Annotated in this window: 47 protein-coding genes (2 of these 47 only partly in view); 17 read left to right on the forward strand and 30 right to left on the reverse strand. The window is 71.1% G+C overall.

What is annotated here, in order from left to right; all coding sequences use genetic code 11:
* Together KF837_08290 and KF837_08295 are read right to left on the reverse strand one after the other, a co-directional pair.
* Positions 1-372 carry the beginning of a hypothetical protein gene (locus KF837_08290; protein MBX3227297.1) on the reverse strand. 705 nt of this gene lie to the left of the window's left edge, so only the first 372 of its 1077 coding nucleotides appear in the window; the start codon lies at positions 370-372; the stop codon falls past the left edge of the window.
* An 8-nt stretch (positions 373-380) separates the two neighbouring features.
* Positions 381-1049: a hypothetical protein gene (locus KF837_08295; protein MBX3227298.1), complete on the reverse strand. Its 669-nt coding sequence runs from the start codon at positions 1047-1049 to the stop codon at positions 381-383.
* A gap of 138 nt (positions 1050-1187) precedes the next feature.
* Between KF837_08295 and KF837_08300 the strand changes: the two genes are divergently transcribed.
* The 3 genes from KF837_08300 to KF837_08310 are packed head-to-tail and all read left to right on the forward strand — an operon-like array spanning position 1188 to position 4055.
* The gene (locus tag KF837_08300) at positions 1188-2693 is read left to right on the forward strand and encodes an ABC transporter permease subunit (protein ID MBX3227299.1); all 1506 of its coding nucleotides are present in this window, start codon (positions 1188-1190) and stop codon (positions 2691-2693) included.
* Positions 2690-3367: an amino acid ABC transporter ATP-binding protein gene (locus KF837_08305; GenBank protein ID MBX3227300.1), complete on the forward strand. Its 678-nt coding sequence runs from the start codon at positions 2690-2692 to the stop codon at positions 3365-3367. The genes KF837_08300 and KF837_08305 overlap by 4 nt, the downstream gene beginning before the upstream one ends.
* Before the next feature lie 28 nt (positions 3368-3395).
* On the forward strand, positions 3396-4055 hold the full coding sequence (locus KF837_08310) for a peroxiredoxin (protein MBX3227301.1): 660 nt from the start codon (positions 3396-3398) through the stop codon (positions 4053-4055).
* Here KF837_08310 and KF837_08315 read toward each other — a convergent pair.
* On the reverse strand, positions 4039-5826 hold the full coding sequence (locus KF837_08315; GenBank protein MBX3227302.1) for a response regulator: 1788 nt from the start codon (positions 5824-5826) through the stop codon (positions 4039-4041). The genes KF837_08310 and KF837_08315 overlap by 17 nt on opposite strands.
* Before the next feature lie 130 nt (positions 5827-5956).
* On the opposite strand from KF837_08315, the gene KF837_08320 reads away from it, so the two are divergent.
* Complete coding sequence (locus tag KF837_08320; GenBank protein MBX3227303.1) at positions 5957-10000, forward strand: protein kinase; 4044 nt, start codon at positions 5957-5959, stop codon at positions 9998-10000.
* Complete coding sequence (locus KF837_08325; GenBank protein ID MBX3227304.1) at positions 9988-10422, forward strand: hypothetical protein; 435 nt, start codon at positions 9988-9990, stop codon at positions 10420-10422. The genes KF837_08320 and KF837_08325 overlap by 13 nt, the downstream gene beginning before the upstream one ends.
* A 59-nt stretch (positions 10423-10481) precedes the next feature.
* On the opposite strand, the gene KF837_08330 is transcribed toward KF837_08325, so the two are convergent.
* Positions 10482-11054 carry a helix-turn-helix transcriptional regulator gene (locus KF837_08330; protein MBX3227305.1) on the reverse strand — a complete coding sequence of 191 codons (573 nt, stop codon included), beginning with the start codon at positions 11052-11054 and terminating at the stop codon, positions 10482-10484.
* Between the two features lie 105 nt (positions 11055-11159).
* On the opposite strand from KF837_08330, the gene KF837_08335 reads away from it, so the two are divergent.
* Positions 11160-12605, forward strand: a complete 1446-nt coding sequence (locus KF837_08335; protein ID MBX3227306.1) for an NAD(P)/FAD-dependent oxidoreductase — start codon at positions 11160-11162, stop codon at positions 12603-12605.
* On the opposite strand, the gene KF837_08340 is transcribed toward KF837_08335, so the two are convergent.
* Both KF837_08340 and KF837_08345 read right to left on the reverse strand, forming a co-directional pair.
* Positions 12542-14074, reverse strand: coding sequence for a mechanosensitive ion channel (locus KF837_08340; GenBank protein ID MBX3227307.1), 1533 nt, complete (start codon positions 14072-14074; stop codon positions 12542-12544). The two genes, KF837_08335 and KF837_08340, sit on opposite strands and share 64 nt — an antisense overlap.
* A 3-nt stretch (positions 14075-14077) precedes the next feature.
* Entirely contained in the window at positions 14078-14737 is a 660-nt protein-coding gene (locus tag KF837_08345) for a hypothetical protein (protein MBX3227308.1), read from the reverse strand.
* 210 nt (positions 14738-14947) lie between these two features.
* On the opposite strand from KF837_08345, the gene KF837_08350 reads away from it, so the two are divergent.
* Complete coding sequence (locus KF837_08350) at positions 14948-15730, forward strand: hypothetical protein (protein MBX3227309.1); 783 nt, start codon at positions 14948-14950, stop codon at positions 15728-15730.
* 447 nt (positions 15731-16177) lie between these two features.
* Here KF837_08350 and KF837_08355 read toward each other — a convergent pair whose 3' ends face one another.
* From KF837_08355 to KF837_08380, 6 genes are read right to left on the reverse strand one after another with little or no spacing between them, the layout of a single operon-like run.
* Entirely contained in the window at positions 16178-18955 is a 2778-nt protein-coding gene (locus tag KF837_08355) for a tetratricopeptide repeat protein (GenBank protein MBX3227310.1), read from the reverse strand.
* Between the two features lie 21 nt (positions 18956-18976).
* Positions 18977-19993, reverse strand: a complete 1017-nt coding sequence (locus KF837_08360) for an NnrU family protein (GenBank protein ID MBX3227311.1) — start codon at positions 19991-19993, stop codon at positions 18977-18979.
* 1 nt (position 19994) lies between these two features.
* Positions 19995-21122: a penicillin-insensitive murein endopeptidase gene (locus tag KF837_08365; protein MBX3227312.1), complete on the reverse strand. Its 1128-nt coding sequence runs from the start codon at positions 21120-21122 to the stop codon at positions 19995-19997.
* A 47-nt stretch (positions 21123-21169) separates the two neighbouring features.
* A complete protein-coding gene (locus KF837_08370; protein ID MBX3227313.1) occupies positions 21170-22165 on the reverse strand; it encodes a DUF2891 domain-containing protein in 996 nt (331 codons plus the stop codon).
* 6 nt (positions 22166-22171) lie between these two features.
* Positions 22172-23104, reverse strand: coding sequence for a DUF979 domain-containing protein (locus tag KF837_08375; protein ID MBX3227314.1), 933 nt, complete (start codon positions 23102-23104; stop codon positions 22172-22174).
* Positions 23101-23802: a DUF969 domain-containing protein gene (locus tag KF837_08380; GenBank protein MBX3227315.1), complete on the reverse strand. Its 702-nt coding sequence runs from the start codon at positions 23800-23802 to the stop codon at positions 23101-23103. Before KF837_08380 ends, KF837_08375 begins: the two co-directional genes overlap by 4 nt.
* A gap of 132 nt (positions 23803-23934) precedes the next feature.
* On the opposite strand from KF837_08380, the gene KF837_08385 reads away from it, so the two are divergent.
* On the forward strand, positions 23935-24294 hold the full coding sequence (locus KF837_08385; protein MBX3227316.1) for a hypothetical protein: 360 nt from the start codon (positions 23935-23937) through the stop codon (positions 24292-24294).
* Between the two features lie 87 nt (positions 24295-24381).
* Positions 24382-25338, forward strand: a complete 957-nt coding sequence (locus tag KF837_08390) for a hypothetical protein (GenBank protein ID MBX3227317.1) — start codon at positions 24382-24384, stop codon at positions 25336-25338.
* A 6-nt stretch (positions 25339-25344) separates the two neighbouring features.
* On the opposite strand, the gene KF837_08395 is transcribed toward KF837_08390, so the two are convergent.
* A complete protein-coding gene (locus KF837_08395; GenBank protein MBX3227318.1) occupies positions 25345-26808 on the reverse strand; it encodes a phospholipase in 1464 nt (487 codons plus the stop codon).
* Between the two features lie 152 nt (positions 26809-26960).
* Here KF837_08395 and KF837_08400 point away from each other — a divergent pair, with 152 nt between their 5' ends.
* From KF837_08400 to KF837_08425, 6 genes are all read left to right on the forward strand, one after another.
* Complete coding sequence (locus KF837_08400; GenBank protein MBX3227319.1) at positions 26961-27707, forward strand: CoA transferase subunit A; 747 nt, start codon at positions 26961-26963, stop codon at positions 27705-27707.
* Positions 27704-28363, forward strand: coding sequence for a CoA transferase subunit B (locus tag KF837_08405; GenBank protein ID MBX3227320.1), 660 nt, complete (start codon positions 27704-27706; stop codon positions 28361-28363). The genes KF837_08400 and KF837_08405 overlap by 4 nt, the downstream gene beginning before the upstream one ends.
* Complete coding sequence (locus tag KF837_08410; protein ID MBX3227321.1) at positions 28360-28860, forward strand: peroxiredoxin; 501 nt, start codon at positions 28360-28362, stop codon at positions 28858-28860. Before KF837_08405 ends, KF837_08410 begins: the two co-directional genes overlap by 4 nt.
* A gap of 127 nt (positions 28861-28987) precedes the next feature.
* Positions 28988-29503: a hypothetical protein gene (locus tag KF837_08415; GenBank protein ID MBX3227322.1), complete on the forward strand. Its 516-nt coding sequence runs from the start codon at positions 28988-28990 to the stop codon at positions 29501-29503.
* Between the two features lie 64 nt (positions 29504-29567).
* Positions 29568-30695 (forward strand): VWA domain-containing protein, encoded by a 1128-nt coding sequence (locus KF837_08420; GenBank protein ID MBX3227323.1) that lies wholly within the window; start codon positions 29568-29570, stop codon positions 30693-30695.
* A 6-nt stretch (positions 30696-30701) separates the two neighbouring features.
* Positions 30702-32471 carry an ATP-dependent DNA ligase gene (locus tag KF837_08425; GenBank protein ID MBX3227324.1) on the forward strand — a complete coding sequence of 590 codons (1770 nt, stop codon included), beginning with the start codon at positions 30702-30704 and terminating at the stop codon, positions 32469-32471.
* Here the strand turns inward: KF837_08425 and KF837_08430 are convergent.
* From KF837_08430 to ffh, 4 genes are all read right to left on the reverse strand, one after another.
* Positions 32468-34777 (reverse strand): S46 family peptidase, encoded by a 2310-nt coding sequence (locus tag KF837_08430; protein ID MBX3227325.1) that lies wholly within the window; start codon positions 34775-34777, stop codon positions 32468-32470. The genes KF837_08425 and KF837_08430 overlap by 4 nt on opposite strands.
* A gap of 87 nt (positions 34778-34864) precedes the next feature.
* Complete coding sequence (locus KF837_08435) at positions 34865-35953, reverse strand: tetratricopeptide repeat protein (protein ID MBX3227326.1); 1089 nt, start codon at positions 35951-35953, stop codon at positions 34865-34867.
* A gap of 45 nt (positions 35954-35998) precedes the next feature.
* On the reverse strand, positions 35999-37411 hold the full coding sequence (locus tag KF837_08440; GenBank protein MBX3227327.1) for a carbohydrate-binding family 9-like protein: 1413 nt from the start codon (positions 37409-37411) through the stop codon (positions 35999-36001).
* Positions 37412-37425: 14 nt separating this feature from the next.
* On the reverse strand, positions 37426-39057 hold the full coding sequence (gene ffh / locus KF837_08445) for a signal recognition particle protein (protein ID MBX3227328.1): 1632 nt from the start codon (positions 39055-39057) through the stop codon (positions 37426-37428).
* A 199-nt stretch (positions 39058-39256) separates the two neighbouring features.
* Here ffh and KF837_08450 point away from each other — a divergent pair, with 199 nt between their 5' ends.
* Both KF837_08450 and KF837_08455 read left to right on the forward strand, forming a co-directional pair.
* Entirely contained in the window at positions 39257-41764 is a 2508-nt protein-coding gene (locus KF837_08450; protein MBX3227329.1) for a hypothetical protein, read from the forward strand.
* 2 nt (positions 41765-41766) lie between these two features.
* Entirely contained in the window at positions 41767-43563 is a 1797-nt protein-coding gene (locus KF837_08455) for an OmpA family protein (protein ID MBX3227330.1), read from the forward strand.
* A 193-nt stretch (positions 43564-43756) separates the two neighbouring features.
* On the opposite strand, the gene KF837_08460 is transcribed toward KF837_08455, so the two are convergent.
* From KF837_08460 to KF837_08520, 13 genes are all read right to left on the reverse strand, one after another.
* Entirely contained in the window at positions 43757-44185 is a 429-nt protein-coding gene (locus tag KF837_08460; GenBank protein MBX3227331.1) for a hypothetical protein, read from the reverse strand.
* A gap of 2 nt (positions 44186-44187) precedes the next feature.
* On the reverse strand, positions 44188-45756 hold the full coding sequence (locus KF837_08465; GenBank protein MBX3227332.1) for a phytoene dehydrogenase: 1569 nt from the start codon (positions 45754-45756) through the stop codon (positions 44188-44190).
* The gene (locus KF837_08470) at positions 45753-46382 is read right to left on the reverse strand and encodes a phosphoribosylglycinamide formyltransferase (GenBank protein ID MBX3227333.1); all 630 of its coding nucleotides are present in this window, start codon (positions 46380-46382) and stop codon (positions 45753-45755) included. The genes KF837_08465 and KF837_08470 overlap by 4 nt, the downstream gene beginning before the upstream one ends.
* The gene (gene purM / locus KF837_08475; protein MBX3227334.1) at positions 46379-47413 is read right to left on the reverse strand and encodes a phosphoribosylformylglycinamidine cyclo-ligase; all 1035 of its coding nucleotides are present in this window, start codon (positions 47411-47413) and stop codon (positions 46379-46381) included. The genes KF837_08470 and purM overlap by 4 nt, the downstream gene beginning before the upstream one ends.
* Before the next feature lie 43 nt (positions 47414-47456).
* The gene (locus KF837_08480) at positions 47457-48419 is read right to left on the reverse strand and encodes a hypothetical protein (GenBank protein ID MBX3227335.1); all 963 of its coding nucleotides are present in this window, start codon (positions 48417-48419) and stop codon (positions 47457-47459) included.
* A gap of 13 nt (positions 48420-48432) precedes the next feature.
* A complete protein-coding gene (locus KF837_08485; protein MBX3227336.1) occupies positions 48433-49188 on the reverse strand; it encodes a hypothetical protein in 756 nt (251 codons plus the stop codon).
* Positions 49188-49952, reverse strand: a complete 765-nt coding sequence (locus tag KF837_08490; GenBank protein ID MBX3227337.1) for a S8 family serine peptidase — start codon at positions 49950-49952, stop codon at positions 49188-49190. Before KF837_08490 ends, KF837_08485 begins: the two co-directional genes overlap by 1 nt.
* A gap of 2 nt (positions 49953-49954) precedes the next feature.
* Positions 49955-50590, reverse strand: coding sequence for a GAF domain-containing protein (locus tag KF837_08495; GenBank protein ID MBX3227338.1), 636 nt, complete (start codon positions 50588-50590; stop codon positions 49955-49957).
* Positions 50587-52605, reverse strand: a complete 2019-nt coding sequence (locus KF837_08500) for an ABC transporter ATP-binding protein (GenBank protein ID MBX3227339.1) — start codon at positions 52603-52605, stop codon at positions 50587-50589. The genes KF837_08495 and KF837_08500 overlap by 4 nt, the downstream gene beginning before the upstream one ends.
* 6 nt (positions 52606-52611) lie before the next feature.
* The gene (locus tag KF837_08505; protein ID MBX3227340.1) at positions 52612-52842 is read right to left on the reverse strand and encodes a hypothetical protein; all 231 of its coding nucleotides are present in this window, start codon (positions 52840-52842) and stop codon (positions 52612-52614) included.
* A gap of 180 nt (positions 52843-53022) precedes the next feature.
* Positions 53023-53448, reverse strand: a complete 426-nt coding sequence (locus KF837_08510) for a cyclic nucleotide-binding domain-containing protein (protein MBX3227341.1) — start codon at positions 53446-53448, stop codon at positions 53023-53025.
* A gap of 12 nt (positions 53449-53460) precedes the next feature.
* Positions 53461-54123: a hypothetical protein gene (locus KF837_08515; GenBank protein MBX3227342.1), complete on the reverse strand. Its 663-nt coding sequence runs from the start codon at positions 54121-54123 to the stop codon at positions 53461-53463.
* Positions 54120-57671, reverse strand: partial view of a hypothetical protein gene (locus KF837_08520; GenBank protein ID MBX3227343.1) — the 3' portion only. It continues 246 nt past the right edge of the window; 3552 of the gene's 3798 nt are visible here — the last part of the coding sequence; its start codon lies off the right edge, out of view; its stop codon occupies positions 54120-54122. Before KF837_08520 ends, KF837_08515 begins: the two co-directional genes overlap by 4 nt.

A 57671-nucleotide genomic window follows, 5' to 3' on the forward strand; every position in this document is an offset into this window, starting at 1 on the left:
GTCGTAGCGCTGCCCCGACTCGTCGGTGAACGAGACGCCGAGGTGGACGCGGTAGCCCTCCCGCTTGATGTCGCCGACGAGCCCCGCGAGCGCCGCCTTCGCGCTCGGATCGCGCGGGCCGACGGTGCCGTCCTCGCGCGGGACGAGGCACAAGAGGATCACGTCGCCGCCGCGGAGCACGCGCTTCGCCGACGCGGTCGCGAGCGTGGAGCGCTGCCACGTGTCGAGCACGCAGCCGTCGACGACGACCGAGCTCCTGCGATCGGGCAGGTCGACGTCCGCGTTCAAGCCGACCGCGCCGCGCGTGCCGCCCGAGTCGGAGCCGCAGGCGTAGAGCGCGAACGCGAGGACGGGCACGAGGAGCGACTTCATGATTCTCATCATCGACCCCATTCGAAGCGGAGACCAACCATCCCGCCGTTGAGCCATGAATGTTCGTAGAGGCGCGGGATGACCTGGAGACACACCCGCGTCGTCGGATCGAGCCGGCGACATCCCTCGAGCTCGGCCTGCACGAGGAACGTCATCGTGAGCGTGTTCTCGAGCTCGTGGACCTCCGAGCCCGCCGCGACGGAGCCGTCGACGGAGATGAAGCTCACGCCGGTGCGGAGCGCCGCCTCGAACATGTAGCGCCGGTGCTTCCAGCGCCGACCGATGCCGGGCAAGAGGAAGTCCGCGCGGCGCGTGGTCCAGTCGCGCGTGCGCGCGATCGAGCCGTCGAGCGACGTCACCGTCGTCGGGTACGAGCCGACCGCCCAGAAGAAGTTGCCGCCCAGAGTGGGGATCTTCCACCGATCGTCGAGGACGATGTCGACGTCGAGCTGGAAGCCGACGAGCGCGCGAGCGCCGCGCGACTTGATGCTGTTCTCGCCGACGTCGCGCGAGCTCGTGCTGATCTTCTCGGTGTCGAACGCGGGGGTCTCGCGGAGCCAGCCGCCCGCCATCGTGGCGCCGAGCTGAACGTCCCAGTCGGCGCGCAGAGGTCGTGACACGCCGACGACCGCGAACGCAGTCGCAAGGCCGACGCCGATCCCCTTCCGAGCTGCCACGAGCTTTCACACTAGGGCGCGCCGGTCGTTCGTGCAGGCCGAATTTGCACGACCGCGACGAATCGGTGGGGGCTGCAACGGGGGTGTGAAGGAGGATTCATACCCGACGAGGAGGGCCCGCGTCGTAGCATCCGCGCGGTGCGGCTCCGAGCGCTCGCCTTCCTCCTCGTCGTCGCCGTCGCGTGTTTGCTCGCGTGCAACGGAAGCGAGCGCGCGACCGGCGGCCTCGCGCGCGTGAAGGCCGCGGGCGTGCTCCGGTGGGGCGGCGACGTCCAGGGCGGCGAGCCCTACGTGTACGACGATCCCGACGAGCCGGGCCACCTCGTCGGCTTCGAGGTCGAGATCGCCGACGCGATCGCGAAGGAGCTCGGCGTGCGCGCGGAGCTCGTGCAAAACGACTGGGCGAACCTCGTGCCCTCGCTCGAGCGCGGCACCTTCGACGTCGTCATGAACGGGCTCGAGGTGACGGAGAGCCGCGTCGGCCGCGTCCTCTTCACGCGCCCGTACTACGCGTTCGCCGAGCGCTTGATGGTGCGCGCCGACGACACGTCGATGCGGCCGGAGCTCGCCTCGCTCCACGGCAAGAAGGTCGGCACCCTCGCGAACAGCCTCGCGTGGGAGATGCTCCGCGGCACCGCGGAGGTGGTCCCTTACGAAGGCGTGGAGGAGCCCTACGCGGACCTCGTCAGCGGTCGCACCGACGCGGTGCTCCTCGACGACATCATCGCGACGCGCTACGGCGAGCCGAAGCCGGAGCTGAAGGTCCTCGGCGATCTCCGCGAGGGCTACTACTCGATCGCGCTCCGCCCCGCCGACGCGGACCTCAAGGCGGCGATCGACGACGCGATCGGCAAGATCGCGGCGCGCGGCGAGCTCCAGGCGATCCTCGAGCGGAGCCGCCTCTGGAACGAGCGCCAGCCCAAGCTCCGTATGTGGTCGCCGGACGATCAGGCGAAGATGATCGGCGCGCCGCCCGCGCCGCCGCCGATGGGCCGCGGTCACGTCGTCCTCTTCTTGAAGGGCGCCGGCGTCACGCTCTTCGTCTCCACCCTCGCGATGGGGATCGCGATCCCGCTCGGGCTGCTCCTCGCGCTCGGGCGGATGTTCGGCGGACGCACCGCCGCGCGCCTCGCCTCCGCGTACGTCGAGGTCTATCGCGGCACGCCGGTGCTGTTGCAGCTCTACCTCCTCTATTACGGCCTCGCGCCGGTGCTGAAGCTCGGCGCGATCGAGGCCGCCGTCATCGGCCTCGGCATGAACTACGCGGCCTACGAGGCGGAGGTGTACCGCGCCGGCATGCAGGCGGTGCCGAAGGCGCAGCTCGAAGCCGCCCTCGCGCTCGGCATGTCGACGCGGCTCGCGCTCCGCCGCGTCGTCGTCCCGCAGGCGCTCCGCCACGCGATCCCGAACGTGACGAACGACTTCATCGCGCTCTTGAAGGACAGCTCGCTCGTGAGCGTCATCACCGTCGTCGAGCTCACGAAGCAGATGACGATCACCGCCGTCGACGTGCGCTCGTGGATCGGACCCGGCCTCCTCTGCGCCGGCCTCTACTTCGCGATGAGCTTCCCGCTCGGCGTGATCTCGCGGCGCCTCGAGAAGAAGCTCGAGGGCGAGCGCGAAGCGGAGGCGCACGCGACGTGATCTCGATCAAGACCCTACAGAAGTCCTTCGACGGGCGGACGATCCTGGGCGGGATCAGCCTCTCCTTCGAGAAGGGCAAGGTCACCACGATGGTGGGGCCCTCCGGCGGCGGGAAGTCGACGCTCCTTCGCTGCGTCAACGGGCTCGAGACGTTCGACGCGGGCGCGATCGACGTCGGCGGCCTGACGTTGACCCCCGGCGCGACGGACCGCGCGCTGCTCCGCGCGGTGCGGCTGAAGGCGGGGATGGTGTTCCAGCACTACGGCCTCTTCTCGCACATGACCGCGCTCAGGAACGTGATGGAAGCGCCGACCCACGTGAAGAAGGTGCCGGTCGAGGAGGCGCGCGAACAGGCGCTCGCGCTGCTCGAGCGCGTCGGCCTCTCGCATCGCAAGGACGCCTTCCCGCGCGAGCTCTCCGGCGGCGAGCAGCAGCGCGTCGCGATCGCGCGCGCCCTCGCGATGGAGCCGGAGGCGCTCCTCCTCGACGAGCCGACGAGCGCGCTCGATCCCGAGCGGAAGATCGAGGTCGTCACCGTGCTCCGCGACCTCGCGAAAGCGGGGGCGACGATGGTGATCGTCACCCACGAGCTCGCCGTCGTCCGCGATTTCGCCGATCGCGTCGTCACCCTCCGCAACGGCGCCATCGTTGACGACATCCATCCGCAGAAGTAGACGTACGTCCGTTAAAGGAGAGAAGCCTATGTCCCTGCGCATCAACGACACCGCTCCGAACTTCAAGGCCAAGACCACCCAGGGCGAGATCGACTTCCACGAGTGGATCGGCGACGGCTACGCGATCCTCTTCTCGCACCCGAAGGACTTCACGCCGGTCTGTACGACCGAGCTCGGCTACATGGCGAAGCTCGAGCCGGAGTTCAAGAAGAGGAACACGAAGATCATCGGCCTCTCGGTCGACCCCGTCGACGACCACGCGAAGTGGGCGGCCGACATCGAGGAGACGCAAGGCGCGAAGGTCAACTACCCGCTGATCGGCGACAGCGATCTCGCGGTCGCGAAGCTCTACAACATGCTGCCGGCCGAAGAGGCGGGCACGTCGCAGGGCCGCACCGCCGCGACGAACGCGACCGTGCGCACCGTGTTCGTCATCGGCCCGGACAAGAAGATCAAGCTGCAGCTCACCTACCCGATGACGACGGGCCGCAACTTCGACGAGATCCTCCGCGTCCTCGAGTCGATCCAGCTCACCGCGAAGCACAAGGTCGCGACGCCGGTGAACTGGAAGAACGGCGACGACGTCATCATCGCGGGATCGGTGAGCGACGACGAGGCGAAGAAGCTCTACCCCGAGGGCTTCAAGCAGCCGAAGCCGTACCTCCGCATCGTCAAGCAGCCCCAGTAAGGGCCGGCCGCTCCAGCGCCGCGCGGACCTTCTCCGCGAGCTCGGCGGGGGTGAACGGCTTCTGCAAGTAGGCCACGGCGTCCATCACGACGCCGTGGCGGACGACGTTGTCGTCGTTGTAGCCGGACATGAAGAGCACCTTGAGCGACGGGCGCGCGCCGGTGAGACGGCGCGCGAGCTCGGCGCCGCCCATCTGCGGCATCACCACGTCGGTGAGGAGGAGGTCTACCTCGGTCGCGTCACGCGCGAGCGCCTCGAGCGGGCTCTTCGCCTCGACGACGCGATGGCCCTGCCGCTCGAGCGCGCGGCGCGTGACGGCGCGCACCTGGTCGTCGTCCTCGACGAGGAGGACGGTCGCGCGCGCGGCCGGCGCGATCGCGGGCGGCGCGGCGGCGGCGACGGAGGGCCTCTGCCGGCGCGTGCGCGGGAGGACGATCTCGAACCTCGTGCCCGCGCCCGGCGCGCTCGCGACGTGGATCGTCCCGCCCGCCTGATCGACGAACGCGTGCGCGGTGGAGAGGCCGAGGCCGGTCCCCTTCCCTTGCTCCTTCGTCGTGAAGAACGGCTCGAACACGCGCGCGGTCGTCGCCGCGTCCATGCCGCAGCCGGTGTCGGTCACCGACACGACGAGCGCGTCTGTCCCGCGCTCGGCGAGCCCGATCGTGAGCTTGCCGCCGGTCGGCATCGCGTCGCGCGCGTTGACGACGAGGTTCATCAGCACCTGCTCGAAGCCGCTGCGATCGACGCGAACGAGCGGCGCCTCGCGGAGGGCGGCGGCGGCGCAGACGAGCTCGACGTCCTCGCCGACGACGCGCGCGAGCATCTTCTCCATCCCCTCGAGGAGCGCGGCGAGATCGACGACGACCGGCTGGAAGAGGTGGTGGCGGCTGAAGACGAGGAGCTGCCGCGTGAGCTCCGCCGCGCGACGGCCGGCGGTCATCACCTCCTCGACGTCTTCCCTCACGTCCGGCAGGTCGGCGACGCGCTCGAGCAGCGTGTCGCCGTAGCCGAGGATGACGGAGAGCATGTTGTTGAAGTCGTGCGCGACGCCGCCCGCGAGGCGGCCGACCGCCTCCATCTTCTGCGACTGGCGCAGCTGCGCGAGGAGCGCCTCGTATCGCTGCTCGGCGTCGCGCCACGCGGTGATGTCCGTCGCCGTCACGAGGGCGCCGCCGTCGAGGATCGGCGTCGACTCGAGCAGCGCGAGGCAGCGCGCGCCGTTCGAGCGCACGAGGTGGACCTTCGTGGCGCCGCGCGGGAAGACGGCGAGGCGCTCCTTCATCGCGGCGTGATCGTCCGGCGCGACGAGCTCGAGGACGTGACGCCCGGCGACGGCGGACGGCGCGTAGCCGAGCATCTCGGCCATCCGCGCGTTCACCGACCTCGTCGCGCCGTTCGCGTCGAGGATCCAGACGCCGACGTTCTCGCTCTCGACCGCCCAGCGGAAGAGCGCACGATGGTCCGGCCGCACGCGCGCGAGGACGAGATCGAGGCGCGCGAGCTCTTCGGGAGCGACGACGTCCGCCGCGCCCGCGCGGATTACCGCGACGATCTCCGCCGCCGCGACGCCCGGCGGCGCGACGACCACACACGTCGCCACCGGCGCGAGCTGGCTGAGCCGTGGGCGCGCGCTCCACGCGAGGAGGACGACGTCCCACCCGCCGGCGACGAGGGCGCGCAGCTCATCCGCGCGCGGCGGAAGCACGACGACGTCCGCGCTCGCGAGCTGCGCCCGCGCCGCTGCCGCAACTTCGCCGTCTTCCTCGTCCACGACGACTACGCGCACACGTCCGCCCTGCTCCCTGCCCCAGGGCTCACTCTAGCCGGATTGGAGCCGAACGACGATCCGTCATCGCGCCGCGGGCCCCGCCGGGCCGATCTCCGGTATGATTACCGGCAGGTTGGAGCCGGGGTTCGTCGTCGCCGAGCGCTTCGAGATCGAGCGTCGAGTCAGCGCGGGCGGGATGTCCGCCGTGTTCCGCGCGATCGACCGCCAGAGCGGCGGGGTCGTCGCGGTGAAGATCCTCTACGGGCGCGACGAGGGGGAGCACCGGGAGCGGCTCTACCGCGAGGCGCGCGTCCTCGAGAAGCTCAGTCATCCCGGCATCGTCCGCTACGTCGCCCACGGCGAGATCGACGGCGACAAGCCTTACCTCGCGATGGAGTGGATCACGGGCGAGACCCTCGGCAAGCGGCTCGCGCGGACGGGTCTCACCATGGGCGAGAGCGTCCGCATGGTCACCCGCATCGCGGAGACGCTCGCGACCGCGCACGCCAAGGGCATCATCCATCGCGACATCAAGCCGGGGAACCTCATCCTCCGCGAGAGCAACGTCGACGATCCGACCCTCATCGACTTCGGCATCGCGCGGATGGGGCTCGGCGCCTCGTCGATCACGAACACTGGCGTCATGCTCGGCACGCTCGGGTACATGGCGCCGGAGCAGGCGCGCGGGACCAAGCAGCTCGACGCGCGCGCCGACGTGTTCGCGCTCGGGGCGGTGCTGTTCAAGTGCCTCACCGGCTTGCCGGCGTTCGCGGGCGAAGACGAAATCGCGATCCTCGCGAAGATGCTCTTCGAGACGCCGCCGCGCGTGCGCGACCTGAAGAAGGACGTCCCCGAGGCGCTCGAGGAGATCATCGGGCGGATGCTCTCGCGCGATCCGCTCCAGCGGCCGGCCGACGGCGGCATCGTCGCGGCGGAGCTCGCGGCGCTGGGGGCGCTCGACGTCGTCGGCTCCTACTCCGCGCGCGCGACGTCGACCCACGGCGACGTCATCACGCGCGGCGAGCAGCGGCTCGTCAGCGTCGTCGCGGTCGCGGCGGGGGCGTACATCGACAGCGAAGAGTCGACGATCAACGACGGCCAGTGGCAAGGGCTCAAGTCGCTCTCCACCACGCTGCGCTCCGCGATCGTGCCGTTCGGCGCGCACCTCGAGGCGCTCGCGAGCGGCATGATCGTCGTCACGTTGCCGGGGCGGCACAGCGCGACGGACCAGGCGACGCGGGCGGCGCGGTGCGTGCTCGCGATGCGCGCGGCGGCGCCGCATGCGCCGATGGTGCTCGCGACCGGGCGCGCCGTCATCGCGGACCGCGTGCCGATCGGCGACGCGATCGACCGCGCGGTGCGGATGCTGCAGCAGCACGAGAACGACGACGCGGAGAGCGGGGTCACGAACAACCGGAAGCTCCCGATCCACGTCGACGAGGTGACGGCGGGCCTCCTCGACACGCGCTTCATCACGCGCGCGGCGAGCGACGGGAGCGGGCTCGAGCTCGTGGGAGAGCAGGCGCCGGTCGACGCGGGGCGGATGCTGCTCGGCAAGCCCACGCCCTGCGTCGGGCGCGAGCGCGAGATCGTCATGCTCGAGGGCGTCTTCGCCGAGTGCGTGGCCGACGACGTCGCGCGCGCGGTGCTGGTGACGGCGCCGGCCGGGGTCGGGAAATCGCGGCTCCGCTACGAGCTCCTCCGGACCTTGCGCCACCGCGGCGCGCCGCACGAGGTGTGGACGAGCCGCGGCGACCCGATGCGCGCGGGCTCGCCGTTCGGCATGCTCTCGCAGATCATCCGCGCCGCCGCCGACGCGCAGGACGGCGAGCCGCCGCGCGTGCAGCGCGAGAAGATCCGCGCGCGCGTGGCGCGGACGGTGCCGCAGCGCGATCTCGTCCGCGTCACCCAGTTCCTCGCCGAGACGCTCGGCATCTCGATGCCGGAGGAGGACGACGTCCAGCTCCGCGCGGCGCGCCACGACCCCGTCCTCATGGGCGACCAGATGCGGCGCGCGTTCGAGGACTGGCTCGCGGCGGAGACGCGCGCGCAGCCGGTGCTCATCGTGCTCGAGGACCTCCACTGGGGCGACCTCCCGAGCGTGAAGTTCGTCGACTCCGCGCTCCGCGCGCTCCACGACCGGCCGCTCATGGTGCTCACCCTCGCGCGGCCCGAGGTGAAGGACCTCTTCCCCGATCTGTTCGCGGAGCGCGGCGTGCAGGAGATGCGCCTCAAGGAGCTGTCGAAGAAGGCGAGCGAGAAGCTCGTGCGCCAGGTCCTCGGCGAGCAGCTCTCCGATGATCAGGTATCGCAGATCGTCCAGTCCGCCGGTGGTAATGCCTTTTATCTCGAAGAGCTGATTCGCTCTCATTCGGTCGGCGTCGGCATCGACCGGGACGTTCCGCCGATATCGGCCCACGCCGGACGCCGCTCGATCTTGCCCGTCGTCGTCCCCGAGACCGTATTGACGATGGTGCAGGCCCGCCTCGAGGCGCTCGAGCCGGAGGCGCGCCGCGTGCTCCGCGCCGCGAGCGTGTTCGGGCAGACGTTCTGGCGCGGCGGCGTCGTCGCGCTCCTCGCCGGCGCGAACGCGGACGCCGTCCCGCCCGGGATGAGGCCGTCGGCGGGCGAGAACGAGGGCGCGCAGGTCGGCGCGTGGCTCGACGAGCTCGCGGTCCGCGAGATCGTCACCCGGCGCGAGAGCACCAAGTTCAAGGGCGAGCTCGAGTACCACTTCCGCCACGCGTTCGTCGCCGAGGCGGCGTACAGCATGCTCACCGACAAGGACCGCGTCCTCGGGCACAAGCTCGCCGCGCACTGGCTCGAGAAGAACGGCGAGAGCGAGGCGGTCGTCCTCGCGGAGCACCTCGAGCGCGGCGGGGAGCCGAAGCGCGCGATCACGTTCTACCGGCGCGCGGCCGCGCAGGCGCTCGAGGGCAACGACCTCGAGGCGTGCCTCGCGCGCGCCGATCGCGGCGTCGCGTGCGGGGCGGAGGGCGAGGTGCTCGGCCGCCTCTTGCTCCGCAAGTCCGAGGCGCATCGCTGGCGCGGCGAGAACCAGAAGGGCATGGAGTGCGCCCAGCGCGCGCTCGAGCTCCTCCCCCGCTCCGGCCGGCGCTGGTTCCTCGCCGCGGGCGAGGCGGTCGAGGCCGCGGCGCGCCTCGGCGACGAGAGCGAGCTCCATCGCTCCGTCGACGAGCTGTGCGACGTGAGCTCGGCCGGCACCCTCACCGCCCCGCACCTCGTCGCGCTCACGCGCGCGGCGTGCGTGCTCATGGCGGCGGGGAACTACCCGTCGGCGGACGACCTGCTCCGCACGATCGACGCGGCCTACGAGAACACCCGGCGCGGGGGCGCGCCGGACGATCCCCTCGCCGCCGCGCACGTCTATCGCACGCGCGCGTATCGGGCATTGGTCTCCGGCGACACCGGATCGGCGCTCTCGATGTTCAACGTCGCGATTGCCAACTACGAGCAAGCCGGCGACACGCGCGCGGCGTGCCGCCACCTCGTCAGCGCGGCGGCGGCGTGCATCGAGCTCGGCTCCTACCGCGAGGCGGAGCGCGCGCTCGTCGACGCGCTCGCGTCGGCGCAGCACATGGGGCTATCGGGCGTGAGCGCCTCGGTGTGGCATCACCAGGGAATGCTCCAGGCGCGCCTCGGCGACGCGCGCGCCGCGCTCGGGCTCGCCGACTCGGCGATCGAGGCGTTCGTCGCGCAGGGCGATCGCCGGATGGAGGCGGCGGCCCGCCTCTATCGCGGGTATTTCCTCACGCTCGCGGACGACCTCGACCGCGCCGAGCGCGAGGTGAGCCTCGCCCTCGACACGGCGGGCGCCTCGCCGCCGCTCCACGCCTACGGCCTCGCGATCCTCGCGAGCGTCTTCCTCCAGTACGGCCGCGCCGACAAGGCCGACGCGTGCGCGCGCGAGGCGCTCACGCTCCTCGACTCGCTCGGCGGGGTCGAGGAGGGCGAGGCGTTCATCCGCCTCACCTACGCGGAGGCGCGCGAAGCGGCGGGCGACATGTCCGGCGCGCGCGAGGCGATCGCGACCGCGCGCGTCCGCATCCTCGAGCGCACGGCGATGATCCAGGACGCGGCGTGGAAGGACACCTTCGTGCAACAGGTCCGCGAGAACGTGCGGACGTTGGAGCTCTACCGCGCATGGCGGGTCTGACCGATCTCCCGCCGCTCGGCGACGACGAGCTCGCCACGCTCTTCTGGGGCGCGAAGCTCCCGGCGCCGGAGTGGACGCACGCCGCCCACCTCCGGATGGCGTGGCTCACCCTCGCGCAGCACCCGATCGACGAGTCGCACGTGCTCCTCCGCGTCGGCATCATCCGCCTCAACGCCTTCCACGGCCTCATCGAGACCCCACAGCGCGGCTACCACGAGACGCTGACACGCGTATGGCTCACCCTCGTCGACGCAGCACGCAAGGCCGACGCCGGCGCGGGCTCGCGCGCGTTCCTCGAGCTCCACCCTGCCGCCCTCACACGCGAGGCGCCTCTCCGCCACTACTCCCGCGAGCGCCTCTTCTCGGTCCACGCGAGGGCGTGCTTCGTCGATCCGGACCTCGAGCCTCTTCCGCTCGTCTAGGGTCGGGGCTCACGCGGCTGGGGCCCGGCGGACGGCTCGGGGCGGCGCGGCCCGGCGGCTCAGCGCGAGCGCTGTGGCTTCGCCGAGGGGCGGCGGTAGGTCAGGACGGCGCGGAGGAGGTGGCTCGCGGTCTCGCGTAGGTCGGCGAGGCGGTGTTGCGGGCCGCGCTCGACCTGGGCGAGCAGGAGCTCGTCGACGCCGCCGACGATCGCGGTCGCGAGCGGCGCCGAGATCGCCCCGACCTCGGGGTGGCGCTTGCGCGCGTGGTCGACGAAGGCGCGGAGCTGGGTCGCGAAGGCCTCGTGGACCTCGCGGCGCATGCGGAGCGCGCGTGGGCCCGCCGCCGCCATCTCGACGAGGCACGCGCGCGTGAGCGCCGGCGTCGACTCGAGCGCGGTCACGTACGCGTCGATGACGGCGTCGACCTGCGCCGGCCACGCCGCGCCCGCGTGGAGCTCGAACGCATGCGCCATCGCCGCTTGCATGCGTGTCGTCGCGTCCTTGTAGGTCGCGAGGAGGCAGGCCTCCTTGTCCGCGAAGTGCTCGTAGAACGTGCGCTTCGAGACGCGCGCCTTCGCGACGATGTCCGCGATCGTCGCGAGGGCATAGCCCTTCTCCGCGAGCGCGAGCACGAACCCTTCCAAGATCCGCGCCTTCGCCTCATCCGAATCCGAAGCTTGGACTTGCATCTTCGGTACTGTCTGGTACCACAGATTGGTACTGGACGGTACCAAAACATGACCGACTTCGACGTGATCATCGTGGGCGCCGGGCTCTCCGGCATCGGGGCGGGCTACCGGCTGAAGACGGAGTGTCCCACGAAGACGTTCGCGATCCTCGAGGCGCGCGGCTCGATCGGCGGCACCTGGGACCTCTTCCGCTACCCCGGCATCCGGTCGGACTCGGACATGTTCACGCTCGGCTACCCCTTCCACCCGTGGAAGGAGGCGAAGGCGATCGCCGACGGTCCGTCGATCCTCTCCTACATCAAGGAGACCTCGACGAAGTTCGGTATCGACCCGCACGTCCGGTTCCACCACAAGATCCTCGAGGCGTCGTGGTCCTCGGACGCGCAGCGCTGGACGCTCGTGGCCGAGGTCGGCGACGGAGAGACGAAGGAGCGGAAGACCTACCGCTGCAAGTTCCTTTATCTCTGCGCCGGCTATTACAGCTACGACAAGGCGCACGCCCCCGTCTTCGAAGGCGCGGACACGTTCGGGGGGAAGATCGTCCACCCGCAGTGGTGGCCGGAGGACCTCGATTACTCGAACAAGCGAGTCGTCGTGATCGGCAGTGGCGCCACGGCGGTCACCCTCGTCCCTGCCCTCGCCGAGAAGGCGGCCCACGTGACGATGCTGCAGCGCTCGCCCTCGTACATCGCGTCGCTCCCGGCCGAAGACGCGATCGGGAACGCGATCCGCAAGGTGCTCCCCGAGCAGGCCGCTCACAGCATCGTTCGCACGAAGAACATGCTGATGAACCTCGGTTTTTACCAGTTTTGCCGGCGGCATCCGAAGCTCGCGAGCAGGCTATTGCGAAAAGAGGTGGCGAAGCTCCTCCCGAAGGACTTCCCCGCCGAGCACTTCACTCCCCGCTACGACCCGTGGGATCAGCGCCTCTGCCTCGTGCCCGACGCCGACCTCTTTCACCCCATCCGCGCCGGCAAGGCCGACGTCGTCACCGACACGATCGAGCGCTTCACGCCAAAAGGCATTTTGCTGAAGTCGGGTAAGGAGCTCGCCGCCGACGTCATCGTCACCGCCACCGGCCTCCGCATCCAGGCCGTCGGCGGCGTGAAGTTCGAAGTCGACGGCCGCGCGATCGAGCCGAAAGACGTCCTCGTCTACAAGGGGCTCATGCTGAGCGGCATTCCGAACCTCGCGTGGTGCGTCGGCTACACGAACGCCTCCTGGACGCTCCGCGCCGACCTCACCTCGCGCTACGTGTGCCGGCTCCTCAACCTGATGGACAAGAAGGGTCATCGCGTCGCGGTCCCGCGCGCCTCCGCCGGCGACGTCGAGCGGCGCCCGCTCCTCGACCTCACCTCCGGCTACGTCGCGCGCGCGGCGAGCGACCTCCCGAAGCAGGGCAGCAAGGCGCCCTGGTATTTGCGCCAAAACTACGTGCTCGACTTCGTGACCATGACGTTCGGGCCCGTCGACGACTCGATCTCCTTCTCCTGATCGACGCGCAGGCGCGGGAGGTGACGGCCTCCCTCGTACTCTTGGAGCCACGTGACGAGCTTCTCGCGGACGGTCGCCCGGAGCGCGAAGGCGTCGGACGGGCTCGCGGTCGAGACGAGCACGCGCACCTCGATCGTCCGCTCGCGCGCGTCGGTGAGGTGCACCACCTTCACGCGCTTGTCCCATTTGGGCTCGTCCTCGAGGATCCGGTCGAGCTCGGCGCGGACCTCGGCGATCGGGAGGGTCCAGTTGGCGTGCACGAACACGGCGCCGATCAGCCCGGAGGACACCTTGGTCAGGTTCTGGAACGGCTGCTCGAGGATGCGCGTGATCGGGATCACGATGCGGCGCTCGTCCCAGACCTTGAGCACGGCGTACGTGAGCGTGATCTCCTCCACCGTGCCGTACTCGCCCTCGATGACGACGGTGTCGCCGATGCGGATCGGCTGCGTCGCGGAGAGCTGGATCCCCGCGAGGACCGAGCCGATCGTCCGCTGCGCGGCGAGGCCGAGGACGACGCCGGCGACGCCCGCGGACGCGAGGAGCGACACGCCGGCGCTGCGCACGGAGTCGAACTGCATGAGCACGAGCGATCCGCCGACGACGAGGATGACGATGCTCGCCACGCGGCGGAGGAGGCGGACCTGGGTCTGGACCCCGCGCGCGGCGAGGATCTGGCTCGGCGGCCCCTCGGCCTCCATCTCCATCGTCCGGCGCTCGAGCGAGCGCGCGACGACGCCGACGAGGCGCAGCGCCATCCAGATCCCGGCGCACATCGCGAGCGAGAGCAGCACGTGGAAGTTGATCGTCCGGAGCCACGAGGGGAGCGCGAGCGCCGACGTCATCGGCACGAGCGCGCCGCACGCGAGCGCGAGGCGGAGCGGCCCGTGGGAGCTCTCGGAGAGCTCGTTGTCCCAGCGGAACGAGGTCGCTTGCGCGAGCGGGCGGGCGAGCCGGCGGAGGAGCCACGCGCCGACGCGACCGAGGACGATCGCGAGGACGATCGCGAGGGGGAGGCCGATCGCCTGCCACGCCTCGACGCCCACGACCTTCGAGGTCCGCAGCGACGCCGGGACGTGCGTCTCGAGCCACGACGGCCCGCGCTCTTCGTACACCGCGGGGACGCGCGCGAGCGTCTCGGCGGAGAACGCCCAGCGCGGCGGGTTCGTGCGGGTCCGCTCGAGGACGATCGGGAACTCGCCGCCGGCGACGCGGACGACGCCGATCCGCTCGATGTTGTCGCCGTCCTCCGGCGTCCCCTTCGGATCGTCGGAGATCGCGTCGATGTTCACCCACGAGCGGCGCTCGAGGAGGTACTCGAGCTGCTGCGCGCGCTCGATCGCTTGCTCCTTGTTCCGTGCGCCGGAGGCAGGACCGAGGAGCGCGCTCGCGGTCTTCCAGTCTTCACGCTGCGCGGCGTCGAGGAACGAAGCGACGAAGCGTCGCGGCGTGGTCGTGTCGTCGGCCATGAGCTACCACGCGTACCCCATCGCGAGGCCGCCGTACCATTTCTGTTCGCCGAGACGCGACGGACAGCCGCTCGGCAGCGTGGACGTGCAGCGATCGCTCTCGTCGTTGAGCACGCGCGCGTAGCCGCCGAAGAGGCGAAGTGCAACAGCGCCGGAGATGCGAAGCTCGACGTTGGGCTCGAGCTGCCCCCAGAACACGAGCGGCCAGGAGCGCGTCGTCTTCGCAGCGATGCCGCAGCCGGCGCTCTGGCACTGCTCGTCCTGCTTGAACTGGTACTCGTACGGGCCGAGCGTGAACGGGAACCCCATGCCGACCGCGAACCAGCGGTTCAGCGGAAGGCGGAGGCGCGGCATGAACGACGCGCGCCATCCGCCGTCGGGCGAGAAGCCTCCGCCGGTGCCGAGGACGAGGTACTTGATCGGCGCATATTCGAGCGAGAGGGCGGCGATGCCGAGCGGGCTGCCCGGCGCGCCGACGACGGCGCTGACCGCGCGCGGCCGCGTGGTCCACGAATCGGGCTGGGGCGCCGACTCCACCCCTTTGTCCTTCGAGAGTGACAGGTCGGGCGCGAGCCGCGGCACCGGCAACGCGGGCGCGTCGTCCGCGCGAGCCTCCCCCGCCGCCCCGAGAAACACGAGCCCCAGCGTCGCCACCCAACGCATGTGGGCTACTGTAACTCACGGATAGAAAAGTCCAATCCTCGCGGACGAGCCGCCGGCTCACCGCTTGCAGCATCGAAGGGCATGCGTACCCCGCCGCGTCCCGACACGCAGGAATTCAAGGCTTCGGAAGCGCCGGGTGGATCGGCGGCGCCCAAGCGGGATCCCTCCTATCCGGATCGCGCGCGGATCGACAGCGATGTGCGAGCGTTCATGCGCCCGGCGAGCACGCCCTGGATCGTCTTCGATCGCGACAGCGCCGTCGACGCGGCTCCCATCTCGTTCGCCGCGAAGGCCGCGATGCGCGCCGGCGTCGCGTTCATGAGCAACCCGGATCTGAACGACGCGCCGACCGCGCCGGCGGTTCCCGCCGCGATGGCGCAGCTCGCGCTCCCGGCCTCGTCGGCCGCCGCGCGCCTCGCCGAGACGAACGCGATGTTCCCCGCGTCGGTGCCGGCGCAGCGCACGAACGACGTCGAGCCGAGCAGCCTCATCGTCGCGAGGGACGTCCTCGAGGAGCCGAGCGCGGAGCCGCAGCTCTTCGTCACGCCGAAGCGCGGCGGCCTCAAGCTCGCGATCGCCGCCGCGGCGTTCATGGGCATCGCCGCAGGCGGCACCGCCGCCTTCGTTCACTCCACCGACGCGCCCGCGCCCGCTTCGGCGCAGGCCGCGACGCCGGAGGTCGAGCAAGTGGTGGTCGCGCCCGCACCCGCCGAGACGCAAGCGGCTCCCGCGGAGCCCGCGCCTGCACCCGCGGTCGCGCCGACCGAGATCGTCGGCGAGCACGCGACCGATCCGAAGAAGCGCTGGGGCACGCTGACGATCAAACCCGACGCGAAGACCAAGACCGTCTGGTTCGACGGCAAGCGCATGCTCGGCGCCGGCAAGCGCTCCTTCATGGTCTACTGCGGAATGCACACGATCGCGGTGAACGACAAGACCGACCAGAAGGACATGGAAGTCCCCTGCAACGGCGAGCTCGTCATCGGCAAATAGCCTACTCGGATGTAGGGGGAGGCAGAGGGGGAAGCACCATGCAGCTCACGGAGGGCGGCGATGTGCCGTCGATACCGCAGCGACCGATCAGGCACCGCAGCGGAGCACACACGTCGCCCTCGACACACACGCCCTTGTCCCACCAGTCGGGGACCATATACCGAACACACTCTCCCGAGACGCACGAGAGCGTGTCCGTACATTCGACCGGAGGCGTGCGAAAGTACACCGAGTGAATGGGACCGGAATCGCCCGCATCCAGCGCCCCAGCCTCGTCCGGCCTGCCGCCGTCGCTGGCAGCCGCGTCCATAGACTCATCCTTCGCGCGAGCACGCTCGTCGCCACACGCGACCAGACTCACTCCGCTGAGGAACAGAACTGAGGGCAAGCGCATCATCCGACTCACGGTCGTCTATCGGCGTCGCTCGCGCCAATCAAATTCATCGGTCAGCGACGCGCGCCGGCGTCGGCGGCGCGGCTTTCGAGCTTTTCGAAGATGGCGTCGGCGCGTTCGGTGAATTGGGTGGCTTCGCGGGCGGTGACGGGGTCGGTGTGGAAGTCGGGGCTGGCGCGGAGGAGGGCGGCGTAGAGACGGCAGCTCCGCGCGAGCTCCACGTCGTTGCCGATTTCCTCGAAGATCCAGACCGACTGGAGGAGGTGGCCGCGCGCCGCCAGGACGCCGTCGCCGCCGGCGGCGCCCATGATCTCGCCGAGGGAGCGGAGGGCGACGCCGAGCTGCACCTTCGCCTTCGTCTCGCGGAAGATCTCCACCGCGCGCTCGGCGTACTCCTGCGCGCGCGCGTACTCCCACATCGCGAGGTGCGCCTTGCCGAGGCCGCGCACCGCCTCGCCGAGGCCCGTCTTGTCGCCGAGCTCCTCCGTGATCGACTCGGCCTGCGCGAGGTAGTGGATCGCCTTCTGCGGATCGCCGAGGCGGTTGTACGTCTCGCCGAGGTTCGTGAGCACGAGCGCGATGCGGCCCTTGTCGCCCGTCTCCTTCGCGATCTCGTACGCCTCGAGGAAGAGCGACAGCGCGCGCTTGTCGTCCTTCTGATCCTGCGCGACGGTGCCGAGGTTGTTGAGCGAGATCGAGACGCCGACGAGGTCGCCGATCTCGCGGCGGATGCGGAGCGCCTGCTCGAACGCGTCGAGCGCGGCGGTGAACTGCCCCGCGTCCTGATGCACGAGGCCGAGGTTGTTGAGCGAGAGCGCGATCGAGCGGCGATCGCCGAGCTTGCGGCGGAGGCCGAGCGCGCGCTGCGTCGCGCCGAGCGCCTGCTCGTAGTCGCCGCGGAGCCAGAACAGCTTGCCGAGATCGTCGACCGTGCTCGCGATGCCGCGCTCGTCGCCCGCAGCTTCGAAGAGCGCGAGGGCGGCCTCGAGGTGGCCCTTCGCGTCGTCGAGGCGACCCGTGTCGCGATAGAGGCGGCCGATGCGGCCGTGCGCGGCGCCGCCCTTCGCGGGGAGATCGAGGCGATAGGCGCGGACGAGCATCTCGGTGTAGCAGTCGTGCGCCTCGTCGGCGCGGCCGAGGAGCTGGAGGACGTCGCCGTAGTGATGGAGCGAGCGGAGCTGCTCCGACGCGCCCGCCTCCGCGCCGTCGCGGAGGAGGCCGAGGCCCTTGCCGTAGTACTCGGCCGCGCGGCCGTACGCGTAGCGATCGCGCGCGAGGTGGGCGGCGTCGAGATAGGTGGAGGCCGCTTGCTGGTAGAGGCCCGCCTCCTCTTGATGGTGGGCGAGCATGCCCATGTATTCTTCATGCGTTCGGACGTTCGGCTTGAAGGAGAGCCAGTCCGCGATGGAGCGATGGAGGCGGCGCGCCTGCGCGCGCGGGAGCAGCTTCAGCAGCGTCTCGCGCTCGAGGTTGTGCTTGAAGACCATCTCCTCGTCGTCGGGGAACGTGCCGTCCGGCAGCGAGAGGATGTAGTCGCGCTCCTTCAGCTCCGCGAGCATCGCGCGGATGTGCGCGACGTCGGCCTTCGCGTCCTCCGCGCTCCAGACGTCGGGGACCGGCGTGTCGAGGCGCGCCATCGCGACGAGGCCGCCGAGCCAGAAGACGCTCCCCATCATCGCCGCCTGCTCGAGGAGGTCGCGCTCCTCCGGCGCGAGCGCGCCGATCCGCGCCTGGATCGCGTCCTCGACCGTGAGCGGGAGGCTCACCTGCGCGAGGCGATCGAGGTGGATCTGCCACGGCGAGTGCTCCTTGAACTGATCGGTCTCCTCGATCACGCGCATGTCGCGGAAGAGCGCGAGCATGCGCTCGAGGAGCGCGGGGTTGCCGGCCGCGAGCGAGGTCGCGGCCCCCACGAGCTCGTCCTTCCCCTCGACGTCGCCGCACGGCTCGAGGAGATCGTACATGACCTCCTCCGCCTCCTCCTCCGTGAGCGGAGAGAGCTCGATCAGGTCGTGCCGCTTCGCGCCGGGGCGCACCCAGTCGTCGCGACGCGCGACCATCTCCGGGCGCGCGATGCAGATCATGAGGATCGGGGCGTCGAGCGTGTCGAGGAGACGGCCGAGGAGATCGAGCGACTCGTCGTGCGCGAACTGCAGGTCGTCGAACACGAGGACGCACGGCGCGCGCGGCGCCTTCGGCTCGCCCGGGATCTCGATCTCGATCTGGATCTCGCGATCGGTGTCGCGCACCGGCGCGGCGGCGGGGAGCGACGACGACGAGGGCTGCTCGCCGACGCTGACCTTCTGCCCCGCCCAGCCGTCGGCCTCGAGGAAGCGCTTGATGACCGCGCGGCGGAGGAGGCGCATCTGGCTCGCGTCCTTGCGCACCGCCTGGATGAGCGGCGAGTCCATGAACTCGAGCTCCAGGATCTGCCCGAGGAAGAAGCACACGTCGCCGACCTTGCGGTCCTCGAGGACCTCGGCGACCTGCGCCCGCACCTGCGCCTTCGCGACCTCGGGCTCCATACCCTCGACGATGCCGAAGCGGGCGCGGAGCACGCGCGCGAAGACGTCGTAGGCGCCGCCGCCCTCGCGCGCCGATCCGCGGAACACGCGCGGCGCGCCGACGGGCAGCTTGCGCTGGCGCGAGAGGAAGTCGCGGACGAGGCGCGTCTTGCCGATGCCGGCCGGCCCGACGATCGTGACCGCGCGGCCGCGCTTCTCGTCGCGCACCGCGGCGAGGGCCGCCTCGAGCGCGGCCAGCTCCTCCGCGCGGCCGACGAGCGGCGTGCGGCGGTCCACAGCGGCAAACCCGGCCGGGGCCATGCTCATGCGACGAAGATCATACGCGACTCAAGGCACGGGAGAGGCGCCGATCACGTGCGGATGAGCGAAGAAAAAGGCGAGATAGACGAAGGCCGCGATCGCGACGCGTATGACGCCGATCTCGGAAGGGACGAGCTTCGCGCGGCCGCCTGCGATCGCGGCGAACGGCACGACCGACGTCTGCGCCGCGTAGGCGTCCCAGTCCGCGCCCTGCGTCGCCTTCCGCCGCGCGTCGATGTGGAGCATGCCGCCGAGCGCGAGGACCAGGATCGCGGCGGCGACGATGACGACGTGGAGCTCGCCGTTCGTCGCGAGGTGCGAGAGCGCCCAGAGCGCGAAGCCCCAGAGCGCGGGGTGCCGCGTGACGGCGAGGATCCCCTTCGGCCGCGCGCCCTTCGTCGTGCCTTCTTGGCCGGCCGCGGTCGGATTGCGGATCGAGTAGCCGGCGACGAGGAGCAAGGTCGCGATCGGCATCGTCAGGACCGGCGCCCAGCGCGTCCACCGCGGCGGCGACCAGAGCTCGACGTACGGCGCCGTGCGGTAGAAATAGAGCATCGCCGCGAAGGCCCCGAGCGCGAGGAGCGAGTAGACCACGCCGAAGCCCTTCGCCTTGAGCGCCGCGATCAGCTGCGTGCGCACGGGGATCGAGGACAGCGCGAAGTGGAGGAGCACGAACGCCGCCGCCGCGCTCGCGAGCGGGAAGACGGAGCCGCCGCGGATCGGCGCGCTCGTGAACGCGGTGGGGTCTTGCAGCGCGAGGGCCATCGCGTGGACCTCGTCGTCGGTGACGTCGGCGCGCGGCATCGTCCCGGCGCGGTAGCCGGCGACGACCTCGGCGTCCGGCTCGCGGATCGAGCGCGCGAGGTAGGCCTCGTCGACGACGACCTCGCGGACGTCGCCGCCGGAGGCGACGGGGCGCTTACGGCCCCAGAGAGCCTTGAACGTCGGACCCGTGCGCGCGGTCCCGTCGACGGAGTGGCAGGTGAGGCAGCCCTTGTCGCGAAGGAGGGTTACGCCTCGCTGCGCATCCGTCGGCGACGGCATCTCAGCGGTTCTCGAAGACGCCGTCCGGATCGTCGATCGGCGGGAGCGGCTCCAGGCTGTCCGTCTTGCCGTCGGTCTTCGGCTCCGGATTCGGCTCGGCGCCGGGGAGGAGCTTCGGGATCAGGACCGAGTCGAGGCCCGGGATCGACGGCGCGAGGCTCGGGACGAAGTCGTTCTTGCTCTCGGCTTCTTCCGGTTTCGGCTCCGGCCTCCGGGCCGGCGGCGGCGGGGGAGTCGGCTTCGCCGGCGCGCGCGCGGGCGACTTCGGCTTTGCGTTCTTCGTATTGGCCAATGCGGAGTGGCTGCCACGGTGGTGGTGCGGGAGCGGGATCTCGACGCATTTGTCGCGCGCGAGCTCGGTCGAGCCGGGCGGGCACGCGACGCGGACGTGGAAATGGTCGTCGTGCGGGAGGGAGCCGCGCGGTTGGGCCATCAGCTGCGCCGCCAAATTGCGAATACGCTCCGGCGCGCCGATCTTCTCGGCATATTGGAGGAGCCGCGCGCGGATCGGCGAGGCGACGAAGATGTGCGTCACGTGCGCGTGCGGATCGCTCACGAAGGTGCTGACGAGCTGCCAGTTCTTGGCGTCGTCGAACTGGGCGCCGGGCCAGGTGGCGGCCGTGCCGTCGCCTTTGAACTGGACGAAGTGATCGGCATAAATCGTCTTGCCGCGCTGGTTGCGGACGTAGAAGCCGACGTCGGCGTCGCGGCCGCTCTCGTGCGACGCGTGGCGGTTGATCTCTCCCCCGCCCGGCCGCGAGAGGTGCCCGATCGACATCTGCGCGTCGGGGTACTGCTTGTGCACGATGCGCGCCGCGCGATCGAGCATGTTCACGAGCGCCTCGAGGCCCCAGCGCGCGTCGCCCGGCACGTAGGTCGGGACGACGCGGACGTGATCCGACTCGGAGAGCTTGGCGCCGCCGATGAGCTTCCCCTGCGTCGGCGAGCCGACGCTCTTCCCCGGCGAGGACGCCGGCTTCTCGCGATGCGCGACCGGCGCGACCTTCGCGCTGGGCTTCGCCGGCGCGTGGGCGCGCGCGGGCTGCTTTGGCGGAGGCGGCCCCGCGACGGCGGCGGGAGCGACGAAGAGACCGGCGAGCGCGAGGAGGTGGTGCGTACGGAAGGCCACGGTGATTCGAACCCATCACACCCGTACGCGCGGGGCCAAGATCGCGGCTAGGTCAGCGCGAGCACCGCGTACGTCGCGAGCCAGTGCTCGCCCGCGTAGTCCTCGGCGAGGTGCGGCAGGCTCACCGCGACGTGCGCTTCGGCCGCGGATTCCAGGCGTTCGGCGTGCCGCGGCGCCGCGCGCGCGAGGCCGCGGAGGCACCAGGCGCGGGAGAGGTTGAGGCCGTCGAGGTGCGCGATCTTCCCGTCGGTGCGGTCGCTCACCGTCGCCGGGGTGAACAGCGTCTTCGGCTCGCCGGCGGAGAGGCGCGGGAGGAAGCGATCGAGCCACGGCGCGAACGCGTCGCCGAGGACGTGGCGCATGCACTCGGCCTCGACGAGCGCCGGCGAGAGGAAGTCGTCGCCGCCGGGCTCCCACGCGGGGCAGTCGGCGTCGGCGCCGAACCACGCCGTCGCGCGCTCGACGAGGAGCGACGCGAGCGCGCCGTCGCCGGCGACGCGGGCCCAGTCGAGCGCGAGGACGATCGCGAAGGCGCTGTTCGCGTGCGTGCCGGCGCGGATCGGGTACGTCGCGCGCGGGAGGTGCTCGCGGAAGCGCGCGGCGAACGCTTCCTCGAGCGGGCCGAGCGCCGACGACCAGCGCCGCGCCTCGTCGGTCGTCCCGCGGCGCAGCTCGGCGCCGAGCGCGAGGAGCCACGCCCAACCGTACGGGCGCTCGAAGCCGCGGCTCGCCGGGCGCGCGAGGTAGTCGAGCTCGCCGCGCACGTTCTCCGGCGTGAAGTGGGCATTCACGGTGGCGCGGAGGCGCTCGGCGACGCCGGCGGGGAGCTCGTATTCGCGACAAAGCCTCGTCAATAGCCAATACGAATGAACGCATGAATGCCAATCGAAGCTACCGTAGAAGACCGGATGAAGCGCGCGCGGACCGCGGACGTCGCCCTCGCCGCTCATCACGTGGTCCAGCTTGTTTGGATATTCGCGCGTGACGTGGCCGAGCGCGATGTTCGCGAAGCGAGCGGCGAGGGCGGAGTCGAGCGTGGGCATTTGGATTCACCGGAAGACGAGGAGGTACATGAGGACGGTGTTGGCCCCGAGGAGCGCGAGCGCGGTCGGCGTCTGCGCGCGGATCACGCCGTTCTTGTCGGGCAGCTCGAGGAGCGCCGCGGGGACGAGGTTGAAATTGGCCGCCATCGGCGTCATCAGCGTGCCGCAGAAGCCGGAGAGCATGCCGATCGCGGCCATCACGGTGGGATCGCCGCCGAGGCGCCGGACGAGGATGGGGATTCCCACCGCGGAGGCCATGATCGGGAACGCGGCGAAGGCATTGCCCATCACGACCGTGAGCCCGGCCATCCCGGTCGTGAAGACGACGACGACGACGAGGCGCTGATCGAGCGGCACGACGCGGCCGAGGAGCTCCGCGAGGCGATCGCCGACGCCGGCGGCGGCGAAGAGCGCGCCGAGGACGGCGAGCATCTGCGGGATCACCGCCGCCCAGCCGATCATGTCGAGGAGGCGGCGCCCCTCGTGCACCGGCGCGGCCGCCGGCGGCCGGAACCACAGCAGCGCGACGGCGAGCGCGCCCAGCGCGGCGAGGGCGAGCGCGACGAGGGAGGCACTCACGGGATCGAGGAGCGGCTTCGCGCCGAACGTGAGGCCGAGCGTGAGCGCCGGCACGAGCAGCGCGGGGAGGAACAGGCGGCTCCCGCTCCGCTCCGCCGACCGGGCGCGCTCCTCGTTCGTGCTCGTCGCCGGCTGGCCGCGGTCGAGCCGGTTCAGGCCGCCGACGACGATCATCGTGATGACGAGGAGCCCGTTCGCGACGTCGGGGAGGTGGGAGCCGACGAGGAGCGTCGCCGCGTACGCGCCCCAGAAGAGCGCGGTCGTCCGGCGCTTCGGGTTCGTCGCGTCGCGCGCGTTGAGGAAGGCGACCGCGGCGAGGAAGAGCCCGACGACGACGTAGACGTGCTCGAGGCGGATCATGCGTCGTTCCTCCCTTCTCCCTCCGCTCCGGACCGGGCGATCGTGCGGTCGAGCCGCAGGAGGCGCGCGACGTGGATGACGAGCGCCGCGATCGCGGTGGGCACCGCCCACTTCGCGAGGTCGAGCGGCTCGACGTCGATCCCGTTCTGTTTGAGGAACCCCTTCATCAGCAGGATGGAGCCGATCGCGATGAAGATGTCCTCGCCGAAGAACAGCCCGATGTTGTCCGCGGCGGCGGCGTGGGCGCGGAGGTGGAAGCGCAGCGCGTCGCCGAGCGACCGGCCGCGCGCCGCGAGCTGCCGCTCCGCCGCGGCCTCGGCCATCGGCGCGACGAGCGGCCGGACCATCTGCGCGTGCCCGCCGAGCGCGGTCAGCCCGAGCGCCGCCGCGCACTGGCGCAAGACGAAGTAGGCGACGAGGACGCGCCCCGCCGTGGCGGCACGGATGGAGCGCACGAGCGTCTGCGCGCGCTCGCGGAGCCCGGCGCGCTCGAGCACGCCGACGAGCGGCAGCAGCAGCCACCCGACCGCCATGTAGCGGTTCGCGGTGAAGGCCTTGCCGATCGCGGCCACGATCGCGACGGGCTGCATCCCGCTCGCGAGGCTCGTGACCGCGATCGCGCCGAGCACGACGAGCAACGGATTGACCCGCCGCGCGAACCCGACCACGACCACGACGACGCCAAGCAGCGTGAGCATGCGGCGACGATATACGCGAACCGCCCGCCCCACGTACGCCCGCCGCCCGCGCGCGCACGTTCACGGCGCGGGCTCCGGCGGCGAGGTGCTCTGCGCGTGACTCGAACCGTTGGCGGGGCGTACGCTCGGGGTGTGAGCTCTGCGCGGGACTTGATCCTTCGGCGGCGGGCGCGTTTCGTTGCGGCGGCGCTCGCGGCGAGTGGGATCGCGGTCGCTGCGCCGGCGCGGGCGGAGGACGACGCCGGGGCGGACGCAGGCGACGAAGCTGGGGCTGGGGCCGGCGACGACAACGACAGCGACGACAGCGACGACGGCCCGGACAGCGGTGCGGGCGACGCGGGTGGCGATGGCGACGCGGAGCCGCTGCCGCAGGTTTGCCTCTGCGCCGCCGCGCCGGAGCGTACCGGCGGGCCCGCGGTGCCGCTCGTCCTCGGCGTCGCTCTCGCCGGGGCGGTCGTCGCTCGGCGGCGGCGCGGCGCGAAGGTGAAGTAGCCTCGACGACGAGGCGCCGCTCCGGCGCTCGCGCCCCCCCGCTCGTCGAGCCGGCGATGCGCGCGTGTTGGCGCACGTGGCGGGCGGTTGACCGGTCGTGCTCTCCAGCACGAGGCGCGCACGGAGCACGCTGCGACGCTCGTCGATCGTGGCTTCGTGACGGCATGCGTCGTGCCTGGCGCGCGCCGCATGCTTCGCCACCTCTCCTTCGTGCTGCTCTTCGTCGTCGCCGCGTGTGCGCGCGGCGACGAGCCCACCGACGACACGCGCGGCGCCGTCGCGTCCACGTCCACGTCCACGTCCGCGTCCGCGTACGACGCGTGCATCGCGATCGAGTCGGCGCTCGTTCGCCGGCGCTATCGGTCGCTCTTCGGAGGCGCCGTCACCGCGCCGCCGGCCTCGGAGCTCGCGCAGGTCGAGTGCAGCGCGCTCCACGCCGAGGTCGCGCGCGGCCGCGTCGGCGTGAACGTCGACGCGCTCGCGCGATGCGTCGAGGAGATCGATCGCGAGGGCGCCGCGACCGACGGGAGCTGGACCTTCGATCCCAACGGCGCCTGCGCCGGCGTCTTCCGGCGGCGCGCGTCCGACGACGCGTGCAGCGTCAGCCTCGCCTGCGGCGCGGGCCGCTACTGCGACGGCGCGAGCGTCTTCTGTCCGGGAACGTGCCGCACGTTGCCGGCGCTGGGTGAGCCGTGCGGTCCGGGCTGGCAATGCGCGCACGGCGCCGCTTGCGGCTTCGCCCCCGACGGCCTGCGATGCTTCGCCCCGCCTCCCCGCCCCGTCCTCCCCGCCGCGCCGCTCGGCGCGCCGTGCGGCGGCGGCCTCGCCGAATGCGAGCCCGTCGCGCTCTGCGTCGCGGGGCGCTGCGAGCGCCGCCCTACCCTCGGCGAGGCGTGCGCCGGCGGCGGCGACTGCCTCACGGGCTTCTGCGACGGGGCGACGTGCGCGCCGTCGCGCCTCCCCGAGCAGCCGTGCGCCCACGCACGCGAATGCATCGAGGACACGCGCTGCGTCGAGGGCGCCTGCCGCCCGCGCTGCCGGTAGGCGCGCTCACGCCGCGGGCGGGCACGTCTCGTCTTGCTCGCTCCACGGATCGAGGAACTCCAGCGCGACCTCGTGCAGCGTCTTCACGAGCGCGTTCGGCTCCTCGTCGCCGACCTCGTGGCGGCGGAGGCGCGTCGTGCCCTCCGCCGCGAGCGCGTCGAGGCGCGAGACCAGGCCCTCCGGGCGCACGAGCGTCCGCACGTCGGCGCGCTCGCCGGTGTGCTCGAGGAGGAGGCGCACGCGGATCCGGCGGAGCGCGTTGACGAGCGCGCGATCGTGGGGCCGCGCCTCGTAGGCGGCGACGATCTCGGAGTCGATCGTCATGCTGCGGTTCGTCAGGTTCGCCGAGCCGACGATGAAATACCGATCATCGACGATCATCAGCTTCGAGTGGATATAGACGTAAATCGGAGTACCGTCGTCCTTCGCCCCCGCGACGACGTTGTAGAGGCCGAGGCGATGTCCGTATTGCGCCGCCTCCTGCTGGAGGAGGCGGAGCAGGCTCGTCTGCGGGACCCCCACCGTGACCTCCTCCTTGAGCTTCTCCGGTTTGTGCGGCAGGACGACGACGATATCCAACTTCGCGCGCTCCGAATTGCGCATTCGCGAGATCAGCGCGTCGCGCACCACGCACGAAGTCAGGTATTGCGACTCGATGTAAATGAGCCGCTCCGCGCCCTCGATCGCGCGGACGTAGAGCGCGCCGACCTCCTGCACCGGCGCCCGGCCCGGCACCTCCGGGACCGTGCGCGCGAGGCCCATCCGCGCGGCGGGGATCGGGAGCGTGATCGGGAACTCGAGGCCGGGCATCGCCTCGCCGCCCTCGTCGACGAGGCGCGTCCGGTCGAGCCGCTCGCCCGTCGCGCCGTACCAGCGCGCGACGAAGAGCTCGATGAGCGACGAGACCGGCGCGCCCGTCAGCGCGACCTGCACCTCGTGGTAGGGCTGGTGCGGATCGCCGCGCGAGATGCGGAGCTCGTTGTCGACGCGATGGGTGGAGTCGTCCCACCGCGACTGGCAGATGTCCTGGCTCCCGAAGAACGCGATGCGGCCGTCGACGATCGCGACCTTCTGGTGGTGGGAGCCGCCGAGCGGCACCGTGCTGTCCCAGCGAAACTCGAAGCGCGAGCACGTGATCGCGTCGAAGTAGAGCTTCTGCAACACCTCGCGCTCGAGCGCGAAGACGACGGAGTGGTCCCACGCGAGCACGCGCGCCTCGAGCTCCGGCCGCTCGCGGCAGAGCCGATCGAGGAACCTCAGCAGCGTGACGTCCTCCGGCGCCGTGCCGGGAGGGAGGTCGTCGCCGCGGAGCAGCTGGACGTCGCTGTCGAACTGCCAGCCGAGGAGGAGGATGCTCTTCCGCGCGCCGAGGGCGGCGGCGTAGAAGGCGCGGTAGTAGTCACGGCCGTCGATGAGGAGGGCGCTCTCCACGCCGTCGTGGATGCGCCAGGTCGTTTCCGAGTCGAGCAAGCTCACGCCCGAGCGGGAGCGAGAAGCGCGCCAAACGCCGGGGCCGCCGCACCCGCGGAAATGACGCGGTGCGCGGCGGCCGCCCGTGGCGCGAACCGCCACATGCGCGCACGGATGACGTAGCGCGGCGGATGTCCTAGGGTGCCGCGGCGATGGACAAGGTGATGAAGAGCGCGAGGGAGGCGGTCGCCGACATCCCGAACGGCGCGACGATCCTCGCGGGCGGGTTCGGCCTCTGCGGCATCCCCGAGAACGCGATCAAGGCAATCGAAGAGCTCGGCGTGAAGGACCTCACGTTCGTCTCGAACAACTGCGGCGTCGACGACTTCGGCCTCGGCCTCCTGCTCCGCAAGAAGCAGATCGCGAAGATGGTCTCGAGCTACGTCGGCGAGAACAAGGAGTTCGAGCGGCAGTACCTCTCCGGCGAGCTCGAGGTGGAGCTCTGCCCGCAAGGCACGCTCGCGGAGCGCCTCCGCGCGGGCGGCGCCGGCATCCCCGCCTTCTTCACCCCGACCGGCGCCGGCACCGCGGTGAGCGAGGGCGGCCTCCCGCTCAAGTACGCCGCCGACGGCAGCGTCGCGAAGGCGAGCCCGAAGAAGGAGACGCGCGACTTCCACGGCAAGCCGTACGTCCTCGAGGAGGCGATCACCGGCGACTACGCGATCGTGAAGGCGTGGAAGGGCGACCGCTTCGGCAACCTCGTCTACCGCCACACCGCGATGAACTTCAACCCGATGTGCGCGGCGGCGGGCAAGATCACGATCGCGGAGGTCGAGGAGCTCGTCGAGGTCGGCGACCTCGATCCCGATCACGTCCACACCCCCGGCATCTTCGTCCAGCGCATCTTCAAGGGCGAGACCTACGAGAAGCGCATCGAGCGAAAGACGGTGTCCAAATGAGCCTCAATCGCGAGCAGATCGCCAAGCGCGCGGCGCTGGAGCTGCGGGACGGCTTCTACGTCAACCTCGGTATCGGCATGCCCACGCTGGTGGCCAATTACATCCCCCCCGGCGTCGAGGTCGTCCTCCAGTCCGAAAATGGCCTGTTGGGCATTGGCCCTTATCCGAAAGAGGGAGAGCTCGACGCGGACTTGATCAACGCCGGCAAAGAGACCGTGACGATGCTGAAGGGCTCCTCGATCTTCTCGAGCGCCCAGAGCTTCGAGATGATCCGCGGCGGCCACATCGACCTCGCGATCCTCGGCGCGATGCAGGTCTCCGAGAACGGCGACCTCGCCAACTGGATGATCCCCGGCAAGATGGTCAAAGGCATGGGCGGGGCGATGGACCTCGTCGCGAGCGCGAAGCGCGTCGTCGTGATCATGGACCACGCCTCCAAGGCCGGCGAGCCGAAGATCCTGAAGGAGTGCAACCTCCCCCTCACCGGCCGCCGCGTCGTCCACCGCATCATCACCGACCTCGCCTGCATCGACGTGACGCCCGACGGCCTCGTCCTCCGCGAGGTCGCCCCCAACGTCAGCGCGCGCGACGTCCAGGAGCGCACCGAGCCCACCCTCAAGGTCCCCTCTGACCTCGCGGAGATGAAGACATCATGACGATCAAGATTGGCGACAAGCTCCCCGATGCCACCCTCTACGAGTCGACCTCGTTCGGCGAGTTCTGCCCGAACGGCCCCGAGCCGGTCTCGGTCGCAGACGCGACGAAGGGCAAGCGCATCGTGATCTTCGCGCTCCCCGGCGCGTTCACGCCGACGTGCTCGGCGCAGCACGTCCCCGGGTATCTGAAGCACCACGACGCGATCAAGGCGAAGAAGGTCGACGAGATCTGGTGCGTCTCGGTCAACGACGGCTTCGTGATGGCGGCCTGGGGCCAGGCGGAGAAGGGCATCGGCAAGATCCGCTTCCTCGGCGACGGCGACGGCGACTTCACGAAGAAGGTGGGCCTCGAGCTCGACCTCGTCGGCAAGGGCCTCGGCCTCCGCTCGCAGCGCTACTCGATGCTCGTCGACGACGGCGTCGTGAAGCAGCTCAACGTCGAGTCCGGCAAGTTCGAGGTCTCGAGCGCCGAGAAGATGCTCGAGCAGCTCGGCTGAACGACGACGGAGCCCGCGACGTTCCGTCGCGCCACGCTGTGCGAAAGTGCATCGCGCGAGCCGAGCGCGCTCGAGGAAATCGCGCGCGTGATCCGTTAGGCTCGCGGTTTGCACTCGAGCTGACGACATGCGCCGCCTCCTCTCCCTCGCCGCTGCCGCCGCGTTCCTCACCGTCCCCGCCGTCGCCTCCGCGCAAGAACAAGGCGACTCCACCGCGATGCGCGCGAACCGCGGGCTCCGCTTCGGGTTCGGCCCGCAGATCCTCCTCCCCTCCGACGGCGGTCCGCTCGGCGGCGGCCTCGTCCTCGAGGGCCGCTACGGCTTCAAGGCCGGGCCCACCGTCCTCGCGCCGGGCGGGCGGCTCGGCGGCTACCTCCTCTCCGAGCGCTTCATCGGCACCGCGATGCCGACGTTCCGCATCACGCTGCCGCTCGGGCCGCTCGCGCCGTACGTCGTCGGCGGTGTCGGCGGCGGCTGGCTCTCGAACCGCGCCGAGAGCGGCGTCGCCTGGCTCGGCGGCGGCGGCCTCATGATCCACTTCGGCCGCATCCTCGCGATCGGCGCGGAGGCCACGTACGAGGCGGTCACGGGGACCGAGTTCAAGGTGCTCGGGATCGGTCCTGCGATCCACATCGGCGGCTGAGGCGGCTGAGGCGGCTGATGGCCGTGAGCCATTTCGTCCGCTAGGATGCACATGGCTCTTCAGGATGCGGTCACGCTTTGCTTCGTTCGTCGCCGCCGGCCTCGTCACCGGAGGCCTCCTCCTCGCGTGCGGGTCGCGCACCGGCCTGTTCGGGGCGGATCCGTCGCTCGAGATCAGCGTCGACGCGAGCATCGACGTCTCGATCGACGTCGTCGCCTGCGTGCCCGGCGAGTTCACGTTCGAGCTCGCGCTCACGCAGCTCATGTTCGTGCTCGATCGCTCCGGCTCGATGGCGTTCACGCTCGACGGGCGGCGCCTCCAGCCGCGCTCGCAGTGGCGCTGGACGCTCCTCCAGAACGCGCTCGAGCGGACGATCACGACGTTCGACGATCAGATCGCGATGGGCGCGAAGTTCTATCCGCAGGAGCTCAACGACGGTCAGGGGAGCTCGGAGGAGGCGTGCGCCGTCGCCGGCGGCGTCGACATCCCGCCCGCGAAGGGCAACGCGGAGGCGATCCTGAGCGTCTTCGACACGACGACGCCGCTCGGCGGCACGCCGACGTCGGAGGCGATCCGCATCGCGGCGGAGGCGCTCAACGCCGGCCGCGGCGTCGCGCGCGCGATCGTCCTCGCGACCGACGGCGCGCCGAACTGCAACGGCGACATCCCGCAGGCGACGTGCACGTGCACGAGCGCCGCCGATCAGCAGTCGTGCAACACCGCCATCAACGGTCGCTTCAACTGCCTCGACGACACGCGGACGATCCGCGTCATCGGCGAGGTGAACGAGCAGCAGCGGATCCCCATCTACGTGATCGGCATCGGCAGCACCGAGCGCCCCGACTTCCTCCAGGTCCTCGACGACATGGCCGTCGCCGGCGGCCGTCCGCGCGCGAGCACGCCGCGGCATTACCGCGTGCAGTCGCAAGACGAGATGGAGAGCGCGCTCATCGGCATCCGCGACGAGGTCGGCCGCTGCACGTACCTCACGCCGTCGGCGCCGACGAACCCGGACTCGATCAGCGTCCGCGTCGACGGCGTCACGATCCCGCGCGACCCGACGAAGACGAGCGGCTGGGACTGGATCAACCGCGAGTACGGCGCGCTCGCCTTCTTCGGCGACGCGTGCGCCCGCGCGCAGGGCGCCTCGACGCCCGAGGCGGTCGCCGGCACCGTCAGGTGCGATCCGTAGAGCGCGATGCGGGCGATCGCGGACGCGCTCTTCGCGACGGAGGGGACCCGCGCCCGCACGGCCAAGGTCGCCTCCCTCGCCGAGGCGCTCGCCGGCGTCGCCGAACGCGCGCCCGACCGCCTCCCCTTCGCCGCGCGTTTCCTCACCGGGACCCTCCTCGCGACCGACGACGACCGCACGCTCGGCGCCGGCGGCGCGCTCGTCTTCGAGGCGTCGTGCGCGGTGAGCGGGGCGACGCCGAGCGAGCTCGGGGAGCTCACGGGCAAACACGGAGACCTCGGCACCGCGGTCTACGAGGCGATGACCGCGCGCGGCGAGTCCGGCCCCGGGCTCACCCTCGCGCACGCGGAGGAGTGCGCGCTCACGCTCGCGGAGAGCAACGTGCGCGCGGACAAGCTCCGCGCGCTCACGACCGCGCTCGAGGCGTGCTCCCCGCTCGAGGCGCGTTACCTCGTGCGCGCGGTCCTCGGCGAGATGCGCGTCGGCGCGAAGGAAGGGATCGCGCTCGAGGCGATCGCGAAGGCGTTCGGGCGCCCGATCGCCGCCGTCCGCGCCGCGGCGGGCCTCGTCGCCGACGTCGGCGAGCTCGCGCGCCTCGCCCATCGCGACGAGCTCGCGACCGCGCGCGTCGTCGTCGGGCGCCCGATCGACTTCATGCTCGCGACGCCGATCGAGACCGCGCGCGGCGTCGATCTCTCGCTCCCGCACTCGATCGAGGACAAGGTCGACGGCATTCGCGCGCAGGCGCATATCGGCGCGAGCGGAGCTCGCCTCTTCGCGCGCGGCAAGGGCGCGGTCACGACCGCCTTCCCCGAGATCGTGAGCGCGCTCGAGGACGCCTCCCGCCGCGGCATGCTCGAGGACGCGATCCTCGACGGAGAGATCGTGGTGATGGGTAAAGACGGACGCGCGCGCCCCTTCTCCGCGATCCAGCCGCGCCTCAAGAAGACGATTCCCGACGAAGCCCTGATTCGCGAATACCCAGTAAGCTATTTGGTATACGACATCCTCTACGAGGGAGTCGAGACGCTCATGCCATTACCCTTCCTCGAGCGCCGCGCGCGGCTCGAGCGCTGGGCGGAGAACGCGCCGCCGCCGATCGCGCTCCACGACTCGCGGCCGCTCGTCATCGCCGCGGACGACACGAAGGACGCGGTCCTCGAGCGGGAGTTCGCGGCGGCGCGCGCGCGCGGCCACGAGGGCCTCGTCCTCAAGCGGCTCGACGCGCCGTACGCGGCCGGCGTGCGCGGCTTCGCGTGGCTCAAGGTGAAGAAGGCGCTCGCGACGCTGGACGTCGTCGTCGTCGCGGCGGAGCGCGGCCACGGCAAGCGCGCGGGGGTGCTCTCCGACTACACGTTCGCGATCCGCGCCGGCAGCGAGCTCGCCACGATCGGCAAGGCGTACAGCGGCCTCACCGACGCGGAGATCGCGGCGATGACGACCCGCCTCACAGCCCTCGCGACCGCGCCGGAGAAGCGCGGCTGGATGCCGGTGCGCCCCGAGATCGTGCTCGAGGTCGGCTTCGACGGCCTCCAGCGGTCGCAGCGTCACACGAGCGGCTTCGCGCTCCGCTTCCCCCGCATCACGCGGATCCGCGACGACAAGACGCCCTCCGAGATCGACACGATCGACACCGTGCAGGCGCTCTGGGATACGCAGCTCGCGAGCGGCCACCGCGAAGAGCAGCGAACCGGCGTGAAGAAGAAGGGCCGAAAATCCGGCTACCGCCCCGACACGCGCAAGAAGTCGAAGCAGCTGCGGCTCTTCGACGACTAGAGCTTCGGCGTGACGCCCATCTCCTGGAGGACGTGGTCGCCGGCGAACGGGCCGTCGAGGAGCCACTCGACGTAGCGGATGTCGGTGTGGATGCTGCGCGTCAGCGAGGGGGTGAAGACCCAGTCGCTCGCCATCGCCTCGTAGTTGCCGTCGAAGACGAGGCCGCAGATCTCGCCCTTCGCGTTGAGCGTGGCGGAGCCCGAGTTGCCGCCCGTGATGTGGAGGTCGGCGAGGAAGTCGACCGGGACCTCGCCGTTCAGCGTCTCGTCCGCGTAGGGGCCGACCTTCATCGCCTTGAAGAACTCGATCACCGGCGCCGGGACGTCGAACGGGTCCTTCTTCTGGTCCTTCGCCACGACCTGCGAGAGCATCGTGAAGGGGCGGAACTGCTCGGCGGTGGGGCTCGGCTTGTAGCCGCGCACGGTGCCGTAGGTGACGCGGAGGGTGCTGTTCGCGTCGGGCGCGAACGGCGCGTCCTTCTTGAAGGCCTTCAGCGCCTCGATGTACTTCGGGCGGAGGAGCGCCATCTTGCCGGCGTACGCGTCGCCGCGGTCCTTGCTCGCCTTCTGGATCGGACGGAGCTTCAGCGCGAGCTTGACGAGCGGGTCCTTGCTCGCCTGGAGCTTCGCGGTGGTGCCGCTCTTCACGAGCTCGACGCGCGCCGCCTCGTCGCCGAGCGTCGTCGTCTCGTAGAGCGCGCCGACGACCTTCTTCAGCGCCTCCGGGCTCGTGTCCTTCGCCGAGCCGCCGCCGAGCGCGAGGACCTCCTTGAAGGCGGGCGTGCGGTCCGCCTCCGGCTGCTTCGCGATGCGCTCGAGCGCGAGCCCGAGGAGCGCCTCGTCGACCTTGCGGTTGTACCCCGTCGTGACGCTCTTCGTCTGCTGCTCGATGCGCGTCCAGTTGCGCTGCTGGTAGGCGGGGTCGCGCTGGGCGTCCGGCTTCGCGCGCTCCTCCGCCATCCGCACGATCGTCAGCGCGGAGGCGACGAGCTTCGGGAGCTCGAGCTCGCCGAACTGCGCGTCCTTCTCGCGCCACGCCTCGCCCTTCTTCACCTCCGCCGCGATGTCGTCCATCGCCTTGCCCCACGCCGCCTTGTTCTTCGCGTCGGCGTCGATGAACGCGCGCAGCTCCTTCTCGCTCTTCGCCCGCTGCTCCGCGAGGCCGCCCTTCACGAGGCCCTCGAGCTGGCCCTTCGTGTTGGTGAGGAAGTTGCCGAAGCGCCGCACGTACGAGTTGGCGCGGATCTGCGCCTCCTTGTCGTCCTTCGTCGCCTCGCCGAGGCGCGCGAGGTAGTCCTCGAAGTACTTCTGGCGGCGCGGGTACGTGTACTGGATCGCCTCGTCGACCTCCGCCTTCGTCTTCAGCGTGTACGTGCGGCCCGGGTAGCCCGCGACGAACACGAGGTCACCTTCGCGGAGCGGGCTCGACGCCGGCTTCAGGAAGTGCGGCGGCTTGTAGGGCACGTTGTCGTTCGAGTAGTCCGCCGGCTGCCCGTCCTTGCCGACGTAGGCACGGAACATCGAGACGTCGCCGGTGTGCCGCGGCCAGCGCCAGTTGTCGATCTCGCCGCCGAAGTTGCCGACGCCGGCGGGCGGCGCCCAGACGAGGCGCACGTCCTTGATCTCGAGCTGCTCGATGAGGAAGTACGACGAGCCCTCGTAGAAGGAGGTCGCGGCGCAACGCGCGCCCTTCTTGTCCTTCTCGCACGCGGCGACGATCTCCTTCTGCCGCTTCTCGATCTCCCGGTGGCGCGCCTTGTCGTCCGCGATCTTCTCGAGGCCGTCACGGACCTTCGGCGTGATGTCCGTCACCGCGCGCGTCACGAACACGCGCGCCTCGGGGCCGTTGTTCTTCTCGTCCGCGCGCGTCTTCGCGAGGAAGCCGTCCTTCAGCAGGTTCGACGACGGCGTCGAGTTGTGCTGGAGCGCGGCGGTCGCGCAGTGGTGGTTCGTCGCGATGAGGCCGTCGGCCGAGATGAACGACGCCGAGCAGCCGCCGAGGCTGACGATGGCGGAGAGCACGCCCGAGGTGGGGTCCGAGAGCTCGTTCGGATCGAGCTGGAGGCCGAGCTCCTTCAGCTTCGCGCCGTGCTCCTTGATCTGATGCGGCATCCACATGCCGCCCGGGTTCTCGAAGCGCGGCGCGGGCGCGACGTACGGCGGCGGGGCCGGCGGCGGCGTCGTCGCGACGGTGACCGGGGGCGGCGGGGGCGGCGGCGCCTTCGGCGGCGGCGTGTCTTCACCGCAGGCGAAGACACCGAGGCTGACGACCGACGCGATAGCTACGATGCGGAGTCCGTTGCGCATGCGCGCTCATTAGCACCGCGACGCCGGAGCGCGAAGGCGCAAAGGCCGCGCCCCGGCGCGGGCTTTCGCGGCCGATCGCGGCTTTTTTCAGAGGCCGAAGGCGAACGCGAAGCTCGTCGCGACGATGCCGCCGAACTTCGCGTCCCCGCCCTCGGTGACGCCGAGGGCCGGCCCGCCGTCGACGCCGAGCTCGAGGCCGAGCGACTCGCCGAAGACGTGCCGGTAGCCCATCGCGAAGCGCGCGGTCCCCATGTTGAGGTACGCGCGCGAGTCGGAGTCGACGTAGCGCTCGTAGCCGAGACCGCCGCGGGCGAAGAACTGGTTGTCGTTCCGCTGGCCGCCGGCGCGCAGCTCGATCCCGAGCAGCGCGGTGGGGCCGGAGTGGCGCGTGGCGTACGTCGAGTGCCTGCCTTCGCCGAACCGGAAGCGCCCGATGCCGGCCCATCCGACCTCGAGGAACGCGCTCGTGACGCGGCCGAACGAGTAGCGGAAGTGCGCGCCCGCGGCCCACCCAGTGCCGCTGTGGCGCTTGCCCAGGAACGTGAAGCGGGGGAACGTGACGAACGGCGCGATCACGAAGCCGCGCCCGTAGCGGATCGGCGATCGGTCGGCGCGATCGTCGAGGCGCTCCTGCTCGACGCAGGTCTCGATCGACGTCTCGCCCGACTGCGGTCCGCAGCGCGAGCCCTTGCGCTGCGACGAGCTGCGGCTGCTCTCGTACACGCTCACGCTCGACTCTCCCGCGAGCGTCTTCGGCTTCGCGTCGTTCACGATCGGCTGGTCGCTCGTCGTCTGCGGCTGGAGCTGATCGATCCGCTGCTGGATCTGCTCGCGATCGGGCGCGGCCGGCGTCGAGGCGAGGTACGCGCGGTAGTCCTCCACCGCGGGGAAGACGTTCCCGAGCCGGTCGTGACAGATGCCGCGATCGCGGAGGACGAGCGGATCCTTCGAGCCCGCCTTCACCGCCGCGTCGAACAGCGTGAGCGCGCCGGCGCAGTCGCCGCCGCGCGCGCGCCCCCGCGCCTCCTCCGCCTCCGCGACGCCGGCGGTGTTGCGGTTCAGCGTGAACTGGCTGTTCGAGCGATCCTGCTGGCCCGGTGGACCAGGCTGCTGCGCCTTCGCGGAGCCCGCGAACATCAGCAAGGACAGAGAGGCGAGCACCCCGATACGACGCATGGCCCCAGCGTAAACCGCTGCGGTCCGGCGCGACAAAAACCCGGCCTACTTGCCCGCGTCTTTGACGGTCGCGCCGGCGTCGGCCTTCGCCGCGCCGGCGTCGGCGAGCCCCGCGTCCCCTGCCCCGGCGTCGGCGCCGAGCGCGAGGAAGTCCTTCGTCACCCAGCGCACGCGCCCGAAGCGGGAGGCCTTATGGAAGTTCCCCTGCCCGAGGATCGGCGACCACGCGACGCCGCCGTTGTTCGCCATCGCGTAGAAGTTGAAGCGCCACGTGCCGCCCGGCTTCGGCGGAAGCTCTTTCGCGCCCTTCTCGAAGGCCTTCCACGGGATCTGCGCCTCGACGGTGTAGCCCTCGTCCTTGTCGGCGGGGTTGTCGATCGTCCCCTTCACGACGACCTGGGTCTTCATCTTCGGGTCCCAGTCCTCGTGACCGAACGGACCCTGCGGCTCGACCTTCGGCTTGTTGTAGCCGTCGAACTGGCTCTTGAAGACCTTGTTCTGCGGGTTGATCTGGATCTCGTAGTAGTTGACGTTGTCGCCGTCACCGTCGGGGTCGATCATGATCTCGGCGGTGTGGCGGTTCCAGGTCATCGGCTGGCCGCCCGCGGTCCAGTCCTTCGGCTGCTCTTCCTTCGTCGTGAAGTAGCCGACGACGTCGGGGTCCGAGACGGTGATGAGGACGTAGAGGTTCTCGTCGTCGTAGAGCAGCTTCGCGCTGCCGTTGATCGGGAACGAGGTGTTCGGTTTACCCGTTCCCACGTCGACAAAAGGGCCGGTGCTCGCTGCGCCTCCCCAGGCCTTGTCGTTGCCGTTGCCGTCGATGACGATCTTCTCGTTCGCGCCGAGCTTCATCACGTCGAGCTCGGGCACGTCGTTGACGCCGCGCTTCTGCTCCGGCTTCGGGGCGATCCCGGTCTTGAGCTTCGCGACGATCGCGCGGTTGTCGCCGTCGTTCGGCCCGCTCCGGATCGTCAGGCGCGCGTCGCCCTTGAAGATGCCGACGTAGAGCAGCGAGTCGGGCCCCTTGAGCTCCTTCGGCATCGTGAAGGTCTGCTCGTCGGCGTAGATCTTCCCGCGCTCCCAGCGGTCGGGGCCGAGCACCTGGCTGTTGCCGCGCGCCTCGCGCAGCGGGCCGACGCCGTCGAGGCCCTCGTGGCGATCGAAGCCCTCGTGCTGGAGGTGGGTGAAGAGACGCCAGCCTTCCTCGAGCGGCTCGTCGCAGCGCCAGTAGTACGTGGCCTTGACCTGCGCGCCCGGACCCGCGATCTCGGGCTCGATCTTGTAGCCGACGAGGTGGACCTTGTTCTCGAAGTTGACGTCGGTCTTCTTCGCGTCGGGCGGGACCGCGTCGAGGATGTTCGCCGCGAGCTTCGCTTTGTCTTCCGCCGAGATCTGCTGCTTGCCGCCGACACAGCCGGCCGCGAGCAGAACCAAGAGGACGATCGAGGAGGCTTTCACGGGGCGCATCCTACTCAACGGCGACTCTTCTTGCGCGCCTCTTTCTCGCGCTTCCGCTGCGCCTTCTTCGCGTTCTTCTCCTTGTCGGAGAGCGCCTTCATCTTCGTCATCGAGTCGGCGGGGTTGCCTCCTCCTCCCATCATGCCCGGGAACCCACCCATGCCCATGCCGGGGAACCCACCCATGCCCGGGAAGCCGGGCATGCCGCCCATGCCCTGCATCTGCTTCGCCATGTTGCGCATGTTCTTCATCGCGCCGAGCTGCTTCATGCCGGGGAGGTTGCCGAGGAGGCCGCCCATGCCGCCCATTCCGCCCATGCCGCCCATGTTGCTCATCATCTGCTTCATGAAGAGGAAGCGCTGGACGAGCTCGCTCACGGCTTGTTCGGGCGTGCCGGATCCCTTCGCGATGCGCGTGACGCGCGAGGGGTCGCGGATGAGCGCGTAGGGGTCCTTCTTCTCGAACTTGGTGAAGCTCGAGATCATCGCCTCGATCTTCACGAGCTCCCGATCGTCGAGGTTCACGTCGGTCGGCAGCTGGTCCATGCCGGGGATCTTCCCGACGATGTCCTTGAGGCTGCCCATCTTCTGGATCATCCGGATCTGGGAGAGGAAGTCGTCGAGGGAGAAGTCTCCCTGGAGCATCTTCATCGCCTCTTCGGCGGCCTTCTCTTCGTCGATGACGTCCTGGAAGTCCTTCATCAGGCCGACGACGTCGCCCATGCCGAGGACGCGGCTCGCCATGCCCTCGGGCCGGAACTCCTCGAACTTGTCCATGCCCTCGCCGATGCCGGCGAAGCGCACCGACGCGCCGGTGACCTCCTTGACGCTCATCGCCGCGCCGCCGCGCGCGTCGCCGTCGAGCTTCGTGAGCACGACGCCGGTGATGCCGAGGCGATCGTTGAAGCCCTTCGAGACCTTCACCGCGTCTTGACCGATCATCGCGTCGACGACGAGGAGGATGTTCTCGGGCTCGACCCGCTTCTTGATCTCGCCGAGCTCCTCCATGAGCTTCTCGTCGATCGCGAGGCGGCCGGCGGTGTCGTAGATGATGACGTCGCAGCCGAGCTTCCGCGCTTCGTCCTCCGCCTTCGCGCAGATCTCGACCGGCGAGGCGCCGGGGATGTTGAAGACGGGGACCTCGACGCTCTTGCCGAGCACCTGGAGCTGCTCGACGGCGGCGGGGCGCTGCATGTCGGCGGCGACGAGGAGCGGCTTGTGGTTCTCCTTCTGGAGGTAGCGCGCGAGCTTCGCCGTCGTCGTCGTCTTGCCGGAGCCCTGGAGGCCGACCATCATGATCGCGGTCGGTCCTTTTCCCTTCTCCGCGAGCTTGATCGCGGGCTCGCCTTCGGGCGGCGACATGAACGCGACGAGCTCGTCGTGGCAGATCTTCGTGAACTGATCGCCGGCGGAGACCTGCATCTTCTCGCCGCCCTGCCCCTTCGTCTTGATGCGGACGACCTCGCCGAGCGCGCGATCCTTCACGCGCGCGAGGAACGCCTTCGCGACGCCGAGCTCGACGTCGGCCTCGAGGAGGCTGAGCCGCACCTCGCGGAGCGCGCTCTCGATGTTCGACTCGGTGAGCTCGGTGAGCCCTGCCAGACGGTTCTTGGCCTGCCGGAAACCCTTCGCGATCGCGTCAAACATAGGGAGGCCGCGGACTTACCACGGACTCCCTGACGCGGGTACTCGCGCCGCGCACGCCGGCGCCGAGGCGGAGGATCGCAAGCGTTTTCGCGCTTTTCGCGCTGTACAGCGGACGAGCCTGCCTGTTATCTCCTTTGGGATAATCGGGCGACTTCGCCCGCGGGAGGATCCGATGTCCCTTCGGCTTCATCGTCTCGGTGTGATGGCTGCCGTCTTCCTTGCCCCGTCCGTCGCGCGGGCGGAGATCGACACGTTCGGGCTCGGCGACGGGCACAGCGGCGCGAAGGTCGTCGTCGGCGACGAGGAGATCAACTCGTACGCGGGGCTCACCGCCGACGCAGCGGCAGGCGCGACCACGCTCGCGATCTCCGCGCTCGCCGCGCCGACGGCGCCGCGGGTCGCCGCGCCGTTCGCGAACGGCGACCTCGTGCTGGTGTGGCGCGCGACCGGCGTCGCGGAGTCGGCCGCTCCCTCGGGCGCGGACACGGTCCTCGCGCTCCCGACCGCGCCGAGCACGCCCTCCAACGCGCAGGGCCTCGTCGGGCAGTACGAGCTCGCGCGCGTAGAGACCGCGGCGGCGGGATCGCTCACGCTCACGAAGCCGCTCGTGAACGCCTACGCGCGCGCGGTGAGCCAGGTCGTTCGCGTGCCCGAATACACGACGGTGAACGTCCCCGCCGGCACCTCCCTCCGCGCGAGCGCGTGGCAGGAGATCGGCGGCGCGCCCGCGACCCCGAACGCGACGAACCCGTGGGCGGGCGGCATCGTGATCTTCCTCGCGACGGGCGCGATCACGATCGACAACGGCGCCACGATCCACGCGAACGCGCGCGGCTTCCACGGCGGCGTCCCCGCGCAGCGCACGATCAACAACCCCGGCCTCCTGAACTGCGATCGCGACGCGGTCGACGGCGACCCGCAGTCGGAGCCGTTTTCGCCGAAGGGCCAGGGCGTCGTCCACACGCGGTACGCGGCGACGATCGGGGCGAAGGGCAACGTCTCGATCGCGGGCGGCGGCGGCAACTGCGTCGAGGCCGGCGGCGGCGGCGGCGCGAACCTGGGCAACGGCGGCGCGGGCAGCGGCACGATCGCGAACCTCGGCAGCGGCGGCGAAGGCGGCGCCGGGATCACGTACGACGTGCTCACGCGCCTCACGATGGGCGGCGGCGGCGGCGCCGGCCGTCACCTGAGCGGGCTCGTCAGCGTCGCGAGCCTCGGCGGCTTCGGCGGCGGCGTGGTCTACGTCCGCGGCGCGTCGATGGGCGGGGCGGGCCGCATCCAAGCGAACGGCGGCGACGGCGAGAACAGCGGCATCGCCGGCCTCCCGCCCGGCCTCACGAGCGAGGGCTCCGGCGGCGGCGGCGCGGGCGGCACCGTCGTCGTCCGGCTCGCGGGCACGCTCGACTGCGACCAGCTCGCCACCCCCGGCGGCGACGGCGGCAGCGCGCAGGTGCTCGGTCTCCCCGTCTTCGGCGCGGGCGGCGGCGGAGGCGGCGGGCGCGTCTTCTTCCAGGCCACGACGAAGACGCCCAACTGCGATATAGTCGTTACACCCGGAAATCCAGGTAACGGCGGACAAGGCGGATCGCAGGGCGGCGGCCCGGGCGGGACGCAGCCGCCGCCGGCGGGCGGCCTCTGCCTGCCGACGACGGCGACGGCGACGGGCACGTGCGTCGATCCTACCCCGATCTGCGATCCCGTCAGCGGCGACTGCCAGCCGTGCTCGGGCCCGTTCGGCGGCGGGAGCCCGCGCGCATGCCCGGTCGAGGTCGAGCCGGTCTGCATGACGGACGGCTCGTGCGTCCCGTGCAACGGCGACTTCGGGACCGGCGCGACGCAGGCATGCCAGCTCTTCGCGAGCCCGACCTGCCTCACCACCGGCGGTCTCACCGGCGCGTGCGGCAAGTGCACGACGAACGCGGACTGCGCGGGCCCCGGCCACGCGGGCCCGGTCTGCAACGTGAACAACGGCGTATGCGGGACGGCGTGCACGAACGACGCAGACTGCAAGACGACGGAGTGGTGCGCGCCGCGCGCGCCGGACGGCAGCAACGTCTGCATCCCGAAGACTCCGAACGGCGAGCCGGTCCCGCCGTTCTCCCCCATCGACGGCGAGTGCACGCAAGAGAAGGGTGAGCGGGTCTGTCTCTCCGCGGTGTGCGAGGAGATCGACGACAAGTGCGGGAAGCTGAACAGCACGCCGTGCCAGGCCGCGCCGGAGTGCCGCTCGCTCATCTGCTTCGACGCCGACAAGAAGTGCGGCCTCCCGAACGGCGAGCCGTGCACGGGCGACACGCAGTGCCGGAGCGATCTCTGCCAGGGCGGCACCTGCACGGCGCAGGGCTGCGCGTCGGATCCCGACTGTCCGGCGAACCACGTCTGCGAGGCGCAGCTCTGCGTCGAAGGCTGCCGCCCCGGCTCGCAGCAATGTCCGCCGGGCCAGCAGTGCGTCGCGCCGGACGGAGGTCCGGTGGGCAGCTGCGTACCGGCCGGCGACGGCGGCGTCCCCGACGGTGGCTCCGTTGGTGACGGCGGCCCCGTTGGTGACGGCGGTCTCGTCGACGGCGACGCCGGGGATACGGCGGGCATCATCGAAGGCGGCGGGTGCGCGTGCAACAGCACGACGTCTCCCGCGTCGTCTCTCTCGGTCGTGGGCGCGGTGGCGAGCGTGCTGGCGCTCATTCGTCGTCGGAAGCAGCGAGGCTGAACATGAAGATCACGAAGCTTGCTTTGGGAGCACTGACGGCGCTGGCGATCGAGGCGGTCGCCGGCGCGGCCTCCGCGCAGCAGACGGGTTTCGCGCTCGATCGCTACGAGCCGGCGGAGCGCGGCAGCCAGTTCTTCGTGGCGGACACGCTCGACTTCCGCGGCCACCTGCGTCCGGCCCTCGGCGCGACGCTCGACTACGGCTACAAGCCGCTCGTCGCCTACGACATGGCGGGGAACGAGCGCGCGTCGATCGTACGTCATCAGCTCTTCACGCATCTGGGCGGGAGCCTGGTCCTCTTCGATCGCTTCCGCTTCGGCCTCAACGCGCCGGTCGCGGTGTACCAGGCGGGCCAGGACACGGTCGTCAACGGTTCGCCCTTCCGCTCGGCGAGCAAGCCGGCGTTCGGCGACGTGCGTCTCGCCGCCGACGTCCGCATCCTCGGCGAATACGGCGACGTCTTCACGCTCGCGGGCGGCGTCCGCGCGTGGCTCCCCACCGGCGCGCGCTCTCAGTTCACGAGCGACGGCTCGATCCGTCTCGCGCCGCAGGCGATGGCGGCCGGCGACATCGGTCCTTTCACCTACGCCGCGCGCCTCGCGCTGGTCTATCGCGCGCGCGACGACGCGTACGCCGGCAGCCCGCTCGGCAGCGAGCTCATGGGCCACGGCGCCTTCGGCCTGAAGACGCTCGACGACAAGCTCGTCATCGGCCCCGAGATATTCGCGACGAGCGTGTTCACCGACAGCGCCTCGTTCTTCAAGACACGCGGCACCCCCGCGGAGTGGCTCTTCGGCGCCCACTACGACGTCGGCGCCCTCCGCATCGGCGCCGGCGTCGGCGGCGGCATGACCCGCGGCTACGGCGCCCCCCAGCTCCGCACGCTCCTCTCGATCGAGTACGCCCCCACCTACGAGACACCGGACCGCGACAAGGACGGCATCCCCGACCGCGAGGACGCATGCCCCGACGTCCCGGGCGTGCATAGTTCGGATCCGAACAAGAACGGCTGCCCGCCGCCGAAGGCCCCATCCGACCGCGACGGCGACGGCATCATCGACGCAGAGGACGCCTGCCCCGACGATCCGGGCCCGCGCACGAACGACCCGAAGACGAACGGCTGCCCCGACCGCGACAAGGACGGCATCCCGGACAAGCTGGACGCGTGCCCCGACGTCCCGGGCGTACATAGTTCGGATCCGAACAAGAACGGGTGTCCGCCCGATCGCGACGGCGACGGCATCGCGGACAGCGAGGACGCGTGTCCCGACGTCCCGGGCGTGAAGGACGTCGATCCGAAGAAGAACGGCTGTCCCCCCGATCGTGATGCGGACGGCGTCATCGACGCGGAGGACGCGTGCCCCGACGTCCCGGGCCCGCGCGATCCCGACCCGAAGAAGAACGGCTGCCCGCTCGTCGTCGTGACGGAGAAGGAGATCAAGATCCTCGAGCAGGTGAAGTTCAAGTTCGACAGCGCCGAGATCCTGAAGGAGTCGGACACGATCCTCGACGCGGTGAAGGTGGTCCTCGCCGCGCACCCGGAGATCGCGAAGGTGCGCGTAGAGGGTCACACCGACAACGTGGGCCGACCCGAGTACAACAAGTCGCTCAGCGAGCGCCGCGCCGCGTCGGTCATGAAGTGGCTGACGGATCGCGGCATCGACAAGAAACGTCTCGTCTCTCAGGGCTTCGGCCAGGAGCAGCCGATCGACGACAACAAGACCGACCAAGGCCGCGCAAACAACCGCCGCGTAGCCTTCACCATCCTCGAGCACGCAGCCGCGGGCTCGAAGCCGTAGCCCTCCTAGTAGTATTCGAAGCGGGGCTCGTAGATCGGCTGCGACGTGTCGTGGAAGTGACGCGCGAGCTCGTAGAGCTCGAACCAGAGGGTGTCGAATTTGTTGCTTCCACGAGAGGAGGCCTCGCATGTTCGGATCCGAACATTTCCTTCCTCCCCGAAGGGAGGTGGCCGGTGGGGCTGGCGGGCTCAGGTCAGAGGCGGTGTTTGCGCTTGAGGGCTTGGACGGCGTCGTCGCAGCGGGGGAGGCCGGCGTGGCCTTGTTTCAGGAGGGTCTCGGCGTCGTCGAGCTTTTTTGGGAGGGACTGGGCTTCGGCGGAGTCCTTCGCGAGGGTGCCCTTGTCGAGGGCGGCGAGGCTTTGTTCGACCTCGCTCTTTAGGCGCAGCGCCTTTGCGGTCGACTCGCCTAGCGCGAGGCACTCGTCGCGGGCTCGGCACGTGTCCGGGTTCGCGCATGGGGTCGCGCGGAGGGCGTCGACCATCGCCGGGAGGGACTCGTTCGGGGCCGAGCGGAAGCGATGGATCGCCGTGAGGACCACCTCCGCGTCGCGACGCTCGGCGCTGTCGCATGACGTGAGGGCGCCAAGGAGGGCGGGGACGACGACGGCGACGACGGCGCGCATGGTCACGACAGCTCCACCTTGCTCCACATCTCGCGGAGCATCTTCTCCTTGCGACGGTCCGTGCGCGTGATGACGCGTGCTACGCCCCATGCGGCGAGGAGCTCGCCTTCCTGGCCCAATGACGGGAGCACGCTCTTGCCCGTCACGAACACGTTGCCCAGCGGCGCTCGGATCGCCTCGCCGGCGAGGCCCTCCAGCGCCGGGCGCGTGACGCGGAAGCGTGGGACCATCGCCTCCGGCTCCAACGATGCGCCCGCCCCGCGCAGCCGCGCGCGATCGACGTGCTGCGCCCGTAGGTTCCAGCTCTTGTCGCCCACCTGCGGGTCGCCCGCGCTCGGGGAGCGGAAGTCCCAGAGCGGACGGCCGTCGTGCGGTGAGTCGCAGAGCACCAGGTGGCGCTCCACGAACGGGAGGAGCGTCATCACCGTCGACAGGATCTCCTCGCGGGCGCGCGTCACGCCGTGCGCGCCGGCGTCGGCGTTGGCATCGGCGTCGAGCAGCGACTCCGCGACGAGGAGGACGTGGCCGTCCGGGGAAAGCGGGCTCTTCTGGAGATGCACCGCGCGCCCCGACTTCGGGAGCAGGAACGACTCTGCCGCGAGCTCCGCCGGCAAGCCCTCCGGGCGCACCACGAACGACGCGACGAAGCGCGCGCCCGCCGGCTCGACCAGCGGCGACTTCTCGTCGGGGTCCGCGTCCACGTCGGGCGCGAGCTCCATCAGACTTGCGGTCGGGAGATCGGAGACCACGAACGTCACACCGGTGGGGGTCTCGTCGCCGTCGACGATCACGCCGCGGACCTTGCCGCCCTTGTGCACGATCGCGCGCGCGCGGTCGTTGAGGCGCGTGTCGCCGCCGTGCGCGCGCACTCGCTCGAGGAGGAACTCCGACAGCTCGTCTTCGCCGCCGGAGAGGCGATGCACGCCGCGCGTCCATGCGCCGTGAAGGCGCGCGATCGCGAAGGGGGGGAGCGGGCCGGCCTGGTCGGAGGCGAAGCGCGCCGGCGCGGTGACGACCTCGCGGAAGGCGTGGTCGCGGGGGAGCTCCGCGAGGAAGTCCGCGCCGTCCAGGTACGGCAGGGACGCGAGGGCGCGCGCGGTCTCGCGGCGCTCCCAGAAGCCGCCCGGCGGCCACACCGCGTCGCGCTCGAAGGCCGCGTCCGCGTCGGCGTTCTTGCGCGCGAGCTCGGCGTAGAGGTCGTCGACGACGCGGCGCACCGCCGGGAACTCGCGGTCGATCTCGCGCGCGAAGAGCTGCGTGTCGGGGGGGAGATCGAGACGGATGTCCGGCGCGAGGACCTGCAGCATCGGGTCGAGCGACGAGAGGCGGCGGCGGAAGGTCTGCGACTGCGCCAGCTCGACGAGGACGCGGCCCCACGCCGGCGACGACGCGGAGAGGAACGTGAAGGGACGACGCGCCAGCGTGATGCCGTCGTACGCATAGGTGGGGCGGCGCCAGCCCTGCCCGAGGACCAGCACGCGCCAGGAGCGACGCGCCAGGAGCGCCGCCGCGGTGAGCGCGCCGATGCCGCCGCCGAGCACCACGACGTCGTAGTGCTTCGAGCTGCTCAACGCCTCACCCGCGCCCGCGGCCGGCCGCCCGCGGGCTGCTCGATCGTGACGCGTCCGTCCGCGATCCACTGCAGGACCTTCGGCAAGAGCTCGTGCTCCTTCGCCAGGATGCGCGCGGAGAGGCTCGCCTCGTCGTCGTCGTCGAGCACCGGCACCGGGCCCTGCGCGATGATCGGCCCCGTGTCGACGCCCGCGTCGACGAAGTGCACCGTGCAGCCCGAGAGGCCCACGCCGTACAGGAGCGCCTGACGCTGCGCGTGCGTGCCCGGGAACGACGGGAGCAGCGCGGGGTGCACGTTCACGATCCGGTTCGGGTACGCGTCGAGGAGCGTCGACGTGACGAGGCGCATGAAGCCCGCGAGGACCACGCAGTCGGCGCCGTGCGAGCGAAGGACCTCGACGATCGCGGCGTCGAAGGAAGCCCGATCGTCGAACGCCCGGTGATCGACCACGATCGCGGGGACCTTCGCCGCCTTCGCGCGATCGAGCGCCTTCGCCGTCGCGACGTTGGAGACGACGACGCCGACCCTCGCCTCGAGCGTGCCCTCCGCGATCGCGTCGAGGATCGCCTGCAGGTTCGTGCCGGTGCCGGACACGAGCACGCCGAGCGTGAACGACGGCTTCACGGGAAGACGACCCGCGCTTCGAAGTCGGTGCCGGCGGGGAGAGACACGACCTCGCCGAGATCGATGGTCGGCTCCGCGATCGCGGCGCGCGCTCTGTCCGCGTCCGCGGCCGGCACCACGAAGACGAAGCCCACGCCGAGGTTGAAGACGCGACGGAGCTCGCGCTCCTCCACCTGGGCAGCGATGAGATCGAGGATGGCAGGACGCGCCCAGCGCGACGGCGGGAGGCGCACGCCGAGGCCCTCCGGCAAGACGCGCGGGAGGTTGCCCGGCAAGCCGCCGCCCGTGATGTGGCTCATCGCGCGGACGTCGACGCCTGCGTCGAGCACCGCGCGGACGTGGCGCGCGTAGAGACGCGTCGGCGCGAGGAGCGCTTCGCCGACCGACACCCCACCGAGCGCGGCGGGCTTGTCGGAGGGCGCGAGCTTCATCGCGTCGAAGAGGACGCGGCGCGCGAGCGAGTAGCCGTTCGAGTGGAGGCCGCTCGACGCGACGCCGATCACCTTGTCGCCCGCGGCGACGCGCTTGCCGTCGACGATCTTCTTCCTCGCGACGACGCCGACCACGAAGCCCGCGAGATCGTACTCGCCCGGCGCGTACATGCCCGGGAGCTCCGCCGTCTCGCCGCCGAGGAGCGCGCAGCCCGACTCCTTGCACGCCGCCGCGATCCCCTCGATGACCTTCGCCGCGACGCCGAGCTCGAGCTTGCCCGTCCCGAAGTAGTCGAGGAAGAAGAGCGGGCGCGCGCCCGTCGTCACGACGTCGTTCACGCACATGCCGACGAGGTCGAAGCCGATCGTGTCGTGGATGCCGGTGAGGAACGCGACCTTCAGCTTCGTGCCCACCCCGTCCGTGCCGCTCACGAGGACGGGGTCTTCGATGCCGCCCGGGACCGCGCAGAGACCGGCGAAACCGCCGACGTCGGCGAGCACCTCGGGGATGCGCGTCGCCTTCGCGAACGGCTTGATGCGCTCGACGAGCTCGTCACCTGCATCGATGTCGACGCCGGCCTCGCGGTAGGAGATCGCCATGGAGCGAGGTCTAGTCGCCCCATCGCCCAGCTACAAGATGCGGCTACGACGTGAGGTCGAGCGCGAGGACCTCTTCGCGCCCCGCGACGCGGACGACCAGCTCCTGCGGCCCGGTGAGGTCCGGCGGCAGCGGCGCCCACCAGCCCGACGCGCTCTTGCCGCCGAGCGCGGGATCGACGCCGCGGATCTCCACCGCCTCGATCCCCTCGCTGCCGCCGCTCGCGCGCGCGACGCACAGGCCCGCGGGGAGATCTTCCTGATCGGCGCGGAGGCCGATCGCGAAGACCTCGACGTCGCCGTCGAAGAGTCGCGCGATCACGGCGCCGCGCTCCACCGCGGCGCGCGCGGGATCGTCCTCCATCCCCACCACCTCGGCGTAGACGCGGAGGTCGGCCTGCGCCGCCCGCGCGGAGCGACGCAGCGTGAGCGGCGCGCGCGGGCCGCCCTGGAACGCGTGCGCGAGCGGGAACGCCCCGAGACGCGAGCGGAGCGCGCCGAGGGCGACGAGATCGAGCCACCACGTGCTCGCGTCCTGCTCGGCGAGGCGCGTGAGCCACGGCGAGACGGGGGCGACCGCGGTCGCTCCCCACTCGTCGCGGCGGAGGAGCATGGTCTCGTCGACCTTCGCGACGCGCGCGAAGACCCGGCGCTCCGCGTCCTCTTGCTCGAGCGCGCCGAGGAGGACGAGCACGCTCTCCGCCGCGTCGCGCGCGGTGACGAGATCCGCGAGCGCCGGCTTGGAACGATCGAAGCGATCGAGCTCCGCGTTCGCGACACCTTCGAGGACCGACGCGTCGGCCGGGAACTTTCGCAGCTCGTCGCGTTCGGTGGAGCGGAGGACGCCGAGACGAAGGAGCCGCCCGAGCACCACCGCGTTGCCTGCGTCGATCGCGGTCGCCTCGCCGAGCGTCGCGCGCTCCGCGGCGGTGATCGGCGACGCGGCGAGCGCACGCGAGAGGGTCGCTTCGAGGCGCGTCATGCAGTCCTCCTCGGACGCTCGTTGCATTCGAGACCTGACGTCACGACAGCACCTTCGCCGCGGTGGCGCCGCCGTCGGCGACGTCACATCCGAGGAGGCGCCGCGCCTCCTCCACGTCTTCGGGCGCGAAGCGGCCTTGCGCGACGAGCGACGAGAGCGCCTCGCACGCCGCCTTTCGCCCGCGGTTTCGATACTGATAGACGCGGTTCTGCGCCTTCGTCGACGGCGCCTGGCCCGGCGGAGCCTCGTCGGCGGCGTAGGTCGCGCACTGCTCCTCGATCGTCGCGCCCATGCGCGCTTCGACGTGGACGCGCACCGAGCGCACGATGCCGTCGACGTCTTGCTTGCGGTGCAGGCGCGGCAGCTCCGCGTGGATCGCGGCGAACACGGCCTCGATCGCGCGCACCGCGAGCGCGGTGTTGTCCGGATCGACCGAGGGCTCCGCGACGCGCGGCCGATCGTCGTCGTCGTCGCCCGCGTCGAGCTGGCCGGTGACGAGCCGCCGGCGCGCGCGGCAGATGTCGCGGCCCTTGTTGGCGAGGACACGCATGCACCATGCATGGGCCTCCCCCTCCGTCTTGCCTTTGAAGCGCGCGGAGCCGAGCGCGCAGCGGGTGAGGAGGTGCTGCACCGCCTCGTCGACGTCGTCTTCGCCGAGGCGGCACGGCGCGACGCGGAAGAGGTACGGCTTCGCCCAGCCGTTCACCGTCGCGTGGATACGCGCGAAGACGCCGTTCCGCTCACGCGCCGCGAGCCCTGGATCCGACACCATCGTGAGCCAGGCCGCGAGCTGCATCACACGAGCTCCTGCGACCACGCGCGGAGCACCGTCTTCACCTCGAAGGGCCGGAGCTCCGGGTACGCGCCGAGGAGGAGCGCGACGACGCCGCTGATCGCGGGGGTGGCGAAGGAGGTGCCGGTCTTCGTGGTGTAGCCGCCGCCGGGGGCCGCGACGTGCACGTCGTCGCCGTGACCGATGTACTCGATGATGCTCGCCGGCACGTAGCGCACCGCCCACGGCGCCTCGAACTTCGTGCGGTCGACGCTCACGACGGTGCTGATCTCGGCGGGGTAGCCGAGGTCGCCGAGCGGCATGTTCCGCTTCGCCGCGACGATGACCTGGCCGTTGCGGTACGCCTTGTCGCAGAGCGGCAGGAGCTGCGGGCCGAAGCTCGCCTTCGCGGCGAGGCTCATGTTGATCACCTTGTAACCTGCATCCACCGCGTGGCGGAGGCAGGCGAGGAGCGCGTCGCCCGCGCCGGTGTTGTCGGGGCCGAGGACGCGGTAGTCGACGATGCGCGCGTTCGGCGCGACGTGCGAGATGATGCTCGAGACCGCGGTGCCGTGGCCGTACGTGTCGTGGTTCGCGAGGCCGTGGGTGACGACCTCGGTCTTGTCGTCCTTCGTCACCGCCGCGAGCGCCTTGACGACGCGCGGCTCGAGGTCCGGGTGGGTCGCGTCGACGCCGCTGTCGAGGACGGCGACCTCGACCGGCGGCAGCTCCCGCTTCCGAAGGTCCTCGATGCGCTCGGCGAGGACCTTCTCGATCGGCGACGGCATCGTCAAATCTCCAGGTCGGCCCCGGGCCCGGACGCGAGCGCCTCGACCTCGGCCACGATCGTCGCGAGCCGCGTGAGCGCGTCGGGCCGGTGCTTCGCGATCCGCGCGATCGACGTGGCGATCCCGGCCTCGACGCTGTTCTGCGCCTGCGCCTGCGCCTTGCCCGCCGCCGCGTTCAGGTGGCGCCGCTGATCGACGACGACGCCCGCGACCGCGGCGAGGCGGGCGTAGAGGTCGCCGTCGCGCCCGCTGAAGCGCTTGCCCTTCGCGAAGCTGACCGCGGTGATGACGCCGATGAGGTCGTCGCCGACGAGCATCGGCGCGGCGATGACCGCCTCCGGCCCCTTCTCCTGCACGACGCCCTGGAAGGTGGGCGCGCCGATCTGCACCTCGCGCGTCGCGGCGGCGAGGCCGGTGAGGCCCTGCCCGAGCGCGAGCCGCTGGCCGATCAGCACCTCGGGTCCGCCGACCGTCATCGCGAAGACGAGGTCGTTCTTCGCGGTGTCGTGGACGAGGAGCGATCCCTCCTCTGCGTCGACGACCTGCGCGCCGAGCTCGATGAGGACGCGAAGGACCCGCTCCTCCGCGCTCGCCGGCTCGATCGCGAGCAGCGAGAGGAGCTCACTCGGCTGCGTCATCCCTTCTTCTCCTTCTTCTCTTTCTTCATCGGCGGCATGTCGACCTCGTCCATCATCGGCGGGTCAATCTCGGTCATCATACCCTCGAGCATCGACGCCGGCTTCGGGATTGGGGCCGCGGCCGGAGGCGGAGCGAGCGCCTCCTTGTTCGGCGCCTCGACGAGGCGCTTGTAGAGGTTGTCCGACTTCATCAGCTCGTCGTGCGTTCCGGAGAGCGCGATCTTGCCATCCTCGAGGATCGCGATGCCGTCCGCGATCTTCGCGACGAAGCCCTCGAGGTCGTGATCGATGACGAGGACGGTGAGGCCCTCGGTCTGCGTCTTGAGGAAGCGAATGAGCTTCTGGAGCGTGATGTTGTCGAGGCCGGCGGAGGGCTCGTCGAGGAGCAGCACGGACGGCTTCAGCAAGAGCGCGCGCGACACCGCGAGGAGGCGGCGCTGGCCGCCGGAGAGGCCCTGCGCGACGTCGCGCGGGAGGAGCGTGTCGAGCGGCGCGGAGGGGCTCGCGCTCGTGAGGACGTCCCAGAGCCCGGTCGCGCGCGCGACCTCCTCGATCTCCTCGTCGGTCGCGTCGGCCTTCGCGAGCTGGAAGTTCGCGCGCACGGTGTCGGCGACGAAGAGCGGGAACTGCGCGACGCGGACGACCTTCTTGCGGAGATCGGCGAGGCGCACGCTCTTGAGGTCGGTCGCGCCGATGCGGACGCGGCCCGAGGCCGGATCCGAGAGGCGCGCGACGAGCGACATGATCGTCGACTTGCCGGAGCCGGACGCGCCGACGATCGCGAAGCACTTGCCGGCGTCGAACGTGAACGACACGTGATCGAGCACCGGCTTCGCGCGCCCCGGGTACGTGAAGACCACGTCGTCGAGGACGATCGGCGAGGAGCCCGCGGGGAGCGGCTTCGGATCGGCCGGATCGCTCACGTCGGTGGGGCGCTCGAGGATCTCGATGACGCTCTCGCACTCGGGCCACGCCATCCCGATGCTGTTGAAGAACATGACGAGGTCCTGCAGCGGCTGGAGCGCGAGCGGCACCAGCGCGTGGACCGCGACGACCGCGCCCGCGGCGGCGGGATCGCCCGACTGCGTCGCGAGCATGATGCCGTAGCCGAGGAACCCGAGCTGCAGGAGGCGCGGGATGCTGGAGCGCGCCTGCCCCGCGAGGTCGTTCTTCATCGAGGCGCGGAGGCGGTTCCGTGCGTGCGCGAGCGCGCGATCGCCGAAGGCCTTCGAGCGCTGCGGGATCGCGCCCATGAGCTGCACCTCGAGCGGCGCGGCGAGGGAGTTCTGGAGCTCCTCGTTCGCGGCGACGTCGCTCGCGCGCACCTTCTGGAAGGCGGCGCGGAGGCCCTTCGCGCCGCGCGCGCTGATGATCGGCGTCGCGAGCACGCCCGCGAGCAGCACCAGCTTGAAGACGAGCGGCGTGTCGCCGAGGCGCGCGAGGTTCTGGAAGATGAGGACGACCGCGGTCGCGAGGCCGATGCCGCGCACGACCGGGAACGAGACGAGGTCACGCAGGAGCATCTGCGCGCCGTTCGCGTAGCGCCACACGATCGCCGTCGTCTCGCCGGACGCGTGCTCCGAGTGGTAGCTCGGGCCGAGCTCGAGGAGCCGATCGTGGAGCTTGCGCTGGAGCCGCGCGAGCATGAGCGTGTCGGACCACGTCGTCGTCGCGCGCTCGGCGAGGATCGTGAGGACGCCGCCCACCGTGAGCGCCGCGAGGAACCCGAACGCGTGGGTCGGCTGCGCGGGGATGAGGGCGGAGAGGAGGTCGCCCTCTCCCCTCTTCGCGGCGCCTTCGGGCATGCCCGCGGTCTGGAGCCGGCTGACGATCGCGCCGACGAGCTGCGCCTGCAGCTGCTGGATGAGGAGGTTGACGATGCCGAGGAGCGTCGAGACCGCGAACGCGAAGAACGCGCCGCGAACGACGATCCATCCCCAGCGAAAGAGCTTGCCATAAGGAACGGGCGGGAGCTCCTCGCTCCGAGGAGGCCCACCGCCCTTCTTCTTCTCCACTGCCTATCAGGCGCGGAACGCGCGGCCGCAGGAGCCGCACATGAACCACTTGTAGACGTCCGTGTCGAGGACGGCGCGGCCGATGTTGCCGCACCAGGGGCACTCGACGCGGCCGATGTAGCGGTCCTGTCCCTCGACCTCGGCGGTGCCGGTGATCGCGACGCCCATCTGCGCGCGATCCAGGCCCTTCGCCTCGTCTTCCGTGATCTTCGTTCCCTTCTTCACACCTTCGGTCATGGTTCTCTCCTAGCGACTCTTTCGCAGTTCAGCACTTGCGAGAATTTGCGAGTGTTTCGATTGCCGCAGCTCGTGTCAACGACCATCGCTCTCGCCTCTTCCGTGCTCGAAGGACGCACGGGTTCCCGGCGTCCTGACGGCACGCGGAGACATTTCTTCTGTCCGCATTCGGATACCGAGTTAACTCGATCGGCGCTCCGCCTCGAACAGGCGCCGCGCCGCGCCCTCGAAGAGGACCCACAGCGCCTGCGGGAACCGCACGAGGTACTCGTGGAACCGCTCGTAATCCAAGGAGAGGAGCACCGAGTCCTCGTCCGCCTTCACCGTCGCCGTGCGCGCGGCGGAGGCGACCATGCCGTATTCGCCGAGCACGTCGCCGGCGCGGAGCTGGCGCGCGCGCGTGGCGGTCCCCGGCACGTAGACGGAGAGCGTCCCCGACGCGACGACGTACACGCGATCGGCCGGCTCGCCGACCTCGACCACGGTGTTCCCCTTCAGGAACGACTCCGTCTGCATCATCTCGGCGAGGACCGCGAGATCGCCCCGCGGGATCTGGGCGAAGACACGTGCGTGCGCCAGCACCTCGGCGCGTTGCGCGGCGTTCATGGGAAGAGCCTATCAGTGCGGAGCGATGATGCCGGTCTGCTGCGGGCCCTGCTTCATCTCGCCGCCGCGGCCGCCGAGCGGCTTGAGCTCCACCGCGACGACGCCGTCGCGCTCGGCGGCGATGACCTTGTCCTCGGGGGCGGACATGCCGCCCGCGCCCGGCGCCGTCACGACGAAGGCGCCGAACGACACCTTCCTCACGGCGTGCGTGACGCGGTCGCAGCTCGACCCCGTCAGCGCCGCCGAGCCGACGTTGGCGCCGTCGACCTCGAGCTGCTTCACCGTGCGGGTGTGGATCTCGACGCCGTGGTGGCGGTCCATCGCGATCGCGGCGCGATCGGCGTCGAGCACGCGCGCGAGGTCGCGGCGGCTCCGCACCTCGATCGCGTCGTCGACGGGCGCCTCCGTCTTCTCTTCGTAGTGGGTGGCGACGCGGCATCCGCCGACGAGCGCGAGGTTGCATCCGTCGAGGTGCACGAGCGCGATCCCGTCGCGGAGCGCGAGCTCGAGATCGGCGCGCTGCTCGGGCCGGAGGAAGGCGGCGGAGAGCGGACCTTCGTCGACCTTGCACACGAGCTTGTCATGGTCGAGGCTCGACACGTTCTTCGCCGTCGTGGTGTCGCGCCCGCCGCTGCAGGCGGCGACGAGAGCGAGGAGGAGGAGCAGGCGCTTCACGCGCTCGATGCTACGCGACTTCGCACGGCGAGCACGTCGCGATGGCGATGCGGACGCCCGCGGAGCCACGCGAGCGCGACCGTGGCGGCGGCCGGATCGCCGAGCGCGAGCGCGGCGTCGATCGGGAGCTCGTGCACCTCCGGGAGCGGCCGCGCGTCGTCGAAGGCGGCGCGGATCTCCGTCCACCGCGCGGGCGGGCTGCTCGGGTCGAAGCGGAGATCGAGGGCGGCGAGCTGGGCGCCGCGGCGCGCGGAGTCGGGGCGCTCCGCCGCGAAGGTGTCGCGCCAGGAGCGGGCGGCGGCGCGATCGCCCTCGTCGAGGGCGAGGTTCGCGCGGAGCCAGAGCGCGTCGAGGCGCGCGTCCGGGTTCTCGTGCTCGCGACCGAGGTCGATCGCGGTCGCGAGCATCGACGCGGCCTCCCGCGCCGCGCCGCGATGGAGCGCGATCGCGGCTTGGTTCACGAGCGAGGTGGCGACGTGCGCGTGCTCTCCGAGCGCGGTGAACGCGGCCTGCGCACGCTCGAGCGAACGCGAAGCGCCCTCGACGTCGCCCGCCTCGAAGCGGAACACGCCGAGGTTCTGGAGCGACGACGCGATGAGGGAGCGGTTCTCGATCCGCTCCGCCATCGCGTGCTGGCGCGCGGTGTACTCCACCGCCGAGGACCACTCGCCGCGCTCGTGCGCGAGGATGCCGAGGTTCGCGAGGACGACGGCGACGTTGCGCGCGTGGCCCTCCGCCTCCGCGAGGCGGAGCGCGCGCTCGTAAGCGAGCGTCGCCGAGGCGAGGTCGCCCGCCTTCCACGCGAAGACGCCGCTCGAGAGGAGACACTGCGTCTCGACGCTGGGGTTCCCCGCGCGCTCCGCGAGGGCGAGCGCGTCCTTCGCGATCGCGCGGGCGTCGTCGAGGCGGCGCTGCGCCTCCGCCGTGATCGCCTGCTGCCGCCGCGCCTCCGCCGCGTCCGCGATCGCGCCGAGCGCCTGGAGCGCGTCGGCCGCCTCCTCGAAGAGAGCCCGCGCCTCCTCGGCGCGCCCGCGCGCGCGGAGGATCTCCCCCTCCTTGATCGCCGCCCGACGCGCGAGGAGCGACGCGCCTTCGCCGTGGACCTGCGCCGCCGCGCGGACCTCGCCGAAGAGCGCGCTCGCCTCGTCGAGCTCGCCGCGCTGGTGATGGATGCGCGCGCGGCCGTAGCGCGCCTGCGCGACGCCGAGCCCGTCCTCGCGCGCGGCCGCGATCTCGCTCGCCGTGACCGCGATCGCCATCGCGCTCGCGACCTCGCCCTGCGCGAAGAGCACGTCGAACGCGCCGAGGAGGACCTTGAGCCCGAGGCCGGTGGGATGCGCGGCGAAGGCGGCGAGCACGCGCTCGAGCGGACCGGCCTCGCGCGCGAGGCGATCGATGACCGCGCGCGCGACGAGGTGGAGCGCGCCCCGCTCCATCGCGGCGGGGTCCATCGCGTCGGCGAGGCCGAGCGCCTGGACGAGGACCGCGGTGTCGCCCGCCCGGCACTGCGCCGCGAGGGTCGAAGAGGCCGCCCCGCCGAGCGGCGCGAACCACGAGGAGCGGCGCGCGAGCTCGAGCACGCCGTACGCCTCGCGCGTCCGCGGGGCGTGGAGATCGGCGAGGAGGTGCTCGAAGAGCCGCGCGAAGCCGAAGCGCACGAGGCAGCGATCGCGATCCCACTGCTCGGTGAGGATCCCGAGATCGAGGAGCTGCACGTAGACGGAGTCTTTCTGTGTATTCTGCACGCTCCGCTTCAGCGCCGGCACGTCGTAGAGCGCGTCGCGCGCGATCGTGTCGCTCGACACCGCGTCGAGCTCGACGACGAGCGCCTTCAAGAACGCGGCGCGGTCCCAGCGCGCGCCGCCGACGACGACCTGCTCGAAATAGAGCCGCATCGCCTCGTCGTAGGAGAGCTCCGGATCGAGCGGCTTGCCGTCGAACGCGGAGGCGAGGAGGCGGAGCATGAGCGGGCTCCGCATCATCGCGACGGTGGAGCGCCCGCCCGCCGCGAGCTCCTCGAACGACGTGAGCGGCCGGAACGCCCGCTCGTCCTCGCGCTCCGGCGGCGGCGTCCACGCGCGGTAGCGCTCGTAGAGGACGCCGACCTCCGTGTCCGCGAGCGGCGGCATCGGGACGAGCACCGAGCGCTCGGGGCCGGCGGTGAGCCAGCGCGCGCCGAACGCGTTGCCGAAGCGGGCGTCGTGCGGGAGCCGCTCCGCCGCCGCGGTCGCGATCGTGGCGACGAGGCGGAACCAGGGATGATCGGTCGCCTGCTTCACCATCGCGTCGATCGCGGCGACGAGGGCGGCGATCTCGCCGGGGTGCTCGTTCACGCCGTCGACGATGACGCGGAGGCGCGTCCCGTCCGAAAAGAGCGGATCGGCCGCGACGAGGAGGTCCTCGAAGAAGAGATCGCGCACCCCGAGGTCGCGCACGACGCGGGCCTGGAGGTCGGGGTCGAGGAGCGCGGACGCGCGGTAGAAGAGGACGACGTCGCCGGCGGCGAGCCGCTCCGACGCGATGCTCGCGACGAGGGTCGACTTGCCGGAGCCGTTGTCGCCCGCGAACACGACGCCGCGGTGATCGCCGAGCTCGAGCTGCGTGACGAGGTCGGCGACGCCGGCGGGGCGGAAGCCGATCTCGGGGAGGTACTTGCCCGACGCGACGAGCGCGGAGAGCGTCGCCCTCGTGACGCGCTCCCCCGCCGCACGGAGGCCGGCCAGATCGAGCCGGTCCTTGCGCTGGACCTGGACGTCGATCGCCTTCGCCTCGAGCAGCGCGCGCCAGCGCTCGACGGGGTGCTGCTTCTCGACCTGCTCCCCGAGCGCGGAGGCGTAGAGCATCGCGCTCCGCGTGTTGCCCTCGAAGAAGAAGAGGTCGCGCTCGAGGCCGGACACCGCGTGGCTCGCGTCCTCCGGCACCTCGAGCGCCGAGATCGCCTCGAGCGGCAGCGTCGCGTCCCGGCGCGGATCCGCGAGCCACACCTGCGCGTCGGTCGACGTCCGCTCGCCGCTCGGGCGCGCGCCCACGAGCGCGACGCCGTCGGCGTGGAGCGGGTACTTCGTCATGAAGCGCGCCTCGGAGAGGATCTCGGCGAGGACGGGCTGGTACGTCGCGAAGTCCTGCTCCGCGCGCGCGACCGGGAGGTTGTACCCGTGCGCGAGGCCGTTCCGGTACTTGATGAGGGCCTGGATCTTCCCGAGCTTCGACTCGCGCGTGCGCGCGCCGCCGCGGGCGTCCTCGAAGCGCGTGCGCGCGAGGAACGGGGTCCGGCACTTCAGCTCCAGCGTGTCGTACGCGGCGGGGAGCTCGGCGAGGAACGGCGTGCGCCCCTCCGTGCGGAAGACCGTGAGCGCGCGCACGATGAAGAGGTGCCACGTCGAGATGAGCGGCCGCTGGAAGTCGCGCGCGAGGAGCTCGTTGAGGTTCGCGTCGCGGAGGTCGGGCTGGCGGAGGTAGTCGCTCGCGAGCGCGATCGCCCAGATTTTCAGCAGCGTCGCGAACGTGTCGACGAGGAGGCGGCAGCGCTGGCGCGCGTCGCGCTCCTC

It is taken from the genome of Labilithrix sp. (assembly GCA_019637155.1).
Classification (GTDB): domain Bacteria; phylum Myxococcota_A; class Polyangia; order Polyangiales; family Polyangiaceae; genus Labilithrix.

Bases quoted from the DNA above. Each gene is read 5' to 3' on its own strand.
- KF837_08310 (MBX3227301.1), top strand. From the start codon at position 3,396: ATGTCCCTGCGCATCAACGACACCGCTCCGAACTTCAAGGCCAAGACC.
- KF837_08325 (MBX3227304.1), top strand. From the start codon at position 9,988: ATGGCGGGTCTGACCGATCTCCCGCCGCTCGGCGACGACGAGCTCGCC.
- KF837_08335 (MBX3227306.1), top strand. From the start codon at position 11,160: ATGACCGACTTCGACGTGATCATCGTGGGCGCCGGGCTCTCCGGCATC.
- KF837_08340 (MBX3227307.1), bottom strand. From the start codon at position 14,074: ATGGCCGACGACACGACCACGCCGCGACGCTTCGTCGCTTCGTTCCTC.
- KF837_08345 (MBX3227308.1), bottom strand. From the start codon at position 14,737: ATGCGTTGGGTGGCGACGCTGGGGCTCGTGTTTCTCGGGGCGGCGGGG.
- KF837_08350 (MBX3227309.1), top strand. From the start codon at position 14,948: ATGCGCCCGGCGAGCACGCCCTGGATCGTCTTCGATCGCGACAGCGCC.
- KF837_08355 (MBX3227310.1), bottom strand. From the start codon at position 18,955: ATGAGCATGGCCCCGGCCGGGTTTGCCGCTGTGGACCGCCGCACGCCG.
- KF837_08360 (MBX3227311.1), bottom strand. From the start codon at position 19,993: ATGCCGTCGCCGACGGATGCGCAGCGAGGCGTAACCCTCCTTCGCGAC.
- KF837_08370 (MBX3227313.1), bottom strand. From the start codon at position 22,165: ATGCCCACGCTCGACTCCGCCCTCGCCGCTCGCTTCGCGAACATCGCG.
- KF837_08375 (MBX3227314.1), bottom strand. From the start codon at position 23,104: ATGATCCGCCTCGAGCACGTCTACGTCGTCGTCGGGCTCTTCCTCGCC.
- KF837_08380 (MBX3227315.1), bottom strand. From the start codon at position 23,802: ATGCTCACGCTGCTTGGCGTCGTCGTGGTCGTGGTCGGGTTCGCGCGG.
- KF837_08400 (MBX3227319.1), top strand. From the start codon at position 26,961: ATGGACAAGGTGATGAAGAGCGCGAGGGAGGCGGTCGCCGACATCCCG.
- KF837_08405 (MBX3227320.1), top strand. From the start codon at position 27,704: ATGAGCCTCAATCGCGAGCAGATCGCCAAGCGCGCGGCGCTGGAGCTG.
- KF837_08410 (MBX3227321.1), top strand. From the start codon at position 28,360: ATGACGATCAAGATTGGCGACAAGCTCCCCGATGCCACCCTCTACGAG.
- KF837_08415 (MBX3227322.1), top strand. From the start codon at position 28,988: ATGCGCCGCCTCCTCTCCCTCGCCGCTGCCGCCGCGTTCCTCACCGTC.
- KF837_08420 (MBX3227323.1), top strand. From the start codon at position 29,568: ATGCGGTCACGCTTTGCTTCGTTCGTCGCCGCCGGCCTCGTCACCGGA.
- KF837_08425 (MBX3227324.1), top strand. From the start codon at position 30,702: ATGCGGGCGATCGCGGACGCGCTCTTCGCGACGGAGGGGACCCGCGCC.
- KF837_08430 (MBX3227325.1), bottom strand. From the start codon at position 34,777: ATGCGCAACGGACTCCGCATCGTAGCTATCGCGTCGGTCGTCAGCCTC.
- KF837_08435 (MBX3227326.1), bottom strand. From the start codon at position 35,953: ATGCGTCGTATCGGGGTGCTCGCCTCTCTGTCCTTGCTGATGTTCGCG.
- ffh (MBX3227328.1), bottom strand. From the start codon at position 39,057: ATGTTTGACGCGATCGCGAAGGGTTTCCGGCAGGCCAAGAACCGTCTG.
- KF837_08455 (MBX3227330.1), top strand. From the start codon at position 41,767: ATGAAGATCACGAAGCTTGCTTTGGGAGCACTGACGGCGCTGGCGATC.
- KF837_08460 (MBX3227331.1), bottom strand. From the start codon at position 44,185: ATGCGCGCCGTCGTCGCCGTCGTCGTCCCCGCCCTCCTTGGCGCCCTC.
- purM (MBX3227334.1), bottom strand. From the start codon at position 47,413: ATGGCGATCTCCTACCGCGAGGCCGGCGTCGACATCGATGCAGGTGAC.
- KF837_08480 (MBX3227335.1), bottom strand. From the start codon at position 48,419: ATGCAACGAGCGTCCGAGGAGGACTGCATGACGCGCCTCGAAGCGACC.
- KF837_08485 (MBX3227336.1), bottom strand. From the start codon at position 49,188: ATGCAGCTCGCGGCCTGGCTCACGATGGTGTCGGATCCAGGGCTCGCG.
- KF837_08490 (MBX3227337.1), bottom strand. From the start codon at position 49,952: ATGCCGTCGCCGATCGAGAAGGTCCTCGCCGAGCGCATCGAGGACCTT.
- KF837_08495 (MBX3227338.1), bottom strand. From the start codon at position 50,590: ATGACGCAGCCGAGTGAGCTCCTCTCGCTGCTCGCGATCGAGCCGGCG.
- KF837_08505 (MBX3227340.1), bottom strand. From the start codon at position 52,842: ATGACCGAAGGTGTGAAGAAGGGAACGAAGATCACGGAAGACGAGGCG.
- KF837_08510 (MBX3227341.1), bottom strand. From the start codon at position 53,448: ATGAACGCCGCGCAACGCGCCGAGGTGCTGGCGCACGCACGTGTCTTC.